Source organism: Ruegeria sp. AJ12 (assembly GCF_056536245.1).
Genome location: NZ_JBQFJJ010000001.1, coordinates 1,765,994 through 1,820,189 on the forward strand (window position 1 = coordinate 1,765,994; position 54,196 = coordinate 1,820,189).

The 54,196-nt window shown below is 60.4% G+C and carries 59 protein-coding genes and 1 tRNA gene (2 of these 60 cut by a window edge); 31 read left to right on the forward strand and 29 right to left on the reverse strand.

Going from position 1 to position 54,196, the window contains the following annotated elements; genetic code table 11:
- Both scpB and ACR3E0_RS08940 read left to right on the forward strand, forming a co-directional pair.
- Positions 1–439 carry the 3' portion of an SMC-Scp complex subunit ScpB gene (scpB, locus tag ACR3E0_RS08935; RefSeq protein ID WP_480478198.1) on the forward strand. It extends 218 nt beyond the left edge of the window, so only the last 439 of its 657 coding nucleotides appear in the window; its start codon lies off the left edge, out of view; its stop codon occupies positions 437–439.
- A 65-nt stretch (positions 440–504) separates the two neighbouring features.
- Positions 505–747, forward strand: coding sequence for a hypothetical protein (locus ACR3E0_RS08940; RefSeq protein WP_480478200.1), 243 nt, complete (start codon positions 505–507; stop codon positions 745–747).
- 3 nt (positions 748–750) lie between these two features.
- On the opposite strand, the gene ACR3E0_RS08945 is transcribed toward ACR3E0_RS08940, so the two are convergent.
- From ACR3E0_RS08945 to ACR3E0_RS08980, 8 genes are all read right to left on the reverse strand, one after another.
- On the reverse strand, positions 751–1,830 hold the full coding sequence (locus ACR3E0_RS08945) for a 2'-deoxycytidine 5'-triphosphate deaminase (RefSeq protein ID WP_480478202.1): 1,080 nt from the start codon (positions 1,828–1,830) through the stop codon (positions 751–753).
- Between the two features lie 61 nt (positions 1,831–1,891).
- Positions 1,892–1,968, reverse strand: a tRNA-Pro gene (locus ACR3E0_RS08950).
- 61 nt (positions 1,969–2,029) lie between these two features.
- A complete protein-coding gene (locus tag ACR3E0_RS08955; RefSeq protein ID WP_480478204.1) occupies positions 2,030–2,623 on the reverse strand; it encodes a MerR family transcriptional regulator in 594 nt (197 codons plus the stop codon).
- An 18-nt stretch (positions 2,624–2,641) separates the two neighbouring features.
- The gene (ihfA, locus tag ACR3E0_RS08960; RefSeq protein ID WP_480478206.1) at positions 2,642–2,944 is read right to left on the reverse strand and encodes an integration host factor subunit alpha; all 303 of its coding nucleotides are present in this window, start codon (positions 2,942–2,944) and stop codon (positions 2,642–2,644) included.
- Between the two features lie 96 nt (positions 2,945–3,040).
- Positions 3,041–4,012 carry a beta-ketoacyl-ACP synthase III gene (locus ACR3E0_RS08965; RefSeq protein WP_480478208.1) on the reverse strand — a complete coding sequence of 324 codons (972 nt, stop codon included), beginning with the start codon at positions 4,010–4,012 and terminating at the stop codon, positions 3,041–3,043.
- 21 nt (positions 4,013–4,033) lie between these two features.
- A complete protein-coding gene (gene plsX, locus ACR3E0_RS08970; RefSeq protein ID WP_480478210.1) occupies positions 4,034–5,122 on the reverse strand; it encodes a phosphate acyltransferase PlsX in 1,089 nt (362 codons plus the stop codon).
- Positions 5,123–5,146: 24 nt separating this feature from the next.
- Positions 5,147–5,353 (reverse strand): 50S ribosomal protein L32, encoded by a 207-nt coding sequence (gene rpmF / locus ACR3E0_RS08975; RefSeq protein WP_068331762.1) that lies wholly within the window; start codon positions 5,351–5,353, stop codon positions 5,147–5,149.
- A 207-nt stretch (positions 5,354–5,560) separates the two neighbouring features.
- Positions 5,561–6,097 (reverse strand): YceD family protein, encoded by a 537-nt coding sequence (locus ACR3E0_RS08980; RefSeq protein ID WP_480478213.1) that lies wholly within the window; start codon positions 6,095–6,097, stop codon positions 5,561–5,563.
- An 85-nt stretch (positions 6,098–6,182) separates the two neighbouring features.
- On the opposite strand from ACR3E0_RS08980, the gene ACR3E0_RS08985 reads away from it, so the two are divergent.
- From ACR3E0_RS08985 to ACR3E0_RS08995, 3 genes are all read left to right on the forward strand, one after another.
- Entirely contained in the window at positions 6,183–6,656 is a 474-nt protein-coding gene (locus ACR3E0_RS08985) for an outer membrane protein assembly factor BamE (RefSeq protein ID WP_480478215.1), read from the forward strand.
- Positions 6,657–6,754: 98 nt separating this feature from the next.
- Positions 6,755–7,495, forward strand: coding sequence for a GNAT family N-acetyltransferase (locus ACR3E0_RS08990; protein WP_480478216.1), 741 nt, complete (start codon positions 6,755–6,757; stop codon positions 7,493–7,495).
- A 68-nt stretch (positions 7,496–7,563) separates the two neighbouring features.
- Complete coding sequence (locus ACR3E0_RS08995) at positions 7,564–9,372, forward strand: ABC-F family ATP-binding cassette domain-containing protein (RefSeq protein ID WP_480478218.1); 1,809 nt, start codon at positions 7,564–7,566, stop codon at positions 9,370–9,372.
- A gap of 72 nt (positions 9,373–9,444) precedes the next feature.
- On the opposite strand, the gene ACR3E0_RS09000 is transcribed toward ACR3E0_RS08995, so the two are convergent.
- Together ACR3E0_RS09000 and ACR3E0_RS09005 are read right to left on the reverse strand one after the other, a co-directional pair.
- A complete protein-coding gene (locus ACR3E0_RS09000; RefSeq protein ID WP_480478220.1) occupies positions 9,445–9,990 on the reverse strand; it encodes a sugar O-acetyltransferase in 546 nt (181 codons plus the stop codon).
- Between the two features lie 9 nt (positions 9,991–9,999).
- Positions 10,000–10,755 carry a 3-hydroxyacyl-CoA dehydrogenase gene (locus ACR3E0_RS09005; RefSeq protein ID WP_480478222.1) on the reverse strand — a complete coding sequence of 252 codons (756 nt, stop codon included), beginning with the start codon at positions 10,753–10,755 and terminating at the stop codon, positions 10,000–10,002.
- Between the two features lie 187 nt (positions 10,756–10,942).
- Between ACR3E0_RS09005 and ACR3E0_RS09010 the strand changes: the two genes are divergently transcribed.
- Positions 10,943–11,677 (forward strand): hypothetical protein, encoded by a 735-nt coding sequence (locus ACR3E0_RS09010; RefSeq protein ID WP_480478224.1) that lies wholly within the window; start codon positions 10,943–10,945, stop codon positions 11,675–11,677.
- Positions 11,678–11,769: 92 nt separating this feature from the next.
- On the opposite strand, the gene tyrS is transcribed toward ACR3E0_RS09010, so the two are convergent.
- Together tyrS and ACR3E0_RS09020 are read right to left on the reverse strand one after the other, a co-directional pair.
- Positions 11,770–13,020 (reverse strand): tyrosine--tRNA ligase, encoded by a 1,251-nt coding sequence (tyrS, locus tag ACR3E0_RS09015; protein ID WP_480478226.1) that lies wholly within the window; start codon positions 13,018–13,020, stop codon positions 11,770–11,772.
- An 85-nt stretch (positions 13,021–13,105) separates the two neighbouring features.
- On the reverse strand, positions 13,106–14,398 hold the full coding sequence (locus tag ACR3E0_RS09020; protein ID WP_480478228.1) for an MFS transporter: 1,293 nt from the start codon (positions 14,396–14,398) through the stop codon (positions 13,106–13,108).
- A gap of 306 nt (positions 14,399–14,704) precedes the next feature.
- On the opposite strand from ACR3E0_RS09020, the gene ACR3E0_RS09025 reads away from it, so the two are divergent.
- Positions 14,705–15,781: an anhydro-N-acetylmuramic acid kinase gene (locus ACR3E0_RS09025; RefSeq protein ID WP_480480995.1), complete on the forward strand. Its 1,077-nt coding sequence runs from the start codon at positions 14,705–14,707 to the stop codon at positions 15,779–15,781.
- On the opposite strand, the gene ACR3E0_RS09030 is transcribed toward ACR3E0_RS09025, so the two are convergent.
- Positions 15,747–16,637 carry a fatty acid desaturase gene (locus tag ACR3E0_RS09030; protein WP_480478230.1) on the reverse strand — a complete coding sequence of 297 codons (891 nt, stop codon included), beginning with the start codon at positions 16,635–16,637 and terminating at the stop codon, positions 15,747–15,749. The two genes, ACR3E0_RS09025 and ACR3E0_RS09030, sit on opposite strands and share 35 nt — an antisense overlap.
- A gap of 120 nt (positions 16,638–16,757) precedes the next feature.
- On the opposite strand from ACR3E0_RS09030, the gene ACR3E0_RS09035 reads away from it, so the two are divergent.
- Positions 16,758–17,660: a hypothetical protein gene (locus ACR3E0_RS09035; protein WP_480478232.1), complete on the forward strand. Its 903-nt coding sequence runs from the start codon at positions 16,758–16,760 to the stop codon at positions 17,658–17,660.
- 2 nt (positions 17,661–17,662) lie between these two features.
- On the opposite strand, the gene ACR3E0_RS09040 is transcribed toward ACR3E0_RS09035, so the two are convergent.
- Entirely contained in the window at positions 17,663–18,082 is a 420-nt protein-coding gene (locus ACR3E0_RS09040; RefSeq protein WP_480478234.1) for a cupin domain-containing protein, read from the reverse strand.
- An 83-nt stretch (positions 18,083–18,165) separates the two neighbouring features.
- Here ACR3E0_RS09040 and ACR3E0_RS09045 point away from each other — a divergent pair, with 83 nt between their 5' ends.
- Positions 18,166–19,584, forward strand: a complete 1,419-nt coding sequence (locus tag ACR3E0_RS09045) for a protein adenylyltransferase SelO (RefSeq protein ID WP_480478236.1) — start codon at positions 18,166–18,168, stop codon at positions 19,582–19,584.
- Positions 19,585–19,658: 74 nt separating this feature from the next.
- Here ACR3E0_RS09045 and ACR3E0_RS09050 read toward each other — a convergent pair whose 3' ends face one another.
- Positions 19,659–20,267, reverse strand: coding sequence for a 3'-5' exonuclease family protein (locus ACR3E0_RS09050; RefSeq protein WP_480478238.1), 609 nt, complete (start codon positions 20,265–20,267; stop codon positions 19,659–19,661).
- Positions 20,268–20,516: 249 nt separating this feature from the next.
- Between ACR3E0_RS09050 and ACR3E0_RS09055 the strand changes: the two genes are divergently transcribed.
- The 5 genes from ACR3E0_RS09055 (at position 20,517) to ACR3E0_RS09075 (ending at position 24,863) form a co-directional block, all read left to right on the forward strand.
- Complete coding sequence (locus ACR3E0_RS09055; protein ID WP_480478240.1) at positions 20,517–21,221, forward strand: endonuclease/exonuclease/phosphatase family protein; 705 nt, start codon at positions 20,517–20,519, stop codon at positions 21,219–21,221.
- Between the two features lie 85 nt (positions 21,222–21,306).
- Positions 21,307–21,720, forward strand: a complete 414-nt coding sequence (locus ACR3E0_RS09060) for a Fur family transcriptional regulator (RefSeq protein WP_480478242.1) — start codon at positions 21,307–21,309, stop codon at positions 21,718–21,720.
- 136 nt (positions 21,721–21,856) lie between these two features.
- The gene (locus ACR3E0_RS09065; RefSeq protein ID WP_480478244.1) at positions 21,857–22,741 is read left to right on the forward strand and encodes a DMT family transporter; all 885 of its coding nucleotides are present in this window, start codon (positions 21,857–21,859) and stop codon (positions 22,739–22,741) included.
- Between the two features lie 137 nt (positions 22,742–22,878).
- Positions 22,879–24,159 carry a phosphopyruvate hydratase gene (eno, locus tag ACR3E0_RS09070; RefSeq protein ID WP_480478246.1) on the forward strand — a complete coding sequence of 427 codons (1,281 nt, stop codon included), beginning with the start codon at positions 22,879–22,881 and terminating at the stop codon, positions 24,157–24,159.
- A 50-nt stretch (positions 24,160–24,209) separates the two neighbouring features.
- Positions 24,210–24,863: an immunity protein Imm33 domain-containing protein gene (locus tag ACR3E0_RS09075; RefSeq protein ID WP_480478248.1), complete on the forward strand. Its 654-nt coding sequence runs from the start codon at positions 24,210–24,212 to the stop codon at positions 24,861–24,863.
- A gap of 15 nt (positions 24,864–24,878) precedes the next feature.
- Here ACR3E0_RS09075 and ACR3E0_RS09080 read toward each other — a convergent pair whose 3' ends face one another.
- From ACR3E0_RS09080 to mazG, 3 genes are all read right to left on the reverse strand, one after another.
- Positions 24,879–25,328 (reverse strand): N-acetyltransferase family protein, encoded by a 450-nt coding sequence (locus ACR3E0_RS09080; RefSeq protein ID WP_480478250.1) that lies wholly within the window; start codon positions 25,326–25,328, stop codon positions 24,879–24,881.
- Complete coding sequence (locus tag ACR3E0_RS09085) at positions 25,325–26,266, reverse strand: nucleoside hydrolase (RefSeq protein WP_480478252.1); 942 nt, start codon at positions 26,264–26,266, stop codon at positions 25,325–25,327. The genes ACR3E0_RS09080 and ACR3E0_RS09085 overlap by 4 nt, the downstream gene beginning before the upstream one ends.
- A 64-nt stretch (positions 26,267–26,330) precedes the next feature.
- A complete protein-coding gene (gene mazG / locus ACR3E0_RS09090; protein WP_480478253.1) occupies positions 26,331–27,188 on the reverse strand; it encodes a nucleoside triphosphate pyrophosphohydrolase in 858 nt (285 codons plus the stop codon).
- A gap of 66 nt (positions 27,189–27,254) precedes the next feature.
- Between mazG and ACR3E0_RS09095 the strand changes: the two genes are divergently transcribed.
- From ACR3E0_RS09095 to ACR3E0_RS09110, 4 genes are all read left to right on the forward strand, one after another.
- Positions 27,255–28,418: a M20 aminoacylase family protein gene (locus ACR3E0_RS09095; protein WP_480478255.1), complete on the forward strand. Its 1,164-nt coding sequence runs from the start codon at positions 27,255–27,257 to the stop codon at positions 28,416–28,418.
- Between the two features lie 12 nt (positions 28,419–28,430).
- The gene (gene speB / locus ACR3E0_RS09100) at positions 28,431–29,393 is read left to right on the forward strand and encodes an agmatinase (RefSeq protein ID WP_480478257.1); all 963 of its coding nucleotides are present in this window, start codon (positions 28,431–28,433) and stop codon (positions 29,391–29,393) included.
- A gap of 99 nt (positions 29,394–29,492) precedes the next feature.
- On the forward strand, positions 29,493–30,440 hold the full coding sequence (speB, locus tag ACR3E0_RS09105; protein WP_480478259.1) for an agmatinase: 948 nt from the start codon (positions 29,493–29,495) through the stop codon (positions 30,438–30,440).
- 69 nt (positions 30,441–30,509) lie between these two features.
- Positions 30,510–30,908 carry a DUF1499 domain-containing protein gene (locus ACR3E0_RS09110; RefSeq protein ID WP_480478261.1) on the forward strand — a complete coding sequence of 133 codons (399 nt, stop codon included), beginning with the start codon at positions 30,510–30,512 and terminating at the stop codon, positions 30,906–30,908.
- Here the strand turns inward: ACR3E0_RS09110 and ACR3E0_RS09115 are convergent.
- Positions 30,855–31,142 (reverse strand): hypothetical protein, encoded by a 288-nt coding sequence (locus ACR3E0_RS09115; RefSeq protein ID WP_480478263.1) that lies wholly within the window; start codon positions 31,140–31,142, stop codon positions 30,855–30,857. The genes ACR3E0_RS09110 and ACR3E0_RS09115 overlap by 54 nt on opposite strands.
- A 63-nt stretch (positions 31,143–31,205) precedes the next feature.
- Here ACR3E0_RS09115 and prfA point away from each other — a divergent pair, with 63 nt between their 5' ends.
- From prfA to ACR3E0_RS09130, 3 genes are all read left to right on the forward strand, one after another.
- Positions 31,206–32,261 (forward strand): peptide chain release factor 1, encoded by a 1,056-nt coding sequence (gene prfA, locus ACR3E0_RS09120; RefSeq protein ID WP_480480997.1) that lies wholly within the window; start codon positions 31,206–31,208, stop codon positions 32,259–32,261.
- A complete protein-coding gene (gene prmC, locus ACR3E0_RS09125; RefSeq protein ID WP_480478265.1) occupies positions 32,258–33,103 on the forward strand; it encodes a peptide chain release factor N(5)-glutamine methyltransferase in 846 nt (281 codons plus the stop codon). The genes prfA and prmC overlap by 4 nt, the downstream gene beginning before the upstream one ends.
- A 240-nt stretch (positions 33,104–33,343) precedes the next feature.
- The gene (locus ACR3E0_RS09130; protein WP_480478267.1) at positions 33,344–33,937 is read left to right on the forward strand and encodes a DUF4167 domain-containing protein; all 594 of its coding nucleotides are present in this window, start codon (positions 33,344–33,346) and stop codon (positions 33,935–33,937) included.
- Positions 33,938–34,005: 68 nt separating this feature from the next.
- Here ACR3E0_RS09130 and rsmA read toward each other — a convergent pair whose 3' ends face one another.
- Genes rsmA through lptG form a run of 5 tightly spaced genes read right to left on the reverse strand, consistent with a single transcriptional unit; the run spans position 34,006 to position 40,310 of the window.
- A complete protein-coding gene (rsmA, locus tag ACR3E0_RS09135; RefSeq protein ID WP_480478269.1) occupies positions 34,006–34,848 on the reverse strand; it encodes a 16S rRNA (adenine(1518)-N(6)/adenine(1519)-N(6))-dimethyltransferase RsmA in 843 nt (280 codons plus the stop codon).
- Entirely contained in the window at positions 34,845–35,810 is a 966-nt protein-coding gene (gene pdxA, locus ACR3E0_RS09140; protein WP_480478271.1) for a 4-hydroxythreonine-4-phosphate dehydrogenase PdxA, read from the reverse strand. Before pdxA ends, rsmA begins: the two co-directional genes overlap by 4 nt.
- Positions 35,807–37,060 carry a peptidylprolyl isomerase gene (locus ACR3E0_RS09145; protein WP_480478273.1) on the reverse strand — a complete coding sequence of 418 codons (1,254 nt, stop codon included), beginning with the start codon at positions 37,058–37,060 and terminating at the stop codon, positions 35,807–35,809. Before ACR3E0_RS09145 ends, pdxA begins: the two co-directional genes overlap by 4 nt.
- Complete coding sequence (locus ACR3E0_RS09150; protein WP_480478275.1) at positions 37,051–39,210, reverse strand: LPS-assembly protein LptD; 2,160 nt, start codon at positions 39,208–39,210, stop codon at positions 37,051–37,053. The genes ACR3E0_RS09145 and ACR3E0_RS09150 overlap by 10 nt, the downstream gene beginning before the upstream one ends.
- On the reverse strand, positions 39,210–40,310 hold the full coding sequence (gene lptG / locus ACR3E0_RS09155) for an LPS export ABC transporter permease LptG (protein ID WP_480478277.1): 1,101 nt from the start codon (positions 40,308–40,310) through the stop codon (positions 39,210–39,212). The genes ACR3E0_RS09150 and lptG overlap by 1 nt, the downstream gene beginning before the upstream one ends.
- Positions 40,311–40,539: 229 nt before the next feature.
- On the opposite strand from lptG, the gene ACR3E0_RS09160 reads away from it, so the two are divergent.
- From ACR3E0_RS09160 to ACR3E0_RS09170, 3 genes are read left to right on the forward strand one after another with little or no spacing between them, the layout of a single operon-like run.
- The gene (locus ACR3E0_RS09160; protein WP_480478279.1) at positions 40,540–42,006 is read left to right on the forward strand and encodes a leucyl aminopeptidase; all 1,467 of its coding nucleotides are present in this window, start codon (positions 40,540–40,542) and stop codon (positions 42,004–42,006) included.
- A gap of 4 nt (positions 42,007–42,010) precedes the next feature.
- On the forward strand, positions 42,011–42,469 hold the full coding sequence (locus ACR3E0_RS09165; protein WP_480478281.1) for a DNA polymerase III subunit chi: 459 nt from the start codon (positions 42,011–42,013) through the stop codon (positions 42,467–42,469).
- Positions 42,470–42,505: 36 nt separating this feature from the next.
- The gene (locus ACR3E0_RS09170; protein ID WP_480478283.1) at positions 42,506–43,552 is read left to right on the forward strand and encodes an aldo/keto reductase; all 1,047 of its coding nucleotides are present in this window, start codon (positions 42,506–42,508) and stop codon (positions 43,550–43,552) included.
- Positions 43,553–43,622: 70 nt separating this feature from the next.
- Here the strand turns inward: ACR3E0_RS09170 and ACR3E0_RS09175 are convergent, their stop codons facing one another.
- Positions 43,623–44,609, reverse strand: a complete 987-nt coding sequence (locus ACR3E0_RS09175; protein ID WP_480478285.1) for a GlxA family transcriptional regulator — start codon at positions 44,607–44,609, stop codon at positions 43,623–43,625.
- A gap of 133 nt (positions 44,610–44,742) precedes the next feature.
- Between ACR3E0_RS09175 and bcoG the strand changes: the two genes are divergently transcribed.
- The 4 genes from bcoG to ACR3E0_RS09195 are packed head-to-tail and all read left to right on the forward strand — an operon-like array spanning position 44,743 to position 48,476.
- Positions 44,743–45,660 (forward strand): 3-dehydrocarnitine:acetyl-CoA trimethylamine transferase BcoG, encoded by a 918-nt coding sequence (gene bcoG, locus ACR3E0_RS09180; protein WP_480478287.1) that lies wholly within the window; start codon positions 44,743–44,745, stop codon positions 45,658–45,660.
- A complete protein-coding gene (locus tag ACR3E0_RS09185) occupies positions 45,657–46,205 on the forward strand; it encodes a lipocalin family protein (RefSeq protein ID WP_480478289.1) in 549 nt (182 codons plus the stop codon). Before bcoG ends, ACR3E0_RS09185 begins: the two co-directional genes overlap by 4 nt.
- A gap of 46 nt (positions 46,206–46,251) precedes the next feature.
- The gene (locus ACR3E0_RS09190) at positions 46,252–47,718 is read left to right on the forward strand and encodes a carnitine 3-dehydrogenase (protein WP_480478290.1); all 1,467 of its coding nucleotides are present in this window, start codon (positions 46,252–46,254) and stop codon (positions 47,716–47,718) included.
- Entirely contained in the window at positions 47,715–48,476 is a 762-nt protein-coding gene (locus ACR3E0_RS09195; protein ID WP_480478292.1) for an SDR family oxidoreductase, read from the forward strand. Before ACR3E0_RS09190 ends, ACR3E0_RS09195 begins: the two co-directional genes overlap by 4 nt.
- Positions 48,477–48,499: 23 nt before the next feature.
- On the opposite strand, the gene ACR3E0_RS09200 is transcribed toward ACR3E0_RS09195, so the two are convergent.
- Both ACR3E0_RS09200 and ACR3E0_RS09205 read right to left on the reverse strand, forming a co-directional pair.
- Complete coding sequence (locus ACR3E0_RS09200) at positions 48,500–48,682, reverse strand: hypothetical protein (protein ID WP_480478294.1); 183 nt, start codon at positions 48,680–48,682, stop codon at positions 48,500–48,502.
- Between the two features lie 93 nt (positions 48,683–48,775).
- On the reverse strand, positions 48,776–49,642 hold the full coding sequence (locus tag ACR3E0_RS09205; protein WP_480478296.1) for a helix-turn-helix domain-containing protein: 867 nt from the start codon (positions 49,640–49,642) through the stop codon (positions 48,776–48,778).
- A 108-nt stretch (positions 49,643–49,750) separates the two neighbouring features.
- Between ACR3E0_RS09205 and ACR3E0_RS09210 the strand changes: the two genes are divergently transcribed.
- Genes ACR3E0_RS09210 through ACR3E0_RS09220 form a run of 3 tightly spaced genes read left to right on the forward strand, consistent with a single transcriptional unit; the run spans position 49,751 to position 51,773 of the window.
- Entirely contained in the window at positions 49,751–49,954 is a 204-nt protein-coding gene (locus tag ACR3E0_RS09210; protein ID WP_480478298.1) for a DUF2061 domain-containing protein, read from the forward strand.
- Positions 49,947–50,849 (forward strand): fatty acid desaturase, encoded by a 903-nt coding sequence (locus tag ACR3E0_RS09215; protein ID WP_480478300.1) that lies wholly within the window; start codon positions 49,947–49,949, stop codon positions 50,847–50,849. The genes ACR3E0_RS09210 and ACR3E0_RS09215 overlap by 8 nt, the downstream gene beginning before the upstream one ends.
- Positions 50,850–50,870: 21 nt before the next feature.
- The gene (locus ACR3E0_RS09220; protein ID WP_480478302.1) at positions 50,871–51,773 is read left to right on the forward strand and encodes an EamA family transporter; all 903 of its coding nucleotides are present in this window, start codon (positions 50,871–50,873) and stop codon (positions 51,771–51,773) included.
- On the opposite strand, the gene ACR3E0_RS09225 is transcribed toward ACR3E0_RS09220, so the two are convergent.
- Both ACR3E0_RS09225 and ACR3E0_RS09230 read right to left on the reverse strand, forming a co-directional pair.
- Positions 51,770–53,119, reverse strand: a complete 1,350-nt coding sequence (locus tag ACR3E0_RS09225) for a DEAD/DEAH box helicase (RefSeq protein WP_480478304.1) — start codon at positions 53,117–53,119, stop codon at positions 51,770–51,772. The genes ACR3E0_RS09220 and ACR3E0_RS09225 overlap by 4 nt on opposite strands.
- Positions 53,120–53,302: 183 nt before the next feature.
- Positions 53,303–54,196, reverse strand: the 3' portion of a protein-coding gene (locus ACR3E0_RS09230) for a glycosyltransferase family 2 protein (protein ID WP_480478306.1). Its footprint extends 36 nt past the window's final position; the window shows 894 of its 930 coding nt (coding positions 37–930); the start codon falls outside the window, past its right edge; the stop codon is at positions 53,303–53,305.

Genomic DNA, 54,196 nt, shown 5'->3' on the forward strand with positions numbered 1-54,196 from the left:
CGGTGAATCTTGGGCGATCCGCACCGCCCCTGACCTCGGGTTTCTGATGCAGAAAGAAACGGTCGAGACGCGCAAGCTGAGCCGGGCCGCGATCGAAACGCTGGCCATCGTCGCCTATCACCAACCTTGCACCCGGGCCGAGATCGAGGAAATACGCGGCGTGTCGGTCTCACGCGGAACCATCGACCAGTTGCTGGAGATGGAGTGGATCCGTCTGGGGCGTCGTCGGATGACGCCGGGACGCCCGGTGACCTTTGTCGTGACACCGCAGTTTCTGGACCATTTCGGGCTGGAAAACGCGCGCGACCTGCCGGGTCTGAAAGAACTGCGCGCTGCCGGATTGCTGGAAAACCGACCACCGCCGGGGACTGTCGCACTGGGCGAGGGTCAGGAGGAGGACGCAGACGAGGACCAGACCGAATTGTTTGAAGAAGAGTGATGGTGCTGCCCTTTTGCTGCCGCACGCACGGCCTATGTTACGATGCGAGGGCAGGGAGTTGAGCAATGAACGCAAATCGGATCATCAACATGATCGTGCGCCAGGTGATGCGCCGTCTTGTGACGCGCGGCGTGGATAAAGGTTTTGATCTGGCGGGCCGGACGACGCGCAAACCGGGGCAAAAATCCGGCACGCCAAGCGACCCCGACATTCAGAAACGCGTGGCGGACGGCTCACGTGGGCAGAAGCAAAACATGAAACAGGTGCAGCAGCTGACACGTCAGATGCGGCGGTTCATGCGATTCTGAAACTCAGCTTACAGCTTTGAAATGTTTGGAGAGTTTCAGGCCCTGCCCCTGATAGTTCGAGGCAATGCCCGCACCGTATAACTGCGTCGGCATCTCGGCCATCCGTTCGTAGACCAGCCGCCCGACCACCTGACCATGTTCCAAAACAAAGGGAGCCTCGTGACAGCGGACCTCCAGCACGCCGCGCGATCCTGCGCCACCGGCAGCGGCATGTCCGAACCCGGGGTCGAAGAACCCCGCGTAATGGACACGGAATTCGCCCACCATGGCCAGGTAAGGGGCCATTTCAGCGGCGTATAGCGGTGGGATATGAACCGCCTCGCGGCTGACGAGGATATAGAACGCACCCGGGTCCAGAATGATGCGACCGTCCTTGGTGCGCACTTCTTCCCAGTAATCCTGCGGATCGTATCCGCCGATCCGGTCCAGATCGATGACGCCAGTATGCGGTTTTGCCCGATATCCCACAAGATCGGTGTCGGGCAATTGCAGGTCGACCGAAAAGCCCAACCCATCCTGAATAACGGCGGGTCCATCAACGAGGGGTGCGTCGGCATGCAAAGCCGTCAGTTCAGCATCCGTCAGAACCGCTTGCCCCTGCCGGAACCGGATCTGGTTCAAACGCATGCCCGGCCGTACCAGAACCGAGAAGGAGCGCGGACAGATCTCAGCGTAAAGCGGTCCGGTGTAACCGGCAGGAACCCGGTCGAACTCGGTGCCGCCATCGGTGATCGTGCGGGTCAACAAATCCAGTCGACCGGTCGAACTTTTGGCGTTGGCCACCGCGCTGACATCACCGGGCAGAGCCAACCCTTCCATCAAAGGCACAAGGTACACGCAGCCTTTTTCCAGAACGGCCCCGTCCGAGATGTCGATCCGGTGCATCTCGAACTCGGTCAGGCGATCCGCGACTGAGCGGCCTTCGCCTGCCAGAAACGAGGCGCGAACGCGGTAAGCAACTGTTCCTAAACGTAAATCAAGGCTGGCGGGTTGGATCTGTGCAGGCAGCACATCGGGTTTGGCGGTGATGTCACCGCGCCCTATCATCGCTTCGATCTGCTGGTTCGGGCACACGCCTGTCATTCTGAACCTCCCCTGCGACAGAAGAGGATCTGGCCTGTCTGCCATATTCGTCGGTGTGATTTGGTCGGGCTAGCAGGACTCGAACCTGCGACCTTCCGTCCCCCAGACGGACGCGCTACCAGGCTGCGCCATAGCCCGACGTTGGAGCGTTCATAAAGAAATTCCCGGCAGGGGCAAGAGGAAAACATTGCCTTTTGACTTATCCCGCACGTTGGGTTTCGACCCGGTTCAGCCACTTTCGCAGATCTTTGGCCAGTGGCTCGATCCTGTCCAGAAGTTCGGCGTCATACTCGGATCGGTTCCAGGCCAGAGAGGCAATTCCGCCCATCAACGGGGCCGCATCCAACTGCGGTTCCAAAGGTGTCCGCATTGGATCAGACGTCGGCTTTTCCTGGTGCGCCGGGTCAGAGGCAGCCGCCTCACCCAGATCCATGTGAATCTGGTCGGTCGCCGATGCGGGCCGTGCGGAAAAGGCAACAACGGTGTCGTCTGTCGCTGCCTCTGGCTCGGCGGTCTCGTCCAGACCCTGGGACAAAGCCGCCACATGGGCCACGCCTTGTTCACGCAAGATCCGTTGCACGCCTTTGATCGTGATTCCATCTTCGTGCAGCAGTTTCTTGATCCCACCCAACAAGAGCATGTCGCTAGGCCGGTAATACCGACGGCCCCCTGCGCGTTTCACGGGTTTGATCTGGTTGAATCTGCTTTCCCAGAATCGCAGGACATGGGCCTGAACACCGAGCCAATCCGCAACTTCACTGATGGTGCGAAACGCGTCGGGGGACTTGCTCATATCCGCGCGTCCTCGGGGTTACCTGCGGTTCCCGGCGGCGACGCGATCCTTCATCAGGTGCGACGGGCGGAAGGTCAGCACGCGGCGCGGCTGAATGGGAACTTCTTCACCGGTTTTGGGGTTGCGACCGATGCGGGCTGTTTTGTCCCGAATACTGAACGTACCGAAAGACGAAATCTTGACCTGCTCGCCGCGCACCAGCGCGTCGGACATGTGGTTCAGAACGCTTTCGACCAGTTGCGCACTTTCATTGCGTGAAAGGCCAACCTCACGAAAGACGGCCTCGCTCAGATCCATTCGGGTCAGTGTTTTGTCGCCCATACCTATTCCCCTGTTGATGTCAAAGCATAGGGGTAGGGCAAATTCGCTGTCAATATCAATGAATTGCGCGTGGGTGTGTAAGCCGATTTGCGCCAGTCACCAGCGCAGAAGGACGGAACCCCAGGCCAATCCACCACCGATGGCCTCGGTCACCAGCAAATCGCCCTCTTTGAACTGTCCACGTTGTTTGGCCACGGACATGGCCAGGGGAATCGATGCGGCCGATGTGTTTCCGTGGTCCTGAAGGGTGACCACGACGTGGTCCATCGGCACCCCCAATTTCCTGGCTGTGCCCTGGATGATGCGGATATTGGCCTGATGGGGCACGATCCAGTCCACATCCTCGTGCTGCAGTCCGGCTTTCTCCAGGCACGCCTCTGCGGTTTCGGTCAGCCGTTCCACGGCTTGCCGGAACAGTTGATTGCCCTTCATCCGCAGATAGCCGGTCGTCTGGGTCGAGACGCCGCCATCCACATAGAGCAGGTCTTTGTAGCGTCCGTCCGAGTTCAGGTCTGTCGCCAGAATGCCGCGATCTTGCGCTGTGCCGTCACCTTCCTGTCGCTCCAGGATCACTGCACCTGCGCCATCCCCGAACAATACGCAGGTCGCCCGGTCCGTCCAGTCCATGATTCGGGAAAAGGTCTCGGCCCCGATCACCAACACGCGATTGGCCTGACCGGACAGGATCAGCGCATTGGCGTTGGTCAGCGCATAAACGAACCCCGCGCATACGGCCTGAACGTCAAAGGCAAACCCATTGGTCATGCCCAATCGGGCCTGAACCATCGTTGCGGCAGACGGAAAGGTCAAATCGGCGGTCGAAGTTGCCAGAATAACGGCGTCGATGTCGTCTGCGGTCAGCCCGGCATCCTTCAGCGCGGAGTTGGCCGCATGCGTTGCCATGTCCGAAGTGGTTTCATCATTGGCGGCAAAGTGGCGGCGTTCAATTCCGGACCGGGTTCTGATCCATTCGTCCGACGTATCGAGCGTCTGTTCAAATTCTGAATTCGGGACAACGCGTTCCGGCAAATAATGCCCGACACCTACAACAACTGAACGGCCTGCCATGTTGGGGTATTGCCTTTTTTGTTATTTATCTGTCTGCGGCGCAGCATGCGCGGCATCTTGTGCAAGCTCGGCAGTGGATGCAACCCGTGCCGCCAATTTTTCGGCAAATCCGGACTGCGCCAGCGTAAAGGCCAGCTTGATCGCTGCCGATACGCCCGTTGCGTCCGCGCTGCCATGGGACTTTACGACGGTGCCGTTCAACCCCAGAAACACACCGCCGTTCACACGGCGCGGATCGATACGTTTCTTAAGGCGCCCCAGCGACGTGATCGCCAGGATCGAGGCCAGACGCGACAGCGGCGTGTATTTGAACGCCTCACGCAGCAAGTCTCCGATCAGGCTGGCAGTGCCTTCGCCGGTTTTGATGGCGACATTGCCCGTAAACCCATCGGTGACAATGACATCCGCCTTGTCTCCGGGGATATCGCTGCCTTCGACAAAGCCGACGAAATCGAAATTCGCGGGCTCGGCAAACTCGGCGATCATCGCATGGGCTTCTTTGAGCTCGGCGCGGCCTTTGTGTTCTTCGGTTCCGACATTCAACAGGCCGATACGCGGGCGGTGCAACGCCATGCCGTTGCGGGCATAAGACGCTCCCATCAAGGCAAATTGCAAAAGGTCGCGTGCATCGGCGCGTACATCGGCACCCACATCCAGCATCACGTTGAACCCCTGGGGGTTGCGGGATGGGAACAGGATCGCGATGGCCGGGCGGTTGACGCCGGGCAGTTTGCGCAGGCGCATCATCGAAAGCGCCATCAATGCGCCGGTATTGCCACAGGAGACCGCACCATGGGCTTCGCCCTGGCGGACTGCATCAAGCGCGGACCACATCGAGGTCTGTTTGCCGCTGCGCACAACCTGGCTGGGCTTGTCCTCCATCGTGACCACATCGGGGCAATCACGAAAAACGACGCGCCCTTCCAGGCCTCGCCGTTTTGCAACCTGCTTGCGCAGTATGTCTTCCGGACCGTGCAAAAGAAACCCGATTTCCGGGTTTTTCTTGGCCGAGTTCGCAATGCCTGCAACAACAACTGCGGGACCGGCGTCCCCACCCATAGCGTCAACCGAGATGATGATCCGTTTGGCGTGCGTGGGCTGATCAGTCATGCCTTGGCCTGTGCTCGATCAGGCTTAGGCCGCGTCTTCGTCCAGGTCGATTTCGTCGGCCTGTGCAACGACTTCGCGATCGTCATAGTGGCCGCAGGCAGCACAAACGTGATGCGGGCGTTTCAGCTCGCCGCAGTTCGGGCATTCGTTCGGGTTTGCAGCAACCAGAGCGTCGTGCGCGCGGCGATTGTTGCGGCGCGACTTGGAAACTTTGTTCTGTTGGACGGCCATGGTCTCAACCTTTGTCTGACTAAGGGCCCGCAGATTCGCCGCCGGCCGGGGTTTCATATTTCGTTTTATCGTGGTTTGACGCGCGTTTAGGCGACGAGCCCCGCAATGTCCAACCCAAAATCCGATGAGCGCGCGAAAATACTGCGATTCTCGTCATGATCAAGCGATTTTTCTGACCGCCTGCTATGACAGGAATTCAGACCTCTGTCACTCGTCTTTTTTCAACGCATCTCGTAACTCGGCCAATCCCGCAAAGGGTTTGACGTCGTCATCCGTCATCGCCTGTTTGCCGGGCTCGGTATAGTCGGTTGATCCCAGTTCGGCACCGTCCTTGCGCGGGTACTGAGGCAGCGCCAGGGCCAGGGCTTCGATCATGATCTGCGCAGGGTCGATCTCTGCGCCAAGGGGCTCGGTCTCGTCATCCTGGGGGATCTCATATTCGGGCTCGTCCGGATCGGTCCAGTCTGCCACGAAGACACGGGTCACCGGCACGTCGATCCGCGTTGTCACCGGCTCGAGCGTGATGATGCAGGGTTGAACGACGGTCGCGCCCAGTTTGGCATTCAGAACCCAATCCCGTTTGCCTTGCGCCTGAATGTCACCGACAAAGCTGAGCTTGCGCAAACCCAACAGGTCGAGGTCCTGCCGGATCGCCTCCAGGTCCGCTGCATCCGGTCGCAAGTTGAAAGGCGTCGGGGCGTTTTGCGGCAGGTCGGCCACCCGCAGAGACGTTTGGTTGTTCATGTCGTGACCTTTTCCTCTGTTGAACCGGGGCAGCGGTTTCTGTAATCGGATAGAAGCCGCAAGAGGCCAAGGCAAGAGGGTGTGCATGTTGAAGGTGGTGAACAAGTTGAAACCGGCGGCGAAATCGCTTGTCATTGTTGCCTGCGCAGCAGTGATCGGGGCGTGCACTCCGATCTTCAAAAATCACGGGTATGTCCCGCCCTCGGAAGAACTGGCCGAGATCAAGGTGGGCGTCGATACGCGTGACACGGTTGAAGAAACCCTTGGCGCGCCTGGTGCATCCGGTGTTGTCCGGGATTCCGGCTATTATTATGTCGCATCGCGGGTGCGCCACTATGGGCCGAAACGGCCCGAGGTGGTGTCGCGTGAACTGGTTGCGATCAGCTTTGATCAGCGGGGCGTCGTGCAAAACATCGAACGCTTCGGTCTTGAGGATGGAATCGTCATTCCGCTGGAGCGTCGCGTGACCGATTCCAACGTTCAGGACAAAGGCTTCCTGCGGCAGCTGTTGGGTAACATCGGCAACTTCAACCCGGCAAACGTGCTGAACACAAACTGATCCGCGCTAAAACCTTGCTATATTCACAAGGCGGTCACATGTCTTGTGGTAGCAGACCACAACGAGACAACTGGTCAGCAACCGCGGAGGATGCGACCATGGCAACGGCAGTGTTGTTGAGCAAAGGGCGATACCGCGCGCGCCTTGCGCAGACGCCAGATGATATCGCGGCAGCACAAAAGCTGCGCACTCTGGCGTTCGGTACCGGGGACACGGATCAGGACGATTTCGATGCCCTCTGTTCGCATATTCTTGTTGAGGACCTGCGGGCTGACTCTCAACTGGTGTGTTGTTTCCGGATGCTGACGATCAAGCATGGCGGGGACGTTCGGCGCAGCTATTCTGCTCAGTTTTACGATCTGTCGGCGCTGGAGGATTTCTCCGGCCGCATGGTGGAAATGGGTCGCTTTTGCGTCCATCCCGATTGGACCGATCCTGACATCTTACGTGTCGCGTGGGGGGCAATGACGGCCTACGTGGATCAGAACGGCGTAAAAATGCTGTTTGGCTGTTCCTCGTTTGCCGGAACGGAGACAGCGGAATACCTGGATGCCTTCGCGATGCTCAAGCACCGGCATCTGGCCCCGAAACGCTGGCTGCCGCGGGTCAAAGCGCCGGATGTGTTCCGCTTTGCCGCCCGGTTGCGCCGCCGGCCGGACGCGAAAAAGGCGATGCTGCGGATGCCGCCCTTGTTGCGGACATATCTGATCATGGGCGGCTGGGTCAGCGATCACGCAGTTGTGGATCGGCATATGAACACGCTGCATGTGTTCACCGGGCTCGAGATCGGGGCGATTCCTCCCGCACGCAAACGTCTGTTGCGCGCGGTCGTCGGATGATGTGGGTATCTACAAAAAGGTAAAGCCGTGGCGTTGACGCCCTGAGCTTGCCGGTTTAGCTGCCGGACATGGCGAGAGTTCCTTTATTGCAGATGTCCGGCATTTCCCTGACCTTCGGAGGCGATCCGGTGTTTTCGGGGCTCGATCTGATTGTCCAGCCCGGTGATTGTGTGGCGCTGGTGGGGCGCAACGGGTCGGGCAAGTCCACCCTTATGAAAGTAATGGCGGGTCTGGTCGAACCCGATCAGGGCGAGATTATCATTCCACCCGGAAAATCAGTGGGGTACATGGAGCAGGACCCTGGTATGGACGGGTTTGCAACGCTGGGCGACTATGCCTCCAGCGACCTTGAGCCCGGGGAATTGTACAAGGTTGAACGTGCAGGCGAGGGTTTGAAATTTGATCCGTCCCGCGCGGTCGAAACAGCGTCCGGAGGAGAGCGCAGGCGGGCGGCTCTGGCCAAGCTGATGGCCGAAGCGCCGGATTTGATGTTGCTGGACGAACCGACCAACCACCTGGATATCGAGGCGATTGCCTGGCTGGAGCGTGAATTGGGCGCGACGCGGGCGGCATACGTGCTGATTTCTCATGACCGGGCATTCCTGCGTGCCCTGACCCGTGCGACGCTGTGGATCGATCGGGGTGTTGTTCGGCGGCACGAGCAGGGGTTCGATGCCTTTGAGAACTGGCGTGACAAGGTCTGGGAAGAGGAAGATCAGCAGCGGCATAAACTGAATCGCCTGATCAAGTCCGAGGCGCGATGGGCCGTCGAAGGTATCAGCGCCCGACGAAAACGCAATCAGGGCCGGGTACGGGCGTTGCAGGCGTTGCGGGCCGAGCGAGCAGCGCAGATCAAACGTCAGGGCTCTGCGGCTATGTCATTGGAAGCCGGTCCGAAATCGGGTCGCAAAGTGATCGAAGCCATTGGCGTTTCCAAGGCCTTCGGAGACCAGAAAATTGTGCGCAATTTTGATTTGCTGGTTCAGCGCGGCGATCGCGTGGCCTTTGTCGGCCCCAACGGCGTGGGCAAAACAACATTGCTGAAGATGTTGTTGGGACAAGAAACGCCGGATGAAGGAACTGTAACCCTTGGGACCAACCTGGAGGTCGCGGTCTTTGATCAGGCGCGGGCGCAACTCGACCCTGAGATGAGCCTGTGGAACAGCCTGACCGGCGATCCCGAGATGCGGGTTTCGGGCAAGGCCGATCAGGTGATGGTCGGGGGACAGCCCAAGCATGTGGTTGGCTATCTCAAGGAGTTCCTGTTTGATGATGCTCAGGCCAGAGCGGCCGTTAAGTCTTTGTCAGGCGGGGAAAAAGCCCGGTTGCTGCTGGCCAAGCTGATGGCCAGAAACTCGAACCTTCTGGTGCTGGATGAGCCAACCAACGATTTGGATGTCGAAACGCTGGATTTGCTGCAGGAGTTGCTGGACGACTATGACGGGACCGTTCTTCTGGTCAGCCACGACCGGGATTTTCTGGACCGCGTCGCCACGACAACCATTGCGATGGAAGGCAATGGCCGGGCAACGGTCTACGCGGGCGGATGGTCGGACTATATCGCGCAGCGTGGTGATCTGATCGAAAAGAAAGAAGAAAAATCAAAACCTTCAAAGCCAAAGATAAAGCAGGAGAGCAAACCCAAAACAGGTTTGTCCTTTTCGGAAAAACACCGGCTTGAGAAACTGCCCACCGAGATTGCGCGCCTCGAAGCGGAAATAGCCAAGCTGGAACACCTGATGTCCGATCCCGACCTGTTCGCGCGCGAGCCTGTCAAGTTTCAGAAAGCCACCGAGGCGCTGGTGGAACGACAGGCAAAACTGTCGGCGTCGGAAGAAGAGTGGCTGATGCTCGAAGAAAAGGCCGAAGGGCAATAGGTCTGATTTGTATCCGGCGAAACCGGTGCTTGTTTCGTTTTGTACAACGACTCTCGCAGCGTTTTCATGTGCTTAGGTAACCGGTCGAGCCGGATTTCCCACCACGGTGACGCCCTCAGCGACGTCTTTGGTCACGACACTGCCCGCGCCGACGATGGCATTGTCGCCGATGGTAACGCCCGGCAGGATGAGAGCCGCTCCGCCAACCCAGACGTTATTGCCAATGGTCACCGGCAGCGCGATCTCGAGGCCGCGTGCGCGTTCGACCGGATCTTTGGCGTGTTGGGCGCAATAGATCTGGGTGTTGGGTCCGAACATCGTGTCATCGCCGATCTGAACACGTGCCGTGTCCAGAATGGTGCATCCGGCATTGAAGTACACGCGGTGGCCCAGATGGATGTTTATGCCATAGGCACAGTGAAAGGGGGCTTCAAAAAAGCAGTCGGTGCCGGGGTCACCGAACAGGGCCTTGAGTTCAGGCGCCATCAAACCCCGCACATCGGGATGACAACTGTTGTGCGCATGCACCGCACGACGTGCGGTGGCGCGTAACGCGTCGAGTTCCGGATCGACGCAGCAGTACCACGCTCCGGCCTCCATCTTTTCCCGCTCGGTCATGCAAAAAACCTAGCGCATCCGCAGAGCGCCGTCGATGCGGATCACCTCGCCATTCAGATAGCCCATCTCGACGATGAAACCGGCCAAGCGCCCGTACTCCTGCGGGTCGCCAAGACGGGCGGGGTTGGGAACATCCGCGGCAAGCTGCTGCTGCACCTCTTCCGGCAGGCCAGCCAGCATGGGCGTCATGAAGATACCGGGCGCTATGGTCATCACCCGGATACCGGTCGAGGCCAGATCGCGAGCCATGGGCAGGGTCATCCCAACCACACCGCCTTTGGAGGCGGCATAGGCGGCCTGTCCTTTCTGACCGTCAAAGGCCGCAATCGACGCCGTGTTGATGATGACGCCGCGCGCGCCGTCCGGCTCCGGCGCATTCTTGGCCATTTCGGCAACCGCAAGACGGGAGACGTTGAAGGTGCCCACCAGATTGATGTCGATTGTGCGCTGGAACGCGTCCAGGGGGTGGGGGCCGTCTTTGCCCACGGTCTTGATGCCATAGGCGATACCGGCGCAGTTCACGGCAGCAGTGACCCGGCCCATCTTGTTCATCGCCGTGGCGAGTGCGGCGGCGACCGACCCCTCGTCGGTGACATCCGTCTGCGCAAAATACCCGCCGATTTCAGCCGCGACCTGTGCGCCCCGGCCCTTATCCCGGTCCAGAATCGTAACCTGCGCACCCTGGGCAGCAAAGTGACGGGCCGTGGCCTCGCCCAGCCCCGAAGCGCCGCCGGTGATGATGGCGGCGGTGGTGGACAATTGCATTGCAGGTTTCCTCCCTTGATTTGAACGCGTGTTCATTTAATCGGATGTTTCGTGAGCTGTCCAGAAGTTCAGGCACGCTTTTCTCAAGGTAATCTCAGCCGGTCCTCATGTTCCCTTAATGTTGGCGGCCCACATCGGGTCCGGATGCACTGTCACGTTCAGGTGACGCTGCGTAAGGAGATACGCAATGCAAATGAGTAAACGAGTGGGGATGGCCGCGTGGGTTGCAGCGCCCATCTTTGGAGTCATGGCCGCCACAAGCGCTGCGGCGGCGCCCGAAATCTGTAACTGGAAAACCGCGCGGGATGCGGCGAACAGTGGGGATTATGCGACGATGTGCGAATGTACGCATGTCACGCCGAGTTTCTTGCAGCGCCTGCAGAACCGGTCGGATTTCGCGACCACACTGCAAAACACAAGTGCGATGTGCCCCGGTCTGGCGTCCTTGCTGACCGACCTGCCGACGGCCTCGATCAGTACGCCGGTAAGTGATAATCGCGGCGAAGACCGGGATTCGGATCAGTTCGCACAGCTGAACCCGGCGCCCCCGGGGGGCAGCGGTCCGGGCAATGGAGGCGGAAGCGGTCCGGGCAACGGCGGCGGTGATGACCCCGGCAATGGTGGCGGTGGTGACGATCCGGGCAACGGTGGCGGCGGCGATGACCCCGGTAACGGTGGCGGCAATGGTCCCGGCAAGGGCGGAAACGGCCCCGGAAAAGGGGGTGATGGCCCCGGCAACGGCAATGGAAACAGCGGCAACCCCGGCAACGGGGGCGGCAACAACGGCGGGTCCGGTCCGGGCACCGGAAATGGCGGTGGCAACAACGGTCAGGGCGGTGGCTCGGGCCATGGCGGCGGCGGCCACGGCAATGGCGGTGACGGCAAAGGGGGTGGAAAAGGTGGAGGTAAAGGCAAGAAGTAACTTTGCCTAAACACCGATCTGCGCATCAGACAAAGAAACGAAAACGGCCACCCCGAGGGGTGGCCGTTTTTTTTTGACTCTGTTCCGACCTGTCAGCCCAATTGCACCAGCGCGTGACGCTTTTTGCCGGCGCTCAGCTTGATCGGTGACGACAAGGCGCCGGCGTCGATCATCAGGCCCGCGTCTGTCAGCGGGGCGTCATCCAGTTTGGCGCCGTTTTCGGCGATCAGACGTTTGGCTTCCTTGCCTGATTTGGCCAGGCCGGACCTCACAATGATCTGCACAATGGACATGCCATCGCCCAGTTCGGCGGCGCTGAGTGTCAGAGTGGGCAGATCGCCGCCCACGCCGCCTTTCTCGAATACCTCGCGCGCAGTCGCTTCGGCAGTGGCCGCGGCATCTGATCCGTGCAGCAGGGTGGTCACCTCGTTGGCGAGGCGGATCTTGGCCTCGTTGATCTCGGAGCCCTCAAGCGCACCCATGCGGTCGCATTCGTCGACCGGCAGTTCCGTAAAGATCTTCAGGAACCGGCCAACATCGGCATCGGTGGTGTTGCGCCAGAACTGCCAGAACTCATAGGGAGACAGCATATCGCCGTTCAACCAGACCGCGCCGCCCTGCGATTTGCCCATCTTGCGGCCGTCACTGGTGGTCAGCAGGGGCGTGGTCAGCCCGTAGGTCTCGTGATCCAGCACGCGGCGTGTCAGGTCGACGCCGTTGACAATGTTGCCCCACTGGTCCGACCCACCCATCTGCAGCACGCAGCCATGGCGGCGGTTCAATTCGAGGAAGTCATAGGCCTGCAGGATCATGTAGTTGAACTCAAGAAAGCTCAGCGACTGCTCGCGATCGAGGCGCGATTTCACTGATTCAAAGCTCAGCATACGGTTGACCGAGAAATGCCGCCCGATATCGCGCAGGAAATCGAGGTAGTTCAGTTCATCCAGCCATTCGGCATTGTTCAGCATCAGCGCGCCGGTGGCTCCGTCGTCATAGGACAGGTATTTCGAAAACACCTGTTTCATGCCCGCGATATTGGCGTCGATCTGTTCGGGGCCCAGCAGGGGGCGCTCGTCCGACCGGAACGAGGGATCGCCCACCTTGGTGGTGCCGCCACCCATCAGGGTGATCGGTTTGTGGCCGGTCTTTTGCAGCCAGCGCAGGACCATGATGTTCATCAGGTGACCCACATGCAGCGACTGCGCCGTTGCGTCATAGCCGATATAAGCCGTCTGCACCCCGCTGATCAGCGCTTCATCAAGGCCCTGATAATCGGTGCAGTCAGCCAGAAAGCCGCGCTCGATCATCGTGGCGATGAAATCCGATTTGGGGTGGTATGTCATATCGTGCCTCGGGTTAGTGTTGCGCGGCACTGTATAGGCGGCGCGATGGGTAAGGAAAAGGCACCTTTTCGCAAGACTTCCGCGTCTACTGCGCCGGGGCCGCACTTGCCTCTTTGGTGGGGGGCAGACGGAACGCATACAGCATCGCGATCAGGTTGAGCGCGGCCAGTGCAAAGATAGGTGTGATCGGGTCGTGTAGGTGGGCCACGGCGCCCAGAATCGCCGCAAACACGATGCCCACCAGCCCGGCGACGACATCGCCGAGGGCGACGAGATAGGGGCGCTCTTTCTCCTTGGTCATCTCGATTACATAGAGGTAGCGACCATAAATCACACCGTTACCACCCAGCGACAGCAGCAGGATGACCAGCGCATAGAGCCAGACGTTCTGCGCGTAGCCCAACATGGTGAACCCAAGCGCCAATACAGCGGACAGGGTCGAGATCAGGCATCCCAGCCACATCACCGGTTTGACCGATATCCGTCCACTGAGCCAACCCCATACGATGGACCCGATCACCACGCCTGCGCTCGCCGCAATCACGAAATAGCTGAGCGAGTGCTTGGTGCCGACATGGTAGGTTGCAGCGTGGATCGTGTAGAACGGCATGGCCAGCTCGACCGAAACAAAGATCAGCCGCGCCGTCAGGAATTTCCGGTACCACGGATAGGCCATGCCGGTCCTGAAACCGGTCTTCAACTCGGCCATCGGCTTGGGTTTTTGCGCAGGCTGCGGTGCGGCGGGCTGTTCGTCTTCGAATATCTTGACGCCGGCAAAGCTGATCCCGGCGGCAAACATGGCAATCACGCCGCACCACATCACGACGATGTGGCGCTGCATCGGCTGGTCCGAGACCAGAAGATCCTTGGTGATCCAGACCACGATGATCGCGAGTATCCCGGAAATGGTGGCTTGGGCAAAAACCATCCGGTTGCGTTTGGCGTCCGGGACGGACACGCCGTAGATCTGGCTGGTGCCAAGGTTGGTGATGCCCTGGCACAACCCCATGACGATGGCCGTGACGAGAAACAAAAGGATCACCATCAACTGCGGCAGGGTGGTCGCAAACAGGGCCAGAACCGCCAGAACCGCTCCGGTCAGGATGTTCGGCACGTAGACCGCGAGTTTCGCGCGGGTCACGCGGTTGATAAGGGGCGAGACGAAGATTTCGGCGATCAGGCGTGCACCGGTGACAAACGGCAGCAAGAGACTTGCAACGAAGGTCGGTGCCCCCAGTGCGAGATAGAGGAACGGCAGGACAAGCCGGGGGTTCACCAGCTGATTGCCGATGGTTGCCAGTGCTCCGGACCAGAAAATCAGCTGATAGTTGCGCCCCTCGACTGATTTAGGTTGGGTTGGCGATGTCGATGGTCCCATTGGTATTCCGTCAAATGCCGCTTTTGCTGGTCTGCTATCTTACAACGCTTGCCCGGATACTCAATTTCCGCAACGGGCTTCGAGCAATAAGGCGCGCGTCGTGTTGATCCTGAACCGCTAGGGTTGAAAAAAGATGCTAATGGCGCTGGATGAGCCTTGCCTTGCGTTTCGATTAAAGGGCAGGCTGTGGCAGCCGCGCAGTACTGGGATACAACCGGTGCGCAGGCCATTGTGAGCATGAAGCAGCAGGAGCGAGGCGTGGACCTGTCCATCAAAACCAATCGGGCCGTCAAGGCCCTTGGGGCCATGTCGGGCACCTCGCTGGATGGGGTGGACGCTGCCGTCGTCGAAACGGACGGCCACCAGATATTCAACTTTGGCGACAGCGGGTACCGGGCGTATTCCGAGGCCGAACGATCCCAGCTGCGCGACGCGCTGGGTCACTGGCACGGGCCGCAGGTTAAGAATGCGGACGAACTGGTTACCCGCGCCCATGCCGAAGCGCTGTCGGAATTCGAGGATGTGGACCTGATCGGCTTTCATGGTCAGACACTGGCGCATGAACCGCGCGGGCGCGGAACGTTGCAGGTCGGTGATGGCTTTGGACTGGCGCAGGCGCTGGGCCTGCCGGTGGTCTGGGACTTCCGCAGCGACGATGTGAAGATGGGCGGAGAGGGCGCGCCGCTGGCGCCGTTTTTCCATTTCGCTTGTGCCAAGTGGATCGAGGCGGACGAGCCATTGTGTTTTCTGAACCTCGGCGGTGTGGGAAATCTGACCTATGTAGACCCGTCCTTCGACGGGCCCGAAACCCCCGGTGCGCTGCTGGCATTTGACACCGGTCCGGCCAATGCGCCGGTGGACGATCTGATGCGGGCGCGTCTGGGCGTACCGATGGACCGCGACGGTGCGGTTGCGCGCGGGGGTACGGTGGAAACCGGTGCGCTCGAGCTGTTTCTGGCCGAGCCGTTCTTTGCGCGGATGCCGCCGAAATCTCTGGATCGCAATGACTTTGCCGAAATGATCGGGCTGGTGAAAGAACTGAGCGATGCCGATGCCGTCGCGACATTGACCGGTATGTGTGCCGCGGGCGTGGCGCAAGGTATGGAACATTGCCCCAAGCCACCCGCCCGCGTGCTGGTAACCGGCGGCGGACGGCACAATCCGGTTCTGATGGAGATGCTGCGGGTGTCGCTGGATTGTCCGGTCGAGCCGGTCGAGGCGGTGGGTCTGAACGGGGACATGCTTGAGGCGCAGGCCTTTGCCTACCTCGCCGTGCGTGTGGCGCGCGGTCTGCCGACCACGTGCCCCGGAACAACTGGTGTTCAGGCGCTGGTGGGCGGCGGCGTAATCAGCGCCCCAGAACGCGCGCGTAGTCTGCCGTAAACGCCGCATAGCCGTTGGACGTGGATTTCAGATGCGCCCGGGTCCAGTCGTGGAAGGCAGGCAACTGGTGGAACGGCACATTGGGAAAGGCGTGATGTTCCGCGTGATAGGGCATGTTCCAGGCCAGAAAGCGGATGATCCGGTTGGTGAAGGTGGTGCGCGAGTTCTCCAGCATATCGGCGACCGGTGGACAGAGACCATGTTCCGCCAGCAGGTACAGGCGCAAAAACGGCTGCCCGATCAGCACCGGCAGCAACCAGAGCCAGAACAGAGTTGGGCTAAAGAACAGGCTGCCAGCGGCGATGGCGTATAACGCCAGAAGAACGCGGGCTTCGATCCGGATGGCGCGGTGCTGGCGCTTCGGCAGGTAAGGTGCATCGATCCGTCCACTGGCGTTGCGCGCCAGAGTGCGCGCCATCCCCGACCAGTAGGGCCAGCCGCTCAGATAAACCACCATGCTGCGCCAGGTGTCGGGACGGGGCTTGCCGTCCAACTCGGGATCGCTATCCGGGTGATTGGTCCATTTGTGATGTGCCAGATGGAAATAGCGAAACCAGGTGAAGGGCAGGGCGATCGGGACCGACACCAGGTGACCAACCGCGTCGTTCACCCATCCGGTTCTGAAGGGCGTCTTGTGGGTGCATTCGTGGCTGAGCGTGAAGAGAAAGACCAAAAGAACCCCCTGAGGCAGGATCAGCAGCGGCCAGAACGGGATATGCAGGACAATTCCGGCGCTCGTCGCGGTCAGGGCGGTCAGGTACAGCGCAAGGTGCCAAAGCCCGGCCGCGTCAGAGCGTTCCTGCAGCCTGTCCTTGGTCTCGGCCGGCATCGAGGCGATGAGCGCACGGTGGTCCATAGCGCTCACATTGCCGCCTCGGGAAAACGCTGACAAGCCTCACGCATCACCCGGTCCTTGCGCTGAAAGGCCCTTTCGCATGATAATTCTGCTATTGTTTTAGATATTGGAGGACTGGGTATGATTTCCAAAGAGGAAGTTCGCGCCCTGAGAAAGGACGCGCAAAGCGGGTTGCCATTTCAGATCAGCCTGAAGGCCGTGAACAAGAGTGTTGGACTGGTGGCGCTGGGATTACCATTTGCCCTGCTCATCGCCGGCAGGATCAGCGGGGCCTGTCCGACCATCGATTCCATCAGCCATTACTACTACACCCGACTGGGCGGCGACCTGCTGGTCGGGGCGCTGAGCTTCATTGGTGTTCTGCTGTTGTTTTTCTACAGGTTGCCGGACCACAAGACCGGAACCCACGGGCGCGTCGAGGGCTATCTGGGCCACAAGCCACTGGATATCTGGCTGGCGCGCTTTGCGGGGCTGTGCGCCTTTGGCGTCGCGTTCATTCCCACCGATGGGACAGGGTGCGAAGAGTTCAATGGCAGCCTTGCCAGGGTTTTTCTCAGCGATGCCCAGGGCGGGCACGCAACAGACATTGAAGTTGTGAAGGGGACTGTCGGGTTCGATTTCTGGGTCGGGACCGACGTGACCAGCTTTTTCCTGACCTACCTGCATTTCATCTCGGCGGGCGGTATGTTCCTTGTGCTGGCCTATTTCTCGATTGTTGTCTTCCGGCGTGCGCAATCCGAAAAGTCGGTTCATGAGGAAGCAGAAGACGGGTTTGAACTGTCGACAACCAAGGGCAAGCGGAATTTTTGGTACCTGGTCTTTGGATTGCTGATTTTGCTGGCGATTCTTGCCTTGCTCGTGAAGGCCGTATTCATTGATGAAGGGTCGAGAAACTGGGTCTGGTGGAACCGCAACGATCTGACCTTTTGGTTCGAGGCGCTGGCGCTGGTGGCGTTCGGCCTGAGTTGGAGCATGAAAGGGCGGCTCTGGCCCTTCAGCCGAATATCGGACAATGGCGCCTGAGGTTACGTGCGGGGAATGTCAAAACCGGGCGCGGCAAGTTCGAATCCTTCGAACTCAAAACCCGGCGACACGGTGCAACTGACCAGCGTATAGCCTCCGGTGCTGCGGGCGGCCTGCCAGTGGCCTTCGGGGACGATCACCTGCGGTGCGCCGTGGGACAGCTCCGGGGTCAGCATATGGTCCTTGGCCGGGCCCCGATCCGTCTCGCTGAGCGACACGACCAGCGGCGCGCCCGCGTGGTACAGCCAGATTTCGGTTGCATCGACCCGGTGCCAGTGGCTGCGTTCCCCGGCCTGCAGCAGGAAATAGATGCAGGTGCCGGTTGCGCGGCCCGGATTGTCGGCGCGCCAGGTTTCCTTGTACCACCCGCCCTCGGGGTGCTGTTGCAGGTTCAGGTGGTCGATAATGTCTTGGGCTGTCATCGGGTCCTCGTGTTTGCGGCGATTATGCACGACGTTGCACGATCCGCTATGGCAATCATGGCCGGGGGTCATATGTTTGCCGCATGACCCTGACGATCCCGTTCGATAACTCGTATGCTCGCCTGCCGGACGCGTTTTTTGCGCGGCAGGCGCCGGTGCCGGTACGCGCGCCGCAGATGATCGCCTTCAACAACGATCTGGCACAACTTCTGCAAATCTCGCCCGGCGATGTGCAAGAGATGGCCGAAGCCTTTGCCGGCAACACTGTACCCGAAGGGGCCGAACCCCTGGCGCAGCTCTATTCCGGGCATCAGTTCGGCCATTACAACCCGCAATTGGGTGATGGACGCGCAGTTTTGCTGGGCGAGACGATCGGGACCGACGGCGTGCGGCGGGACATTCAGTTGAAAGGGTCGGGGCCAACCCCTTTTTCCCGCCAAGGCGACGGGCGCGCCTGGCTGGGGCCGGTTCTTCGGGAGTACTTGGTGTCCGAAGCCATGCATGCGCTGGGCATCCCCACCACCCGTGCCCTGGCAGCGGTCGAGACCGGCGAAGTTGTTCGGCGCGAAGGGCCGAGGCCCGGTGCCGTTCTGACGCGTGTGGCCCAGAGTCATCTGCGCGTCGGGACCTTTCAGGTCTTTGCATCGCGCGGCCAGTTGGACAGCCTGCGGCGTCTGACCGAATATGCCATCGCCCGCCATTACCCGCAGGTCGAGGGACCGATGGGTCTGCTGCGCGCCGTTCGTGACGCTCAGGCGCAGTTGATTGCCGGATGGATGAGCATCGGGTTCATTCATGGCGTGATGAATACCGACAACTGCGCGATCTCGGGCGAGACGATTGACTACGGGCCTTGCGCCTTCATGGACAGCTACCATCCCAACACGGTCTATAGTTCCATCGACCGGATGGGGCGGTATGCCTATTCCAACCAACCGGACATCGCGGTCTGGAACATCGCGCAGCTTGCCACTGCTCTGATCCAGCAGTTCGAGGATAAGGAGGCGGCTGTCGAGGAAGCGACCGAAATCGTTCACGCGATGCCCGACCTGTTACAGCAGAACTGGCTGACACGGTTCCGGACCAAGATCGGGCTGGCAACTGCTCAGGATGGCGATCAGGAGCTTGTATCCGACCTTCTGGTCCGGATGGCACACAATCAGGCCGACTTTACCAACACGTTCCGCGCACTGGGCGGGGATAAAGCACGGGACCAGTTCACCAATCCCACCGCATTTGACGCCTGGGCCGAGGGCTGGCGGTCCCGGCTGGAAGGTGAAGAGGCACCGGAGACTGTGATGCAAGCCGTCAACCCGGCCTTCATTCCGCGCAATCACCGGGTCGAGCAGATGATCGAGGCCGCGGTGCAGGGCGACTACATGCCTTTTCACCGGCTCAACACGGTGCTTGCACTGCCATTCGAGGATCAGCCGGGGCATGACGACCTGACCCGCCCGCCCATGGACAATGAGGTGGTTCAGGCGACGTTTTGCGGGACCTGAGGATCAGCTCTGATCGGCCAGCGGCAATCCGAAACAGTTTGGGCCAACGCGCATTTTAAAAATTCGGCAATCTGTCATTCGAAATCAGCCGGTACCAGAGTGTTCTGCTGCAGGAGATGTTGAAGGACATATGTCACGGAAAGCGCGTCATCCAGTGCATCGTGACCACGCAGCGGTGGATGGTCGATCTGGTAGTATTCGGCCAGTGTGTTGCTGCGCGTTGTCTTAATGTCTTCATAGGGCATTCCGGCTTTCAGCAGCAAATGACAAGCGTTTCCAAATTGTGTCACTGGAATGGGCGGCGTCAGACCTTGCACATAACAACTGATCGCTATCAGGTTGAACTCGTCCTTTCCCCATGACCACAGCTTTTTGCCCGCGGCAAAATCCTTGGTCAGCCTCAGAGCATCCTCAAGTTCAAGCCCGTGTTCATTTATGTTTGTTTCGGTTATGCCCGTGAGCCTTTTGAAAAGCGGATCGAGCTCTGCCTGACCTCCGTCGCGATCCCGAGGCACTACATAGAGCCGCAGGGTATCGATCACTTCAAAGTCATCGCCCAGCCTGACTTTTGTGGCACCAATTTGCGCAACGACCGGGTCCGGGTCATGCGGTCCGCACCAAAATCGCGAGGGCGCGCCCGCAGTGGTAAGAAACTCGCAGTCAAAGACAATTGCGTGATCCATGCTTCTGATTTTCCAAGAACAGTGTTGATGAATGTCAGGTAGTTCACCCGGCGCATGATACAACGACCGGAACCCACCTCATCCGCTGCGCCGAGATCGGAACCTGTTGGCAATGATCTCGGCTTCCCATTGATAAAAAAGGTGGCGCAGACTCAATAATTGCCGGTAAATCCCGGATGGGGCATAACACGGGCTTGCACTCGATTTCCCGCAAGGCGATCCTGACGGAAGTTTGAAGTCCGGAATCCCATGACACAGTCCTCGACCCTGCGCATTGCGAGTTACAACATTCAAAAATGTGTCGGGCTGGATCTCCGGCGTCAGCCGCAGCGAATCCTGCAGGTTCTGGACAAAATGCGGGCCGAGATCGTGGTATTGCAGGAGGCCGACAAGCGCCTGCCGCCCCGACCCGCCGCCCTGCCGCATTTCATGCTGGACGAGGCCGGCTGGCAGATTGTCGATCTGGGCGGGGCCGGCAGTCTGGGTTGGCACGGAAATGCCGTGATCTGGCGGGGCGATCACATCAGGGTCCGCGAATCCGGGCATCATGAGTTACCAGGGCTGGAACCCCGGGGCGCGGTTCGGGTGGAGTTTGACACCCAGATCGGTCCGCTGCGGGTGATGGGGATGCATCTGGGCCTGTTTCCCGCCTCGCGGCGCCGACAGATCACCCATATCCGCCGCTGTGATTCCGGGCTGGACCAGATGCCCACGGTCTGGGCCGGGGATTTCAACGAATGGTCGCGCCAGCCGGTTCTGGACAATCTGGCCCCCGAGATGCGGTTCTTGCCGCCCGTGCCGAGCTATCCGGCCGCTCAGCCTCTCGGTGCACTGGATCGCATTGCCCTCGGAGAAGGCGTCGAGGCATTGGATCACGGTGTACATGAAGATCGTCCGGCACATATCGCCTCGGATCATCTGCCCATCTGGGCAGATCTGCGGCGTCTGACCTGAAACCCGCCGCCCGCAGCCGAATCCCTGTGGTGCTGCGTCCTCAGACATATTAAGACAGAAATCCGTACTATTCCTGAGGGGTGCCATGTCGGACACGATCATCTCGCGGTGCGAGTCCAAGGGGCTGCGCATGACGGGCCAGCGGCGCACCATCGCGCATGTGCTGGAGCAGAGCGAAGACCACCCGGACGTGGAAGAGTTGTATGCGCGTGCCTCCGCGTTGGATTCGGGGATTTCGATCGCCACTGTCTATCGTACGGTGAAGCTGTTCGAAGAGGCCGGGATTCTGGAGCGCCTGGAGTTCGGTGACGGACGCGCGCGCTATGAAGATGCCGAGCGCGATCATCACGACCACCTGATCGACATGCAGTCCGGTGAGGTGATCGAGTTCGTCGATCCCGAAATCGAGGCGTTGCAGGAAAAAATCGCGGCCAAGCTCGGGTACAAACTCAAAGGCCACCGTCTGGAGTTGTACGGCGTACCGCTCGACAAGGACTGATCCATCAGGAAACGCGATTGGCCGCATCACGGCACTTCATCGAAGCTGTCGCAATCGGGCTTGCGGTGTCGGGAAGGATACTATTTTGCTGACATGAGGGCCCGGATTTCACCGGCCCGTCCCTACGGAACCGCGCATGAACAACGTAAACGGCATCCTGCTGCTCATCGGATCGATGGCGGCTTTTGCAATCGAAGATATGTTTATCAAATACCTGTCGGTCAGTGTGCCGACCGGGCAGATTCTGATTGTGCTGGGCGTTTCTTGTGGCCTGTCCTTTGCTGTGTTGTCGGTCGCGACACGAAAACGGATCTTTGACCCGGCTGCGTGGAAGGTCTTGCCGATGGCACGCGCCGCGTCCGAGGGTCTGGGGGCGGTGCTGTTTGTAACTGCTTTGTCCCTGATTGATCTATCCACCGTCGCGGCGGTGTTTCAGGCCCTTCCGCTCGCCGTGACAATGGGTGCTGCGCTGTTTCTGGGTGAAAAGGTGGGCTGGCGCCGTTGGAGCGCCATCGGCGTCGGTTTCCTGGGCGTTTTGATGATCATTCGGCCAGGGCTTGATGGATTCCAGCCCGAAACCTTGTTGGTCGTCGCAACTGTCTTTTTGATTGCCGCGCGTGACCTGATCACGCGCAAGCTGGATGCGCGGGTCGCGTCCACGGTTGTTGCGATGCAGGCATACATCGCAGCCACTCTGGCAGGGGCAGTGCTGATGGTTTCCATCGGTCAGACTTTTGCTCCGGTGCAATCTGCTCAGGTCGTGCCCTATCTGGCGGCTGTGATCTTCAGCATGTTGGGCTATTACGGCATCGTGGCGGCGATGCGGGTGGGTGAGGCCTCGGCCATGATGCCGTTTCGGTATACACGTCTTGTGTTTTCAATGATTGCGGGTGTTCTGATGTTCAACGAACGCCCGGATGCGATGACTCTCGCGGGCGCGACACTGATCATCGGGTCGGGACTCTACACCTTTGTCCGGGAACGCAGACTGGCGCGTCAGATCGCGTTGGCTGCAACCTGAATCCTGTTGGCGCAAACACTTACCTGTCAGCCTCAAAGCCCGGATAATATGCGTGTTAGCGTTAACGCAGACGGTTTACTTTTTGCCGCGTGATGCTATGAGGCTGTCAACCGATTGCAGCCACAGGGACGGGCCTCATGAGCACCATCATCGACATCCACGCACGCGAAATTCTGGACAGCCGGGGCAACCCCACGGTCGAGGTGGACGTGATCCTGGAAGACGGCACAATGGGCCGCGCTGCCGTACCCTCGGGTGCGTCGACCGGGGCCTATGAGGCGGTCGAAAAGCGCGATGGCGACAAGTCTCGGTACCTGGGCAAAGGTGTGCTGGAGGCCGTTGCCGCCGTCAATGGCGAGATTGCCGAGGAACTGGTTGGGTTCGATGCGACCGAGCAGGTGGCCATCGATGCTGCGATGATCGAACTGGACGGCACCGAGAACAAGGGTCGTCTGGGCGCGAATGCCATTCTGGGCGTCTCGCTGGCCACCGCCAAGGCAGCAGCAGACTTCACCACACAGCCTCTTTATCGCTATGTCGGCGGCACCTCGGCCCGTATTCTGCCGGTGCCGATGATGAACATCATCAACGGGGGCGAACACGCCGATAACCCGATCGACATTCAGGAATTCATGATCATGCCCGTCTCGGCTGCGAATATCCGCGAAGCGGTGCGCATGGGCTCGGAAGTGTTCCACACCCTGAAGAAAGAGCTTTCGGCGGCAGGTCTGGCCACCGGTGTGGGGGATGAGGGCGGCTTTGCCCCCAACATCGCAAGCACCCGTGAAGCCTTGGATTTCATCCTGAAATCCATCGAAAAGGCGGGCTACACGCCGGGTGAAGAAATTCATCTGGCTTTGGACTGCGCGGCGACCGAATACTACAAGGACGGAAAATATGTTCTGTCCGGTGAGGGTAAGAGCCTGACCTCGGAAGAGAACGCGGACTATTTGGCGGCGCTGGTCAATGATTACCCGATCATTTCCATCGAAGACGGCATGTCCGAAGATGACTGGGACGGATGGAAAGCCCTGACCGATGCCATTGGAGACAAGGTACAGTTGGTGGGGGACGACCTGTTCGTGACCAACCCGGCGCGTCTGGCCGAAGGAATCGAACGCGGCTGTGCGAACTCGATGCTGGTCAAGGTGAACCAGATCGGCTCGCTGACCGAAACCCTGCGTGCCGTCGATATGGCGCATCGCGCGCGGTACACCAACGTGATGTCGCACCGCTCGGGCGAGACCGAGGACGCCACCATTGCCGATCTGGCGGTGGCGACCAATTGTGGTCAGATCAAAACCGGTTCTCTGGCGCGGTCGGACCGGCTGGCCAAGTACAACCAACTGATCCGTATCGAAGAAACACTGGGTGAAGTCGCCGAATATGCCGGTGCGTCGATCTTGAAGAACCATTGATGTAAGTGGGGGCTTTGCCCCCTTTATTCACTTCCTCGGAAGCAGCCGTGATGCCAATTGGATATAAGCTGCGTGACCCGCGGCCATTACAACGCGAAAACCCTTATACATACTATTTACCAAGCTCCGAAGAGGTGTCTGAGGTTGGTGCTGGGGCCCGTGTGAAACTGATATTTAGCGCTGTACCCATTTCTGAAGAGTACGATGCCGAACGCATGTGGGTTGATGTGATCGAGCGGCAAGGCGAGAAGTTGATTGGGAAACTTGCCAATGAACCTGCAGATATGCCTGGCTTGAACTTTGGAGATGTTGTTGTCTTCGATGCCCACCATATCATCGATATTGAATGGCACGATCAAGAGATTCAAACTAGGTTCGTCAACGATTTTAACAAGTGGTTTGCAAGATGTTTTGTTGATCCGGCGGTGCTGGAAGGTCGCGCGCAGGTTGGCTTTCTATACAGAGAAGATCCGGAACACGACGAAGAAGATACACACCCGGACACAGGATGGCGGATTCGTGCGGATGCAAGACAGCTTTCGGAGGCTGAATATGAATCCTATGATGATATTGTTCCGGAGTATGTCGCCATAGGTGCAGTACTGAATATAGATGATAGCTTTTTGCCCGTACTGGGCGCGCCCGTTGGTAGCCGTTTTGTTCGCTGTGACAACTCTGACCTTTTCAGTGTTGATGAGGAATAGATCAGCGTATCCGCTTTACATCACCTTGCTCATCAGCATGTAGCGTTCACGCGGTTTAAAGCCGGTGCGCAGGTAGAGCTTTTGCGCCGATTCATTTGTGCGGTCGACCTCAAGATGCAGGGCGGTCAGGCCGGCACCCGCAAGGGCTTTGGGCAGTTCCAGCAGAACCTCGGTCGCGATCCCGCGACCGCGCACGGCGGGTCGGATGTAAATCTCGTCAACGAACCCGTCCATGCCGCCAAATTCTACCGACCACCCGAACGTCAGGATGATATAGCCCAGCGGTGCGCGCCCGGGGCCGATCAGGTAAATGCACCCGTGCGGAATGCCGTCGAGGAGAGGCAACAGGGCGGCCCGCCGCTGTTCGGCATCCTGGTCAATACCCTGCTCGGCGTGGAACGCCGCGACCAGACCCGCAAGGCGATCCAGATCATCCGGGCGTGCGAGGCGGAGCGCGGCGGTCATAGCCGCGCCAGACGTTCATTCAGGAGGGCAAAGAAGCCATCCGCATCGATACCGCCTACAAACAATGCATTCGGAGCCCGGTCGGTCACGCCCCACCAATCGGCAACCGTCATGCCCAGGGTCAGGTCCGACTGGGTCTCAATCTCGACATTCACATGACGGCCCGAGAAAAGCTCGGGTTTGATCAGATAGGCGGTGACGCACGGGTCATGCAGGGGCGCGCCCTTGCTGCCATATTTGTTTTTGTCGAAACGTTCGAAGAAATCCGTCATCTCGGCCACAGCAACGCCGACCCTGTTTCCCAAGGCCCGAAATGCGTCGTTGCGCGGTTGGGTGACCAGAGCCTTGTGGGTAACGTCCAGCGACATAACGACAATAGGTCTTCCGGATTTAAACACAACATCAGCGGCTTCCGGGTCGACATGAATGTTGAACTCGGCCGTGGGCGTTATGTTTCCAACCTCGAAATAGGCCCCGCCCATCAGAACGATTTCCTGCACACGATCCACAATATCGGGCGCCTTCTGGAACGCCGTCGCGATGTTGGTCAAAGGGCCCAGAGGGCACAGCGTAACGGTTCCGGGCGGGTGCGACCGCAGCGTTTCGATGATGAAATCGACCGCGTGGCCCTCGGTCAGCGGCATCTGCGGGTCCGGCAGGTCGGGACCGTCCAGGCCGGTTTTGCCGTGCACATGCTCGGCCGTGATCAGCGGACGGTTCAGCGGGCGATCACATCCCGAGTAGACGGGGATCTCGGTGTGACCGGCCAGTTCGCAAACAATGCGCGCGTTTTTGGCCGTCAACTCCAGAGGTACGTTCCCGGCAACAGCGGTGATCCCCAGAACTTCGATGTCCTCGGGGCTGGCCAGTGCCAGCAGGATGGCGACGGCATCGTCCTGTCCGGGGTCGGTGTCGATGATAATCTTGCGCGCGGTCATGGCGGGTCTCCCGGGATATTGAGGGGCGGACACTGGCAAGTGCCGCGCAGCTTGTCCAGCGCTTTCAGGCGTTGGCTGTCTTGTCCACAGGCGGGAGTTTGCCGTTGGCGCGGTGTTCCTCGGTCTTAACCTCGTCCCACAGCGCGTCCATTTCCTGCAGCGTGCTGTCGGACGGGGTTTTGCCCCTGTCGGCCAGTCGTGCCTCGACCTTTTCAAAGCGGCGGGTGAACTTGGCGTTGGTACGGCGCAACGCAGCCTCGGGTTCGATACCCAGATGGCGACCCAGATTGACCATCACGAACAACAGATCGCCGAACTCATCCTCTAGCGCATCCGCGTCCTTGCTGTCGCGCGCCTCCTCCAGTTCGGCGGCCTCTTCGGTGATCTTTGCAAGGACATGGCTGGCATCCGGCCAGTCAAACCCCACACGCGCGGCCCGTTTCTGCAGCTTGTGCGCCCGCAGCAGGGCGGGCAGGTTGGGGGCCACGCCGTCCAATGCGCCTTTCTGCGCCTTGCCCGCTCGTTCGGCTGCCTTGACGGTCTCCCAATCCAGCGTCTGCTGTTCGGCGGATTTGTCGCGCGATTCATCGCCGAACACATGCGGATGGCGCGAGACCATCTTGTCGGACATGGTGCGCACAACGTCCTGAAAGGCGAAATGCCCGGCCTCTTCGGCCATTTGTGCGTGAAACACCGACTGAAACAGCAGATCGCCCAATTCGCCCTTCAGCTCCTCCCAGGCCTGCCGCTCGATGGCGTCGGCAACCTCATAGGCTTCTTCGATCGTGTACGGCGCGATGGTTCCGAAATCCTGTTCGATGTCCCAGGGACAGCCGGTTTCGGGATCGCGCAGGCGGCGCATGATTTCCAGCAACCGTTCGATGCCGGCGTCGGAATCGTGGATCAGCGGATTTTCAGCCATTGCGAAGCCCCTTGTTCCGGTGTCAGATGCATCCATCCCGCAGCTTGGATCAGGAGTCCACCCCATATGCCTGTTGTGAACCGTATTGCTGACTTTGCCGCTGATATGGCCACCTGGCGCAGACACCTGCACACGATTCCGGAACTGGAATTCGAATGCTACGAAACGGTGGCCTATGTGGCGGACCGTCTGCGCGAGTTCGGCGTTGACGAGATGCACGAGGGCATCGCCAAAACCGGTATCGTGGCGATCATCAACGGGCAGGGTGAAGGCCCGACCATCGGGTTGCGCGCCGATATGGACGGATTGCCGATTTCCGAAGAAACCGGAGTGGACTATGCGTCGAAAAACCCGGGCATGATGCATGCCTGCGGTCATGACGGGCATACCACCATGCTGCTGGGTGCGGCGCGATACCTGGCCGAGACCCGGAATTTCAAGGGCCGCGTGGCGCTGATCTTTCAGCCGGCCGAGGAAGAAGGCGGCGGGGCAGATATCATGGTGCAGGAGGGCATTATGGAGCGGTTCGGGATCACCGAGGTGTACGCCCTGCACAACGATCCGGGTAATCCCGAAGGTGCGTTCAACACCACACCCGGCCCGATCATGGCGGCGGTGGATACGTTCGAGATCAACATTCAGGGACGGGGCGGCCACGGCGCGATGCCGCATCAGACCCGCGATCCGGTGATGGCCGCCTGTGGGATCGCGCAGGCCATTCAGACCATTGTCAGCCGCAACCACTATGCGGTGGACGATCTGGTGATCTCGGTGACGCAAATTCACACCGGTACGGTGAACAATGTGATCCCGGACACGGCCTATCTGAACGGCACCGTGCGTACCTTTGATCCGGCCGTGCAGAAGATGGTGATGGAACGGATGGCGCAGATCGTTGCGGGGCAGGCGGCGTCCTACGGGGTTGAGGCCACGCTCGACTATCAGGTGGGGTATCCGGCGACGATCAACAATGCCGAGAAGACTGCCTTTGCGGCAAAGGTGGCACGCGAGGTGTCCGGTGATGACCGGGTTGTCGAGAACATGAGCCGCGACATGGGTGCCGAGGATTTTTCTTACATGCTACAGGCCCGCCCAGGCGCCTATCTGTTCCTGGGGCAGGGCGATACCGCGGGGTTGCACCATCCCAAATACAACTTCAACGACGAGATCGCGCCGGTGGGGGCATCGTTTTTTGCGCGGATTGTGGAAACGGCGCAACCGTTGGGCTGACAGGGGAAAGACATGGCACTGGAAGACGCAAAAAACTACGTGGACGAGGCGTTCACCACCCCCGATCTCAAAGGGCTTTCGCATGAGAACACCTTTGGCGGGGCCACGTCGTTTCTGCGGCGCCTCTACACCAAGGATCTGGCGGGCGTCGACATCGCGGTGACCGGCGTGCCGTTTGATCAGGCGGTGACGAACCGCCCCGGTACACGCCTCGGGCCGCGAGCGATCCGCGAGGCCAGCACGCTGCAATCGCCGGATGCACCCTATGGCTGGCCGTTTGACGCGCTGAGCGAACTGGCCATCGTGGACTATGGCGACATGGCCTATGATTATGCCAATATCCCGGCCTTTCCCGACACGCTGACCGATCATATCCGGACAATCCTGGCCGCAGATGTCGCGTCTGTGACCCTTGGGGGCGATCACTATATCAGCTTTCCGATCCTCAAGGCCTATGCCGAGAAATACGGCCCCATGTCGTTGCTGCAATTCGATGCCCATACGGACACATGGGCAGATGACGACATGTCCCGCGTGGACCACGGAACCATGTTCTACAAGGCGGTGAAATCGGGCATCGTGGACCCCAAACGCTCGGTTCAGGTGGGGATCCGCACCTCGAACGAGGATACGCTGGGCGTAAACATCATCGACGCGCGTGAGGTCTACGAGGCCGGCCCCGCTGCTGTGGCGCAAAAGATCAAGGGGATCCTCGGCGACAGCCCTGTCTATCTGAGCTTTGACATCGACGGGCTGGATCCGGCCTTCGCACCCGGAACCGGGACGCCCGTCTGGGGCGGATTGTCGTCCATCCAGGCCCAGATCATTCTGCGCGACATCGCCGGGATCAATATCAAGGGTGGGGACGTGGTCGAAGTATCGCCGCCGTTTGACACCTCCGGGGCTACAGCGATTGCCGGGGCGCATGTGGCCACGCAGATCATCTGCCTGTTGGGGTGGAGCAAGCTGAAGTAAGACAAAGGATCAGCTTGGATTTGTGGCTTTAACCTTTGGTTAGCCATACATCCGCTATGGCTGGTGCGGGGGCTCAGACGGGATGGGATCAAAAGGCGTATGACTCAATTCAATCAACCAATCGGCGGCAATGATCTGGCGCGGTTTTCCGGGCCGAATACCTTCATGCGGCTGCCGCAGGTGGAGACGCTGGCCGGTCTGGATGTGGCCGTTCTGGGGATTCCGATGGATATTGGCACGTCGTGGCGGTCGGGCACGCGGTTCGGTCCGAAACAGATCCGCAGCGAAAGCGCGATGATCCGGCCTTATAATATGGCCACTTTTGCGGCCCCGTTCGACAGTCTGCAGATCGCGGACATTGGCGATCTGGCGATCAACACATTTTCTCTGCCCGACAGTCTCAAGATCATCAAGGAAAGCTACGATGCCATACTGGCGCAAGGGGTGATCCCGGTGGCAATGGGCGGGGATCATTCGATAACCCTGCCGATCCTGCGGGCGATTGCGGCCAGACACGGACCGGTGGCCCTGGTGCATGTGGATGCGCATGCCGACGTCAATGACGAGATGTTCGGTGAGAAAGAAACCCACGGCACCGTGTTTCGCCGCGCCTATGAAGAGGGGCTGATCGTCCCGGACAAGACCTTTCAGATCGGCATTCGGGGGTCTGGCTATGCGGCGTCGGATTTCACCGAGGCGAAGGACTGGGGGTTCCGCCAGTTTCCCGCATGGGAGCTCTGGCAACAGAACCTGACCATGGTGGGCTCGCAAATCCGCAAGGATATCGGGGATCATCCGGTCTATGTCACCTATGACATCGACAGTCTGGACCCGGCCTATGCGCCGGGCACGGGGACGCCCGAAATTGGCGGGCTGACCACACCGCAGGCGTTACAGTTGATCCACTCGCTGGGCGGTATCAACGTTGTCGGGTGTGATCTGGTCGAAGTGTCCCCGCCTTACGACCCTTCGGGCAACACCGCCCTGACTGCTGCCAACCTGTTGTTCGAGCTTTTGTGCATTCTGCCCGGTGTAACGTCGCGGTAAACGCGGGCGTGGCGGGTTGTTCCGCCAGAGGCGCTCTCTAAGTTCAGGGTGATAGGAGCGAGGCGGATGATGAAAGTGGTATTAGGTGTGCTGATCGGCCTCGTCGTCCTGCTGGGTGCCTATATCCGGCTCGCCCCCTCTGATCCCAACCGTTGGCACGTCGCGTCGCAGATTGAGGCAGACAGGGACATGAAGGGCGGCGTCATGCGTGTGCTTGAAACCGGACCACAGGGTCTGGCGCAGTTCGATAAGATTGCGCGCGCGGCCCCACGCACAACCGTTTTGGCGGGGTCCGTGGGCGAGGGCATGATCACCTATGTCACACGCACGCCGGTGATTGGATTTCCCGATTACACCACCGTGCAACAGGATGGAGATACCCTGCGTGTCCATGGGCGATTGCGGTTCGGGCGGTCAGATTTTGGGGTAAACAGAACCCGCGTCGACGGGTGGCTTGCTCTGCTGTAATTCTGAGGACAGACATCCTTCCTGCACTTCGCGCCACATCGGCACGTTCAGCGACATCTGGCATTGCGCCGTGAACATGCGGCCATCGACCTGCAGGCAGATCATTTCGCCAAGTTCCACACGGGTGCCGGATTTATCGGTACAATAGCAATCCTGTACCTTGCCTCCTGGGCCAACGACATCGGCCAGAGCGGGCGTTGCAAACAGGGCGAGAACCAGAACAAACCTCTTCATGCGCGGCAGCTTAGCACAGGCCGAGGCCTTGACCAAAGCCCCCGGATGATAGACACCGCCCGGATGATCCCCGAAGAACGCCTTGAACAGATCACCCAGCGATTCCAGTACCTCGAAGCGGCCATGGCAGATGGCGCCTCGGGCGGGGACATCGCGGCTTTGGCCAAGGAGTATTCCGACCTCAAACCGGTGGTGGATCAGATCATGGCGTGGCGGCAATTGGTGGGTGATCTCGCCGAGGCACAAGCCATGCTGGCTGACCCGGATATGAAAGAGCTGGCCGAGGAGGAAATCCCCGAACTGCAGGCCCGTATCCCCGAGGCCGAACATGCCTTGCAACTGGCGCTTTTGCCCCGGGACGCGGCGGATGCGCGCCCGGCGATGCTGGAAATCCGGCCGGGAACCGGCGGAGATGAGGCGGCCCTGTTTGCCGGAGACCTGTTGCGCATGTACCAGCGCTACGCCGAGGCGCGTGGGTGGCAATTCGAGATCATCGAGGAGCAGGCCTCGGACCTCGGTGGGATCAAAGAGGTTGTGGCCCATATCAAGGGCGACAATGTTTTTGCCCGGATGAAATACGAATCCGGCGTGCACCGGGTGCAGCGGGTGCCGGAAACGGAAAGCGGCGGGCGCATCCATACATCGGCTGCCACCGTCGCGGTTCTGCCCGAGGCCGAGGACGTGGATATCCAGATCGACGCAAATGACCTTCGGGTCGATACGATGCGCAGCTCCGGTGCCGGGGGCCAGCACGTGAACACCACGGATTCTGCGGTGCGAATTACCCACCTGCCCAGCGGCATCGTGGTTACCAGCTCGGAAAAATCCCAACACCGCAATCGCGAGATCGCGATGCAGGTGCTGAAAACGCGTCTTTATGATCTTGAACGCCAACGGATCGACAGCGAACGGTCTGCGGACCGCGCCAGCCAGGTCGGTTCTGGCGACCGGTCCGAGCGTATCCGCACTTATAATTTCCCGCAGGGCCGCATGACCGATCACCGGATCAACCTGACGCTCTACAAGCTGGATCAGGTGATGCAGGGCGATCTGGACGAAGTGATCGACGCGCTGACCGCTGACGATCAGGCCCGGTTGCTGGCCGAGATGGCGCAATGATCGGCGCACCGACAGCTGCGCAGGCCATGGCTGCGGCAACCGCGCGGTTGCGCGCCGCTGGCGTGGATGATCCCGCCCGCGATGCCCGCCTGTTGCTGGCGCATGCGGCGCGGATCGAGGCCAGCCGCGTCACCCTGATCGCGCCCGAGGAACTGTCCCCGGACATCGCAGAGCGCTATGACCAGCTAATCGCGCTGCGCGCTATCCGCGTGCCTGTCTCGCATCTGCTGGGCGAGCGCGAGTTTTATGGTCGGCGCTTTCGGGTCAGTCGCGATGTTCTGGACCCGCGACCGGAAACCGAAGCGCTGATCGAAGCGGTTCTGAGCGAACCGTTTGATCACGTGCTGGATCTCGGGGTCGGGTCGGGTTGCGTTCTGATCACGCTGCTGGCGGAACGGACCAGCGCCTCGGGAGTCGGCGTGGATCTGAGCGAGGCGGCGTGCCTGCAGGCCAGCGCCAATGCCGTGCAGCACAACGTGCAGGACAGGCTCGAAATCCGGCAATCGAACTGGTTTGACAATGTCGAAGGGCCGTTTGACCTGATTGTCTCGAACCCGCCCTACATTTCGCGCGCGGAAATGGATGCGCTGTCTCCCGAAGTGCGCGATCATGAGCCGCGACTGGCGCTGACGGATGAGGGCGACGGGCTGGGCGCCTATCGCCGCATAGCCGCCGACGCGCCGGATTTCCTGATGCCCGGCGGGCGTCTTCTGGTCGAGATCGGCCCAACGCAGGCCAAATCTGTCGCTGCATTGTTGGATGCGGCGGGGCTTGTGGACATTCTGGTGATCCCCGATCTGGACGGGCGGGACCGGGTCGTTGGGGCAAGAATGCCGGGATAGACCCGCCGACTGAGGCCAAAAAACGCCGGTCCCGGTAAAAAAGCTGCGAAATTTCCGAGAATCCTCTTGTCTGCCCATGCAGGACATGTTTACTCATGTGTAGTCGGCGAGGTTGACGCTGTTTCAGCGCGCCCCTGACGCCAAGCCCAAAATAGTCGACAACTTGGTACGGCAAAAGCCTCAGAGCAGTGCAAAGTAAGGGTTGATTGACAGCGAATTGACAAGGCTGACGTAAAGTAGATGAGATCCTCCAAATCCCGCTCGCGGGCCAAGAACAACCGCAATCGTCCTTCCGGCGGTAACGTCGTAAACCGGGTTTTTGACAGCTCGGGTCCCGAGGGCAAGGTACGTGGCACGCCGCAGCAGATCATAGACAAGTACAACCAGTTGGCGCGCGACGCGCAACTGTCGAACGACCGCGTTGCGGCCGAGAACTTTCAGCAGCATGCCGAGCACTACCTGCGTTTGCTGAGCGACGCGCAGCGCGAGATGGAAGCACGCCGCGAAGAGCAGGAACGGCAGAATCGCGAGCGCCAGGCCGAACGCGATCGCGAACGCGCCGAGCGGCAGGAACGCGAAGCTGCCCGTCAGGCTGACCCCGCCGAAGCGCCGCAGCCTGATGTTCTGGACTTTGGTTCAGAGGCAGCGGCAACGCCCGAATCGGGCCTTGTCGATACCCCGGAAAGCCAGGGTGCCGAGCCTGCGGCTGCCGAGGCAGGCGAGCGCAAGGAAAAACCGGCGCGCAGGCCGCGCACGCGGAAGCCCAAAGCGGCCCCCGCTGCGCAGGAAGAGGCGGCCAGCGATAATGGGGATGCACCCGAAGCGGCCGAGTGACCCTCGGGCATACTCAGTGAATGTCGAAACCCCGGCGACTGCGTCGGGGTTTTTTCTTGTCCGAAGCTTCAGGGGTTTCGAATCTGTCGGCTGAGCGCGCAAAATGCTTCGAGTGAAACCTGTTCCGCACGGTCCGTGGGCTTGACACCCGCCGCGATCAGCCGGTCCTCGATATCTGGTGCCACGCCTTTGAGTGAAGCACGCAGCATCTTTCGGCGCTGATTGAACGCCGCAGCAACAACGCGGGACAGGGTCGCGGCGTCCGCAGGATATCTGGGTTCCGGCAAAGCGGTCAGATGGACCACAGCGCTTGACACCTTGGGCGGCGGGGTGAACGCGCCGGGGGGCAGGGACATTGCAATACGTGCCTTGCAGCGCCATTGCGCCAGAATCGCGAGCCTGCCATAGGCCTTGCTGCCGGGGTGCGCGACAATACGTTCAGCAACCTCGCGCTGAAACATCAGGGTCAGACTTTGCCAGAAGGGGGGCCAGTCGGGTGGCGTCAGCCACCGGACCAGAAGTTCGGTTCCCACGTTGTAGGGCAGGTTGGCGGCGATCCGGATCGGCGGCGTCAGATGCGCCAGCGGATCGATCTCAAGCGCGTCGCCGTTGATCACCTTAAGCCTACCCGGATAGGCCGAGGCGATCTCGTTCAGCGCGGCGATACACCGGGTGTCCTTTTCGACGGCGACAACCCGGCGCGCACCTTCGGACAGCAGCCCCCGGGTCAGCCCGCCGGGGCCCGGTCCGATTTCCAACACGTCGCATTCGGTCAGATCACCGGCCTGACGGGCGATCTTGGCGGTCAGATTGAGATCGAGCAGAAAGTTCTGGCCAAGGGACTTTCGGGCCGAAAGCTGGTGCCTGGCAATGACCTCGCGCAACGGGGGCAGCGCATCGATCCCGCTCATGACCTGGACGCCATTTTCTGCGCCAGTTTCAGGGCTTCGATCAGGCTGGTGGGGTTGGCGACACCCTGTCCGGCGATGTCCAGCGCGGTGCCGTGATCGGGCGAGGTGCGGATGAACGGCAGGCCCAGCGTCACGTTCACGCCCCGATCGAAATCCAGTGTCTTGATCGGTATCAGGGCCTGATCGTGATACATCGCGATGGCCGCGTCATAGCGCGCACGGGCCGCCGCGTGGAACAGGGTATCCGCCGGATGTGGGCCGGTGACCGTGAAACTGCCCGCGTCCAGTTCAGCCAGCATCGGAGCAATCCAGTCCAGCTCTTCCGTGCCCATCTTTCCGCCTTCACCGGCATGGGGATTGAGACCCGCAACAGCAAGCCGGGGATGCCCAATGCCGAAGTGCTGGCGCAGACCCTCTGCCGTGATCGTGATGGTGTCTTTCAGAAGATCCGGGGTCAAGGCGGAGGGCACGCGCGACAGCGGGATGTGAATGGTTGTCGGAACAACCCGCAACTGGTCACTGGCAAGCAACATCACCACCCGGTCGCACCCCGCGAGCGCGCCCAGAAACTCGGTGTGCCCGGGAAAGGCAAACCCCGACCCGTCAATCAGCGCTTTCTTGTGGATCGGTGCTGTGCATAGCGCCGACGCGGCACCGGACTCCACCAGTGCCACGCCGCGTTCAATCGCATCAATCACCGACGGTGCGTTGGCCGGGTCAGGCCGGCCCGGTACGTTCGGAGCCGGAAAGTCCAGGTGCAGCACGGGAAGGGTGTTTGCACTGGCTTCAAGGGTTTCATAAGGATCCGTGATGTGTTGCGTTGGCGTGCCGTCCGGCAAATGAGACGCATCACCGATGTAGAAAAACGGGCAGGTCCCGCGCAGGTGTGCCCACGCCTTGGCTGCGATTTCCGGGCCGATTCCGGCCGGGTCACCGCAGCTGAGCGCGATTGGAGCGATCATTGCTCGATGATTGTTGCGTCGGCGCGCAATTGTTCCAACAGGCTTTCCGAGAATGCCTGAAGCCGCTGCTGTGTCAGGGCATTGGCGACATCCACGCGCGAGGTATCCTCACCCAAATCGCGGGTCCGGTTGCACAGCATAAGGAACATCAGTGTTTGTCCGTTGTTGCGGGTCAGCGCCGTTGACACTTCGTTCGGGTCAAGCTTGGCCAGTTCCACCGCGATGTCTTGCGGGATCTCGGACGGGCTGGCCTCGATCCGCTCCAACACTTCGGGGGGCTGACCCTTGGCGATGCCGTAAAGGTCGTCACAGGTGTCAATGTCCTCCCTCAGGCGGGCGGCGTCGGCCAGCGTGTCCGCGCTGCGCCCTCCGGGCAGGTAATAGATGGCGTAGTCAATGTTCGAGAAACGCGGGGCGCTGGTCGCGACCTCGCGCAATCCGCGCAACTGGAACAGGGCGACGGCGTTGGGCAGCGTTATCGGATCGGTGATTTCGCCATTCTGAAGCCCCAGGATCACCGGTTGCAGTGCCGGCGGCAGGTTGGTGATATTGAGCCAGTCCAGACGCCCGCCATTCTCGCGGGTTGCGGCTGCCGAGTATTGGGCTGCGGCAGATGAAAAGGCGTCGAACCCCTGCAACTGCGCGATCTCTTCGCCCAGCAACTCGGTTTGCGCCAAGGTCTGCGGATTCACCGGAATGATGATTTCGGACAACAGAACCTGCAGACCCCCGCCGCCGGTCTGACCCAAAGCACGGTTGATTTCGTCGTCCGTGGGTCTGGCCTGAGACAGGAAACGGGCACTTACGTAGTCCCGCCAGGACAATTGGTCGGCCACATAGTCGCGAACGGTTTCCGGATCGACACCCTCATTGTCAAGCAGTTGCAGGAACTGCTCGGTGCTCAGCCGGCCACGGCTGGCAAATTCGTCGATGCCCAATTGCACGTCTTCAGGCGCGGCCTGGATGCCGGCATCGCGCATCGCCTGTTTGCGCAGGCGGTCGTCAATCAGGGCCTGCCGCACGTCGTCCTCGGACCCGCCGGGCAGGCCGAGCGCATTGAGGAACTGCTGACGCTGTTCCAACTCGTACCAGGTGACGATGTCCTGGTTGACGCGGATCGCCGGTGAAAACAGGCTTTGCGCGCCTGCCTGAGACGTTGCGAAAGCCAAGATTGTTGCGGCCAGAGCCGGAGCCGTCGGCTTGGACAAGCCGGACCGAAGAAACCTGATGAAACCTGATATCAACTGCATGTTCTCTTATACTTTTTGCCGCCGCCTTCTATGGCGTACCCCGTCAGCGAAAGGGTAAAGCCGAATTCCGTCGTAGGCTCAATAGTTGATGTCGATGTAAAGCGCCGACTTACGGACATGTTAACCTGAACACATTCGTTCTGGTAGGTCACCCCGAGGCCAAGCCGGATCGGTTCGGATTCGCTCAGATCATAGCGTGCCTCGGCTCGGGTCAGCCAGTTCTGGTCGACCTGGTATCGCCCGCGCAGCCAGATTTCGGAGATTTCGCCATCATTCTCCGCCGGGTCGTCCTCCTGCCAGATATAGCTGCCGGACAGGCCGGAACCGTCCTGGTTCCATTCACCGCGAATTTCCGCCTTGGCAAAGCTGAAATCGCCGTCAATCAGGCCGCGCCCAGCCAGAGACCAGCCGTTTGCCGTCCTGATCTGCCCCGCCAGCAACAGGTCCGAAGATGTGCCTTGCAGACCGGATGTGAGTGTGAAATCCGGATCGGCGTCGGCGCGAAAGACCTGCCCAACCGTTGCCAGGGCTTGCCATCCACGGGTGTCATACCGGGCCCAGTTCATGCCGACGACGGCAGTTGGACCGTCCTCGCGCCGGTCCTCGGCAGGGAAACGCGACAACGACAACAGGTTGCCCTGGTCGAACTCCTGAAAGGTGCTTTCATCGATGGGAACGTCGGTGTCCGAGACGTGGGTCCATCCGAATTGCGCAATCGGTTCCAGAAACTGTGTCGCACCGGACTTTTCGCGGCGCGTCATCGGATATCGCAGGGTCAGGGCCACCCGAGGGGTCGACCGTGTGACCTGATCGGGAAATTCGCTGTCATGCCGGATATTGAACGTGTCCACTGACGCACCGATTTCAGCATCGGCCCGCAAACCCGAGGCAAAGGTCCAGCTGCGCAGCCATTCCGCGTCAAAGGTCGCGCGGGCAACGTCGCGACCGACGATGTCTTCGTCGCTGGTGCGCTCGTGGGCGTGAGTAATGAAACTCAGACGAACTTCGCCTCCCAAGGTGCTGGGAAAAAACCGTTTTTGGTAGTTCAGATCAAAGACGCGCGATGGAATTTCATCCTGATCCTCGCTGTCACGCAATGTCTTGAAATAGATCAGGCTGGTCTTGAAAGCGGTGTCCCGCTTGATCCGTTCCAGTGAGATTTCGCTGCGTAGGCGATCCAGATCCGGCAGGCCGTAGTCAACCAGATAGGCGTCATCTGACGTGGTCTGAAGGTTGAACGTCAGCCGATAGTCGTTCTTCAGGTCGAACCAGCCGTTGGCGAACAGATACCCGCGATCCTGATCGGGTTGCTGGTCGTCGCGGGTGAAGGCGCCCTCGATCTGGATGCGCCCGTTCACAAAGGCCTGCCGGTACCGATAACCCAGTGTCCGGGTTTTGCGCGAGATGTACGGCGTCAGCGTCAAATCCTTATGATCGCCGATCTTGAAGAAATAGGGAACCTGAACGCCCGTCCCCAATTGTGAGGTTGTGCGGATCGACGGCGCCAGAAATCCGCTGGCACGCTCCAGTGTCGGGTCCGGCAGGCGCAAGTACGGGAAATAGAAGACCGGGTAGTCGAGAACGCGCAACTGCGCGCCTTCAAAATACAGCTGACGCTCCAACTGATCATGCGTGACCTTGCGTGCCCGGATCTGCCACAGCGGCGGTCTTCCGTCGGCGCAAACATGGCAGGACGTCGCAGAGACCTTGCTGAATTGCGTATATCTGCCGGCGGCGCGTCTGCCCTGCACGGAGGCGATCTGAACCTGCTGATCGAACACCAGCCGCGCGCCTGTCAGCAACCCGTTTTGCAGGCCGCTGTCCAGTTCCGCGGCGTCTGCGAGCACTGTTGAGCGTCCACCCTGATCAATGCGAATGGGGCCTTCGAGCGTCAGTTGCCCCGTATCGCGATCATAGACCACACGTTGCGCAGTCAGTTTCACATCGCCTTGAAACGCCTCGACATTGCCTTCGGCCACCAGCTTGCGCTCGGGGGTGATAAAGACTTTGTCGGCCACTAGGAGCGCCGGTTGAGCCTGTTCGGGCGCATTTTGGCTGGTATTCTGAGCAGGGGAAGTCTGAGCCGACAGGCCAATCGGCAAAACCAGCGCCAGGGCGTTTGTCACCAAAAAGGACGTGATGCGTCGCATCAACCGTCCTCCGCATGCAGCAACAGGCCCAGAGACAGTAGAATTGCGGCAAAGGGTGGCGCCCAGGCGGCGACATAGACGGGCAATTGTCCGTTTTCTCCCAGAATCTGCGCAAAGTTGCGGACGAAATAGATGGCGAACCCCAGCAGCACTGCCGTCAGCACGGCAATCCCGGTGCCGCCGAACCGGACGTGACGCATGGTGAAGGCTGCTCCGATCAGAACCATCGAGACCAAAAACAACGGGCGCGCCAACTGGACCTGCAGCCAGACCTCGTATTGTTTTGTCGAGAACCCGGCCTCGCGCAGATCGCGGATCAGCTGTGGCAGGTCATAGACGGAAACCGAATCCTGCTGTCCCAGCGTGTCCAGTATGCGTTCCCGCGTCAGCGAGGTCGGAAGTTCCAGCCGTTGATGTTGTACAGACGTCGTCTCGGGGTTCACGCCATCCACGAAGGTCCAGACCTTGGCATCGGACAGAACCCACTTGCCGTCGTCCAACTCTGCCCGGTTGGCAATGATCTGCTGAGTCGGTTTGCCGTCCGGTGAGAAGGAAATGATCGTCACATCGGTTAGACGTAAACTGTCTCCGTTCCCGGTGCCCTTCGCATGAATGACCGATTGGCCGGCGTCAGACCCTTGTCTGAGCCACAGACCCTCGCCACTGATGGACAGTGCGGAACTGCCATCGTTGCGCAGCGAGTCGGACAGGCGCTGATACGCCTCGGAGGTCGCGGCCGCGATCGGATTCAGCAGCGCAACCGCCAGCGCGCCGATCGTCAGAGCCAGCAGCACAGGGGCCACAAGGGCACGGATGCCGGATCGCCCGATTGCGCGCGTCACCACGAGTTCCGAACTGCGGGCCAGGCCGATGAACAGAGCGATTGTGGCCAGGATGATCAGCAAAGGCAGCATTTCGCTGATGGCTGCTGGCGTATTCAGTAGCGTCAGGTGCAGCAAACGGCCAAAGGACAGATCAATGTCATTGAAACGGCGCACCTGTTCGATCAGGTCGATCAGAATCATCAGCGTCAGAAAAACGCCGCCAATCACCAGAAAGCTCTGCAGAAAACGGCGGGCAAAATAGCGGTCCAGGATCACGGTGCTGTCCCCGCAGGGCTTGCGAAGTGGGGGTTCAGGCCAGATTCGTCCCCGCATGTGATCATGCGCGACGGCCTATGCCTGCCGTGTAGTGCCACTTCATTCTCCCCCGAGCCTGCCGGTCATTTTTTCGAGACCTTAATGCAATTGAGGGGCGGGGAAAACTGCTATCTGGTCAAGCCGGTCGGTGCGGGCTAGGTCTTGTGGAACAGAATTTGAGGAGTTTGCAATGAGCAGTCTTGTTCCGGTCCGCTTTGAGGCTTTTGATGTAGATGCGATGGCTCAGGCCGAGGGGCGGGTGGCTATCATCATCCCATCCGACGGCAAGATGAACCCTGCGGCGCGGCGCGCCAACCGGCTGACGCGGGGCGCGGTCGCGCGGCTGGTCGAAAGCGAGAAATTCGGTAAGGCCAAAACCGGTGACGTGATCTCGATGGCTTGGCCAAGCGGCATGGCGGCCGTGGCCCTAGACGTACTGGTTCTGCCGCGCAGACCCGACAATGACGAGGCACGCAAGGCGGGCGCGGCTCTGGCAAAGCTGGCTGGCGGCAAGGGCATCCTGGTGATGGCGGGCAATCAGGTCCGGTGCGAAGATCTGGCGCTGGGCATGGCCCTGCGCAGCTATGATTTCGATGCGCACAAGACCAAGGAAAACGAAGAGTCTGGCGCGGTTACGATCAGCCACTCGAAACATGACGAAGTCGAGAGCGTATTTGCGCCGCTATACGGTGTTGCCGACGGGGTTCGCATGACGCGGGATCTGACGAACGAGCCCGCAAACGTTCTGACCACAACCGAATTTGCCGACCGGTTGGTCGAAATGAAATCTCTGGGCCTCGAAGTCGAAGTGCTGGACGAGGCCAAACTGGCCGAGCTGGGCATGCGGACGCTGCTGAGCGTGGGGCAGGGGTCGGACAGCCCCTCGAAGGTTGTCGTCATGCAGTGGAAGGGCGGAGACAAGGATGACGCGCCTTTGGCTCTGGTGGGTAAGGGGGTCGTGTTCGACACCGGTGGTATCTCGCTGAAACCCTCGGCCGGTATGGAAGACATGACCATGGATATGGGCGGCGCGGGCGTTGTTGCGGGCACCATGCGCGCGTTGGCCAAGCGCAAAGCCAAGGCCAATGTCGTGGGCCTCGTGGGGCTGGTCGAGAACATGCCGTCGGGCAACGCGACCCGTCCGGGCGATGTCGTGAAATCGATGAAGGGCGACACGGTCGAGATCATCAATACCGACGCCGAAGGGCGATTGGTGCTGTGCGACGTCATGTGGTACGCGCAAGAGCGGTTCGAACCTGTTGGCATGATCGATCTGGCCACGCTGACCGGCGCGATCATCATCGGTCTCGGGCATGAGAATGCCGGGGTGTTTTCCAACAATGACACCTTCTGCGACGCGTTCCTGAAATCGGCCAAGGCCGAAGATGAGGGCGCATGGCGGATGCCGCTGGGCGAGGCCTATGACAAGCAGCTCAAGTCACGCATTGCGGACATGAAGAATGTCGGCGGACGGCCCGCCGGATCGATCACTGCAGCGCAGTTCCTGCAACGGTTCGTCAAGGACGAGACGCCCTGGATCCATCTGGACATCGCCGGCGTCGCCTCGGTGTCGTCGGAAACGTCCTATGCGCCCAAAGGGGCGACCGGGTGGGGTGTGCGCGCGCTCAGCCGGTTCGTGCAGGACAATTTCGAGTAATCGCATGGGGGCCGTCTATTTCTACCACCTGACCCGTCAGCCGCTGGAGCGGACCCTGCCGGTTCTTCTGGACAAGGCACGACGGGCCGGGTGGCGGATTGCCGTGCGGGGCACCGATCCCGCGCGGATGGATTGGCTGGACGAGAAACTGTGGCTGGGGCCGGAAGACGGGTTTCTGCCGCATGGGGTTGCGGGTGGGGCGCATGATGCGGCGCAACCGATCCTCCTGACAACTGCCATTGAGGCGGCCAACAGCCCGTCCTGCGTCATGGCGGTGGATGGTGCCCCGGTCGCGCCGGGCGAAGTGGATGCGCTGGAACGGGTTTGCATCCTGTTCGATGGAAATGATGATCAGGCCCTCGACCACGCCCGTACGCAATGGAAAGACCTCACGGGTGCCGGTTGTTCGGCCCAGTACTGGTCCGAGGAATCGGGGCGGTGGGAGAAGAAAGCCGAGGCGTAAGACCTTGCTTTGAAAAACATTTCAGGAGAGTGACAGATGGAAATGAAGCCTTTGGGCCGCACCGGGATCATGGTGTCGGATTTGTGCCTTGGAACGATGACCTTCGGCACCCAAACGTCCGAAGCAGACGCCCATAAACAGATGGATCTGGCGCTGGAAGCCGGGATCAATTTTGTGGACGCGGCCGAGATGTATCCGGTGAACCCGATCTCGAAAGAAACCGTGGGCCGCACCGAGGAAATTCTGGGCAACTGGAACGCGGCCAACCCGTCCCGCCGGAACGACTATGTCCTGGCGACCAAACATTCCGGCGCGGGGTTCTCGCATGCCCGGGACGGCGCGCCGATCTCGGGCCAGACGATACCCGACGCCATCGAAGGGTCCTTGCGCCGCCTGCAGACAGATTGCATCGATCTCTACCAGTTCCATTGGCCCAATCGAGGCAGTTACATGTTCAGGCAGAACTGGAACTATGCGCCGTCCGGGCACAACACCAATGAAGTTCTGGACAATATGCAGGACTGTCTTGAGGCCCTGCAGTCTCAGGTGGACAAGGGGAACATCCGGGCCTTTGGCCTGTCCAACGAAAGCGCCTGGGGTACGGCGCAATGGTTGCGGATCGCTGAACAGATGGGTGCGCCGCGGGTGGCCTCGGTGCAGAATGAGTACTCGCTGATGTGTCGCCATTTTGATACGGACATGGCCGAACTGAGCATGCATGAGGATGTCGGTCTGATGGCGTTCTCTCCGCTGGCGGCCGGGTTTCTGACCGGGAAATACCAACATGACGCGGTACCGGAAGGGTCGCGCATGTCACTGGTGCCCGAAATGGGAGGCCGCAAGTCCAGTCGTGTGTTTGATGCGGTCGCTGCTTATCTGAACGTTGCCGAGCGCAACGGACTGGACCCTGTTCACATGGCGCTTGCCTGGTGCCGGACTCGGCCTTTCCTGCTGTCGGCGATATTCGGGGCGACGTCGGTCACGCAGTTGGAGCATATTCTGGCCGGTGCGGATGTGGAGCTGCCCAAAGAGGTGCTGACGCAGATCGGGGCAGCGCATCGCGCCCATCCGATGCCGTTTTAGGGGGGCTCTGCCCCCGCCGCGCCTTGCGCGGCCCCCCCGAGGTATTTTTGGCCAGATGAAGGGGATCCGGTCAGTGATGGGTGGGGTGCACACGCGCTTGCCTGAGGTCGCGGGCGGACCTGCCATGCGCCGTGCGGAACGCCCGTGCAAAGCTGGATTGTGAGGCAAAGCCGGTGGCCAAGGCCACATCCATCAGGGGCGTGTCGGTATCCGCGACCAGACGGCGCGCCTCGGCCAGGCGCAGCTGCAGATAGTGATCTTGCGGCGTGGTGTTCAGCCGCAATCGGAATTGCTGTTGCAGCGTGCGAGAGCTGGTCCCCAGTTGGTCGGCGATGCTTGCCAGCGGCAGGGGATCGTCCAGAGACGCCTGCATCAGCGCGTTGGCTTTGGCCGTCAGGGCAGAGTGGCGATGCGGCGCACCGGTCCGGCTCTGCGGTTTGGACGCTTCGGGTGCGCCATCGTAGAGGAACAGGCCTGACACCCGCGCGGCAAAGCCTGCCCCGTGGCGGGCGGCAATGATGTGCAGCATCATGTCCACAGCCGGGATGGCACCGCCCGATGTCAGGCGATTCTCCGAAACGGTGAACCGGTCCGGACGGACGTCGACATCCGGGAAGCGGGCTGCAAAGGTTTCCAGGTCTTCCCAGTGGGTTGTCGCCGCGTGCCCATCCAGCAATCCGGCTTCGGCCAACAACCAAGGCCCGCCATCGATACCGGCCATCGTCGCGCCGGACTTTGCTATACGGCGCAGGCCGGCCAACAGGCTGGGCGTGGCGTGGCGCACCAACTGGAACCCGGCCACCACGATCATCAGGTCGCAGCCTTGCAGCCTGGCCAGCGGAATGCCGGGGACACTCAGCGCGCTGGTCAGCGTGGCGGGTTTCGCGGTCGCAGTCACATAATTCCAGTCAAACGCGGGCCGGTTTGCCAACCGGTTGGCCGCGCGCATGGGATCAACGGCCGAGGCAAAGCTGAGCGTGTTGCAGTCGTCCAGCACCAGCACCGCCGTTTTCAGGGCGCGATGTTCGGGTTGGAGGAAGTTTTTTGCGGATTTCATCAAGTCTGATTCGCATATTGGCAAGTTGTTGTGCCAAGGCTGCGTCAGACTCGCCTGCAAACGCAATTCGGAATCCGGGGAGAAGTCTGGGGAAAACCCAAGGCGAAAGCCGGTATAACCTGGGGAAAACACAATGCCGCTGGAAATGAACCGCGACGTCTTTATCACCTGCGCCGTGACAGGCTCGGGCGGAACGCAGGATCGCAGCCCGCATGTGCCGCGTTCGCCGCAACAGATTGCCGACAGTGCGATCGCGGCGGCCAAGGCCGGGGCAGCGGTGGTGCATTGCCACGTGCGCGACCCGGAAACCGGGGCCCCAAGCCGTCGGCTGGACCTGTATCGTGAAGTGACGGACCGCATTCGCGAGGCCGAGGTCGATGTGGTGCTGAACCTGACCGCGGGTATGGGCGGCGACATGGTGTTCGGCCCGACCGAGGCGCCGCTGCCGCTGCGCGAGGACGGCACCGACATGATCGGGGCCGCTGCGCGTATTGAGCATGTGGCCCAGTGCCTGCCCGAGATCTGCACGCTGGATTGCGGCACGATGAACTTTGCCGAGGCCGACTACGTCATGACCAACACGCCCGGTATGCTGCAGGCGATGGGGCGCATGATGACCCATCTGGGCGTCAAACCCGAGATCGAAGCCTTTGACACCGGTCATCTGTGGTACGCGAAACAACTGGTGAAAGAGGGCGTGCTGGACAGTCCGGCCCTGGTGCAACTGTGCATGGGGGTGCCCTGGGGCGCGCCGGATGACCTGAACACGTTCATGGCCATGGTGAACAACGTACCCGATGACTGGACGTTCAGTGCCTTTTCGCTGGGTCGCAGTCAGATGGCCTATGTCGCAGCGGCTGTACTGGCCGGTGGCAATGTGCGCGTCGGACTGGAGGACAACCTGTGGCTGGGCAAAGGCGTTCTGGCCGAAAACTGGCAGCTGGTCGAACGCGCCGGGACCATCATCGAGAACATGGGCGCGCGCGTGATCGGGCCGCAGGAGGTGCGCCAAAAGCTGGGGCTGGTGAAACGGGCACCGGTGGCGGCATGATTCGCCGGGCGCTGATTTCGGTGATCACGCTCGTTCTGGCGGTGCCCGCCTGGGGCGCACCCTATCGCGACCGGACCGTTGAAATGAGCACGGTTCAGGAGTTGGACATTCAGCGGTATCTGGGCCTTTGGTACGAAATTGCCAGGTTTCCCAATCGGTTCGAACGCGGCTGTGTGGGCGTGACCGCCGAGTACGGCTTGTTGGATGACGGCAAGATATCGGTCACCAACACCTGCCGGGAGGAAACACTAAGCGGCCCTGTTCGGCAAGCAGAGGGCACCGCACGTGTCGAAGGACCCGGAAAGCTCTCGGTGACCTTTGTGCCATGGTTGCCGTTTGCGCGCGGAGATTATTGGGTGCTCGGCCTTAGGCCAGACTATTCGGTTGCCGTGATCGGCGCTCCGCGCGGAACGACGGGTTGGGTTCTGGCCAGACGGTCACAGATTTCCGGGGAAGATCGGGACTGGGCCGAGTCAGTTTTGCAGCGAAACGGCTACGAGACCGAGAAACTGCTCGATGTTCTTCAATTCCAGCCGAACGATTAACACAGGCGACCCGGGCGTTTTGCTCGCGCTGCAAAGGAGTGAAAATATGAAACAGACGGCTGCTATCATCGGTGGCGGTGTAATTGGTGGCGGGTGGGCTGCCCGGTTCCTGCTCAATGGCTGGAATGTGCGGGTGTTCGATCCGGACCCTGAGGCCGAGCGCAAGATCGGTGAAGTGTTGGACAATGCGCGCCGGTCGTTGCCCGGGCTGAGCGATGTGCCTTTGCCACCAGAGGGTGTGTTGAGTTTCCATGCTGAGATGGCTGACGCCGTGCAGGGGGCGGCGTGGATTCAGGAAAGCGTGCCGGAACGGCTGGACCTGAAGCTGAAGGTTTACAAGGGGTTGCAGGCGGCGTGCGATCCGGGCGCGATCATTGGGTCATCGACAAGTGGCTTCAAACCGTCCGAACTGCAGGAGGGTGCATTGCGCCCCGAGCAGATCGTGGTGACCCACCCGTTCAACCCGGTCTACCTGTTGCCGCTGGTCGAACTGGTGCCCACGGAAAAGAACGCGCCGGGCATGATCCAACGGGCCAAAGAGTTGCTGACCTCGGTCGGGTTCTTTCCGTTGCATGTCAGAAAAGAGATCGACGCCCATATCGCTGACCGTTTTCTGGAGGCGGTCTGGCGTGAAGCCTTGTGGCTGGTCAAAGACGGGATCGCGACGACCGAAGAGATCGACGAAGCCATCCGTATGGGCTTTGGTATCCGCTGGGCGCAGATGGGCCTGTTCGAAACCTATCGTGTGGCGGGTGGCGAGGCCGGGATGCGGCATTTCATGGCGCAGTTCGGTCCGGCCCTGAAATGGCCCTGGACCAAATTGATGGATGTGCCGGACTTCACCGATGAATTGGTGGACATGATTGCCGATCAGTCGGATGCGCAGTCCGGAATGCACTCGATCCGCGAACTGGAACGTATTCGCGACAACAATCTCGTGGGCATGATGCGCGCGCTCAAGGCCCAGGACTGGGGCGCGGGCGCGGTGCTGAACCAGCATGACGCCGCGCTGAAACCCGGTACCTTGCCGACGATGGAGCAGGCCGACCTGAGCCAACCGATCCTGACCCTGTCCCGCGCGGTGCCGTTGGACTGGACCGATTACAACGGCCACATGAACGAGGCGCGCTATCTGGAAGCCTTTGCCGCCGCGACCGACCGGTTCATGGAAATCATCGGCTGTGACGCCGACTACATTGCCTCGGGCGGCAGCTATTTCACAGCCGAAAACCACATCCGCTACATGGGCGAAGCGCATGCAGGCGCCAAAATCGAGGTGCGCACGCAGATGCTGTTGGGGCAGGGCAAGAAGCTGCATCTGTTTCACAGCATGTATGAGGGTGACACGCTGCTGGCGACTGGTGAGAGTTTCCTGCTGCATGTCAGTCTTGAAACCCGGCGTCCGAGCGCACCGTCGACCGAAATCGAAGCGGCCATGGCCCGGATTGCAGCGGCACAGGCGCAACTGCCATACCCCGAGGGCGCGGGTGCAGCCATCCGGAGGCCCGCATGAGCGCGCGGGTGCTGATCACTGCCGGCGCGTCCGGTGTCGGGCGGGCGATGGCCGAGGCGTTTGACGCCGCAGGCGCGCAGGTCTGGGTCGCCGATGTAGACGAGGCCGCATTGGCCGACTGCCCGCCAGACTGGCGCCGCACAAACGCGGATGTCTCGGACGAGGCCGCCGTCCGTTCGCTGTTTTCCGAGATCCGGTCAGACTGGGGTGGATTGGACGTATTATGCGCAAACGCGGGCATCGCAGGGCCAACAGCATTGGTTGAAGATGTAGCGCTAACAGATTGGCGCACATGTCTTTCTGTCAATCTGGAAGGCGCATTCTTGTGTGCGAAACATGCAGCCCCCATTCTGAAACAGCAGGGCAGCGGTGTGGTGCTGATCACCTCATCGACCGCCGGTCAGTACGGATATCCCAACCGTGCGCCCTATGCGGCGGCTAAATGGGGCATGATCGGGTTGGGCAAGACACTGGCCATGGAACTGGGTCCGCATGGCGTGCGCTGTAACGTGATCTGTCCAGGTTCGGTCGAGGGGCCCCGGATGGAGGGTGTGCTGAACCGCGAGGCTGCCGCAAAGGGCATGACCCGCGATCAGGTATACCAAGGCTATGCCTCGGGCACCTCGATGGGTCGGTTTGTCGAAGGGCAGGATATCGCCAATATGGCCGTTTTCCTTGCTTCAGACGCAGCCCGACTGGTTTCGGGCCAGGTCATTGCCGTGGATGGCCACACGGTCAACCCGGACCCGAAAGTCTGATGTAACGGCAGCTGGCGACGAAATCAGCCCTGATTCGGGCCCCGGATCTGGCGAATGGTTTGGCGTACCGCCTGCCAGTCCTGTGCTTGCTGTGTGTGCCCGGCGGCCTCGGATTCGCGCATCTTTTTAGCGGCTTCCGCCTCGGCCCGGTCGCCATGGGCCGTGTACAAAGCGCGTGCGTATTGAGCGGTTTTGAGTGCGTCCATTCCCGTCATCCTCCGTCTGAGTTTGGAATGCCCGATGGTTCGCGCACAAGGACTATACTACAGGATCGCGCCTCGCGCACGGGTTGCAGGGATTCAGGCCTGCGAAATCTCGTCGCGTAGCTGGGCGAGATGGGTGGGGAAGTCTCGGGCTGTCATGTCGGCCTCGCGGACCAGCGTATCGAAATGGCGGGTAAAGACTTCGACACGATCGCGATCCCGAAAGGCCATGTAGTGGCTGCCAGCGTAGAAGACGCAGAGCAGCGGGCCAAAAATCGTCACCGGCGCAGAATAGAGCCTTTTGGCATCAAACAGATAGATGCGCATACGCGGATATAGTTGCTCGCACAGGTCCAACAGGTGATCGATCTGTTCCAGCCGAACGTCCAGCGGCAGGGTCTGATAGTATCCAACCCCCTGGGCAAAGCTGTGGATTTCATACAGCGGCATGGCGATTTCGTAGTCCGACTGCGCGCTGCGCATCCATGTCAGACGGTCCGCGGACGCCCCAATCGCCTGATCCGCCGTCCGGCCCAGATGCGGGGCATATTCCCATTCCAGCACGGCACGGGTCTTCAGCATGTCCGGCAGCGTGGCAGGGACATAGCGGATTTTGTACCCTGCGGCCTCCTGATGCCATTCAAAGATGCGTTCATCCACAAGGGCGCGCGGCGCTTCGGTCATGGACAGGGAACTCGCCAGCAGTTCCGCCGCACTTTCTGGCCGGTTGGACAGGCTGAGCAACCAGTCCGCGGATACGCCGAGGGCAGATGCGCAACTGCCGACCACGTGGGCGTTGGGCAGACGCGCGCCGTCATCTGTCAGCAATTGCGAAACGGTGGACCGGTCCACGCCAATCGTGCGTGCCAGCGCGCTTTGACTGACGTGACGGTCTTCCATGGCCCGGGCCAAGCGCCGGCGAAACCGAGCAGCACGGTCTCGTTTGTCGATTTTTTCATCCATATGGTGATAAATATCATGTCTGATGAGTTTTGTTAATCATTTACAGAATATGCAACAGGTCGGCGCGCAAGTAACCCTTTTGAAAGAACAATAAAAATGGGGTTCGGAATGGAAACGCGACAAAGATCTGTCGTGAAAGCCATCGTTTGGAATGCGATGGGGTTGGCGGTCATGACACTGGTGGGTCTGATTGCCACCGGGTCTGCGGCCATAGGCGGTGTGTTGGCGGTGGTGAATACGGCCATCGGCCTGACCATGTACGTGATCTACGAACGGATCTGGGCCGGGATTTCGTGGGGACGTCATGGCTGAGCCCGCAATGCCCCGCGCACCCGAATGGGGTACTTTTGGCCTGATTGTCGCGTGCTATGCTGCGTGGCTGGCTGCAATATTCTGGCTGGCGGCGTGGTCGTACTGGATAGCGATCCCGATCATGGGCCTTGTGGCCGCGATGCATTCCTCGCTGACACATGAGGCGCTGCACGGACATCCGTTCCGAGCCAAATGGCTGAACGAGGCGTTGATGGTTCTGCCGCTCACCTTGTTCATTCCGTTCAACCGGTTTCGCGATCTTCATCTGGCGCATCATCAGGATTCGAACCTGACCGATCCTTATGACGACCCCGAGTCGAACTATCTCGATCCAAAAGTCTGGGATGGTTTGTCCGAATGGCAAAAGCGGCTGTACACCATCAACAACACGCTTCTGGGTCGCATTCTGCTGGGTCCGGCCATCGGGCAGATCGCATTTTTGCGGGACGAGTGGCGCGGGGCACAGCGGGGCGACCGCGCGGTGCTGTTGGCCTGGGCGTTGCACCTGCCGGGTGTTGCGGTCGTGATGTGGATCGTGGCGCAGTCCGCCATGCCTGTCTGGGCGTATTGCGTGGCGGCCTATTTCGGGCTGGGCCTGGTAAAGATCCGCACCTTTCTGGAACACCGCGCCCATGAGAAATCCCGCGCCCGAACGGTGATTGTCGAAGATCGCGGGCTTTTGGCTTTTCTCTTTCTCAACAATAACCTGCACGTCGTGCATCACATGAACCCGACTGCGCCGTGGTATCGTTTACCTGCGCTCTATCGGGCGCAAAAAGAGCGGTACCTGGCGCGAAACGAGGCTTATGTCTACCGCTCCTACGCGCAGATTTTCAAAGCCTATCTCTGGCGGGCCAAAGACCCTGTGGCGCATCCGCTCTGGCCAAAACCGTAAATTGAAGACAGAAGGGAATTCATGAGTTTATGGATTCCCGTCACTATTGCCGCGGCCTCGTTTCAGACCGTGCGGTTCATGCTGCAGAAGTCACTGAGCAGCGTGAAACTGTCTGCGTCCGGCGCAACGTTCGCCCGATTTGCCTACTCCATGCCCTTGGCCGTGCTGGGCTTGTTGGCGGTGCTTTGGGGCACCGGTTCTGACCTGCCGCCTTTGACGGCCCGGTTCTGGATGTTCGTGGCCATTGGCGGGACAGCGCAGATTCTGGCGACGATCTGCGTGGTGGCGCTGTTCAAACAACGCAACTTTGCCGTCGGTATCACGTTCAAGAAAACCGAAGTGATCCAAACCGCCATCGTGGGGTTCATCATTCTAGGAGACGGCGTGTCCGGCGGAGCCCTGGTGGCCATCCTGTTGGGGCTTGCAGCGGTGCTGCTGTTGTCGAAAACGCCCGGCGGTCAGGGCGCCTGGTGGCGACACCTGACCAATCGGGCCTCGCAGCTTGGGCTGGGGTCCGGCGTCTTGTTTGCGTTTTCAGCCGTCAGTTATCGGGGGGCGTCGCTTGAGCTTGGTGAGATCGACGCCTGGTTTCGGGCGCTGATCACGCTGGCGGCGGTGGTATCCTTCCAGTTTCTCAGCATGGGGTTTTGGCTGTTTTGGCGCGACCGCGCCGAACTGCGCGCGGTGTGGGAGACGCGGGCAACCGGCGTGTTTGTAGGCCTGACCAGCCTGGGCGGGTCATTCTGCTGGTTCTGGGCCTTCACCTTGCAGAACGCCGCCTATGTGAAGGCACTGGGGCAGGTGGAGCTGATCCTGAGCCTGATGGCATCGATCCTGTTTTTCCGCGAAACCATCACCCGGCGCGAGATTGCCGGGATGACCTTGTTGGGCGTGTCGATTCTGGCGCTGGTTCTGGCGATTTAGCCGGCGCGCCGCTCGTCAAAGCTGAGCGCGATAAAGCTGGGCAGGTGATCGCCCATGCCAACCACCTCGGGACCGCTGTTTTCCTTGCGCCCGCGACCTCGGGTTTTGGGCTCGCGCTCTTTCTTGCCTTCGGTCTTCTTGCTGTCTGAGGACTTGGCTTTCTTCTCGGGCTTTGGCGCGTCTGGCTTGGGCTGGTCCTTGATCGGGTTTTCGACCCGCGGAATCTCTTTCTGGATCAGCTTTTCGATGGCATCCAGCGCTTTTTCATCCCGCCCGGAACAGATCGTGATCGCCTTGCCTTCGCGTCCGGCGCGACCTGTCCGGCCAATCCGGTGCACATAGTCCTCGGCGTGGCCGGGCACATCGAAATTGAAGACATGGCTGACCGACGGGATGTCCAGGCCACGCGCGGCGACATCCGAGGCCACCAGCAGGCGCAGGGATCCGTCGCGAAACCCATCCAGCGTTTTCATGCGCTGAGACTGATCCAGATCGCCGTGAATGGCAGCGGCATTATAGCCGTATTTCTTGAGCGATTTAGCGCAGATATCCACATCTGTCTTGCGGTTGCAGAAGATGATCGCATTGGTGCATTTGTCGCCTTCGGCATCGATCAGCGCCCGCAAAACGTTCCGTTTCTGGCTCGCCTCGCGGTCGCGACGCCCGCCCTTGAACATGACCACACTTTGTTCGATGGTCTCGGATGCGGTGGCTTGACGCGCCACCTCGACCCGGGCCGGGGCGGAGAGGAACGTATCGGTAATCCGCTCGATCTCGGACGCCATGGTCGCCGAGAAGAACAGCGTCTGGCGCGTGAATGGCGTCAGCGAGAAGATGCGTTCGATATCAGGGATAAAGCCCATATCCAGCATCCGGTCGGCCTCATCCACCACCATGATCTGAACGCCGGTCAGCAGCAGCTTGCCGCGTTCGAAATGGTCCAGCAGACGGCCCGGTGTGGCAATCAGAACGTCAACGCCCCGGTCGATCAGCGCATCTTGTTCCTTGAAGCTGACTCCGCCGATCAACAGCGCCTTGGTCAGCTTTACATTCTTGGCATAGGTGTCGAAATTCTCAGCCACCTGCGCGGCGAGTTCCCGCGTCGGGCACAAAACCAGCGAACGCGGCATCCGGGCACGCGCCCGGCCACGGGCCAGCAGCGTGATCATCGGCAGCGTGAAACTGGCGGTCTTGCCGGTTCCGGTCTGGGCTATGCCCAACACGTCGCGTCCTTCTAGCGCGGGCGGTATTGCGCCTTCCTGGATCGGGGTTGGGGTTTCGTATCCAGCATCCTCAACAGCCTTGAGGACCTTTGGGTTCAGGTTCAGTTCGTTAAACTTTGTCATGTATGTCCGGTTTTTGCGGACACTTGACCTGGCCCGCACGTCTGAGATCTGCCGGGCCCGGATGGCCACGCGCCTTACGCGCGTTTCGGCTTGGGCGCGACATAGCAAAAAGGTGGGGCAGGGTCAATTGAAGTCAAGTATGCAGGCGTTCTGGCTGGTCAGGGCGAGATTTCCTGCAACAATTCAGCCACTTCCCGGAAAGTGTTTCGCGACTTTCGCGTCCAGATTCAGGGGCCTGTGTTTGATCAGGTGATTTGCTTCAAGCCGGGCGCGCACGGCGGGGTCCGCGCCGCTCATTTCGTCGTAGAATGCGCGCAAGCCGTCCAGCCCGTGTTCGGTTTCAATCCAGGTCAGCAATTCGTTCATGTTCAGCCCGCCCAGTTCGCGCGGGGCATTGGGCGACATCCCGGGCCGGTAAGACCCGCGTTCCAGACGAAACCGGCAATGGGTCAGCCAGTGCTCCCAGTCCGGCGCATGACGGTGGCACAGGTCGATCTGTGGCAGTTCGATGCTGTGTCTGACCAGTTCCTTGTTCTGGAACACGTTGTGGATGCGGAAGTTGATCTTTTCCAATCCCGTTCGAACGAACAGCTTGCCCTGAACGTGGCTCAGGAACCCCCCAAGAACAAAAGCACCATAATTGGGGTAAAGCGACTGAACCAGAGCTTCGCGATCCGGTCCTCTTGGAATATGCGCCTTGTAGAGATCCGGGCCGGCAGAAATCGCCTCAATCGGACGGACACGCGCGATGTTTTCATTGCCCGGTAATTCCTGCAGGACGTGGGCAATCGGCTCTGCGCTCCACAGAAACTCATCCACATCGATATGGGCCAGCCAATCCACGTGGCGTTTCCGGTAAGTGTAACTGGCGTGGTAGGTCTGGCGCACCTGATGCATGTCCGGCCGGTCGCGCCCTCGTTTCTGCCAGAACGCCTCGTCGCAGTTGCGAACTCGGATTTTGGGGTGCTGCCCGAGCGTTTCGTAGGCCTCTGGATTGGGCTCGTCCAGATAGACGTAGATATGGTCTACCCCGAGATCGAGGTGATGCGCCGCAAACCGCAGGATATCGTTCGTTGA

Coding starts and splice junctions, on each gene's coding strand:
- ACR3E0_RS09165 (WP_480478281.1), top strand. CDS start 42,011: ATGGGGGCCGTCTATTTCTACCACCTGACCCGTCAGCCGCTGGAGCGG.
- ACR3E0_RS09185 (WP_480478289.1), top strand. CDS start 45,657: ATGATTCGCCGGGCGCTGATTTCGGTGATCACGCTCGTTCTGGCGGTG.
- speB (WP_480478259.1), top strand. CDS start 29,493: ATGACTCAATTCAATCAACCAATCGGCGGCAATGATCTGGCGCGGTTT.
- ACR3E0_RS09115 (WP_480478263.1), bottom strand. CDS start 31,142: ATGAAGAGGTTTGTTCTGGTTCTCGCCCTGTTTGCAACGCCCGCTCTG.
- ACR3E0_RS09025 (WP_480480995.1), top strand. CDS start 14,705: ATGTCGGGCACCTCGCTGGATGGGGTGGACGCTGCCGTCGTCGAAACG.
- ACR3E0_RS09095 (WP_480478255.1), top strand. CDS start 27,255: ATGCCTGTTGTGAACCGTATTGCTGACTTTGCCGCTGATATGGCCACC.
- ACR3E0_RS09050 (WP_480478238.1), bottom strand. CDS start 20,267: ATGGATCACGCAATTGTCTTTGACTGCGAGTTTCTTACCACTGCGGGC.
- ACR3E0_RS08990 (WP_480478216.1), top strand. CDS start 6,755: ATGGCAACGGCAGTGTTGTTGAGCAAAGGGCGATACCGCGCGCGCCTT.
- ACR3E0_RS09190 (WP_480478290.1), top strand. CDS start 46,252: ATGAAACAGACGGCTGCTATCATCGGTGGCGGTGTAATTGGTGGCGGG.
- ACR3E0_RS09220 (WP_480478302.1), top strand. CDS start 50,871: ATGAGTTTATGGATTCCCGTCACTATTGCCGCGGCCTCGTTTCAGACC.
- ACR3E0_RS09200 (WP_480478294.1), bottom strand. CDS start 48,682: ATGGACGCACTCAAAACCGCTCAATACGCACGCGCTTTGTACACGGCC.
- ACR3E0_RS09060 (WP_480478242.1), top strand. CDS start 21,307: ATGTCGGACACGATCATCTCGCGGTGCGAGTCCAAGGGGCTGCGCATG.
- ACR3E0_RS09205 (WP_480478296.1), bottom strand. CDS start 49,642: ATGGATGAAAAAATCGACAAACGAGACCGTGCTGCTCGGTTTCGCCGG.
- ACR3E0_RS08945 (WP_480478202.1), bottom strand. CDS start 1,830: ATGACAGGCGTGTGCCCGAACCAGCAGATCGAAGCGATGATAGGGCGC.
- ACR3E0_RS08940 (WP_480478200.1), top strand. CDS start 505: ATGAACGCAAATCGGATCATCAACATGATCGTGCGCCAGGTGATGCGC.
- ACR3E0_RS09055 (WP_480478240.1), top strand. CDS start 20,517: ATGACACAGTCCTCGACCCTGCGCATTGCGAGTTACAACATTCAAAAA.
- ACR3E0_RS09080 (WP_480478250.1), bottom strand. CDS start 25,328: ATGACCGCCGCGCTCCGCCTCGCACGCCCGGATGATCTGGATCGCCTT.
- ACR3E0_RS09225 (WP_480478304.1), bottom strand. CDS start 53,119: ATGACAAAGTTTAACGAACTGAACCTGAACCCAAAGGTCCTCAAGGCT.
- ACR3E0_RS09175 (WP_480478285.1), bottom strand. CDS start 44,609: ATGAAATCCGCAAAAAACTTCCTCCAACCCGAACATCGCGCCCTGAAA.
- ACR3E0_RS09110 (WP_480478261.1), top strand. CDS start 30,510: ATGAAAGTGGTATTAGGTGTGCTGATCGGCCTCGTCGTCCTGCTGGGT.
- rsmA (WP_480478269.1), bottom strand. CDS start 34,848: ATGAGCGGGATCGATGCGCTGCCCCCGTTGCGCGAGGTCATTGCCAGG.
- pdxA (WP_480478271.1), bottom strand. CDS start 35,810: ATGATCGCTCCAATCGCGCTCAGCTGCGGTGACCCGGCCGGAATCGGC.
- ACR3E0_RS09160 (WP_480478279.1), top strand. CDS start 40,540: ATGAGCAGTCTTGTTCCGGTCCGCTTTGAGGCTTTTGATGTAGATGCG.
- ACR3E0_RS09045 (WP_480478236.1), top strand. CDS start 18,166: ATGACCCTGACGATCCCGTTCGATAACTCGTATGCTCGCCTGCCGGAC.
- ACR3E0_RS09030 (WP_480478230.1), bottom strand. CDS start 16,637: ATGGACCACCGTGCGCTCATCGCCTCGATGCCGGCCGAGACCAAGGAC.
- eno (WP_480478246.1), top strand. CDS start 22,879: ATGAGCACCATCATCGACATCCACGCACGCGAAATTCTGGACAGCCGG.
- speB (WP_480478257.1), top strand. CDS start 28,431: ATGGCACTGGAAGACGCAAAAAACTACGTGGACGAGGCGTTCACCACC.
- ACR3E0_RS09210 (WP_480478298.1), top strand. CDS start 49,751: ATGGAAACGCGACAAAGATCTGTCGTGAAAGCCATCGTTTGGAATGCG.
- ACR3E0_RS09150 (WP_480478275.1), bottom strand. CDS start 39,210: ATGCGACGCATCACGTCCTTTTTGGTGACAAACGCCCTGGCGCTGGTT.
- ACR3E0_RS08955 (WP_480478204.1), bottom strand. CDS start 2,623: ATGAGCAAGTCCCCCGACGCGTTTCGCACCATCAGTGAAGTTGCGGAT.
- ACR3E0_RS09195 (WP_480478292.1), top strand. CDS start 47,715: ATGAGCGCGCGGGTGCTGATCACTGCCGGCGCGTCCGGTGTCGGGCGG.
- ACR3E0_RS08995 (WP_480478218.1), top strand. CDS start 7,564: ATGGCGAGAGTTCCTTTATTGCAGATGTCCGGCATTTCCCTGACCTTC.
- ACR3E0_RS09075 (WP_480478248.1), top strand. CDS start 24,210: ATGCCAATTGGATATAAGCTGCGTGACCCGCGGCCATTACAACGCGAA.
- rpmF (WP_068331762.1), bottom strand. CDS start 5,353: ATGGCCGTCCAACAGAACAAAGTTTCCAAGTCGCGCCGCAACAATCGC.
- prmC (WP_480478265.1), top strand. CDS start 32,258: ATGATCGGCGCACCGACAGCTGCGCAGGCCATGGCTGCGGCAACCGCG.
- ACR3E0_RS09145 (WP_480478273.1), bottom strand. CDS start 37,060: ATGCAGTTGATATCAGGTTTCATCAGGTTTCTTCGGTCCGGCTTGTCC.
- mazG (WP_480478253.1), bottom strand. CDS start 27,188: ATGGCTGAAAATCCGCTGATCCACGATTCCGACGCCGGCATCGAACGG.
- ACR3E0_RS08965 (WP_480478208.1), bottom strand. CDS start 4,012: ATGGCAGGCCGTTCAGTTGTTGTAGGTGTCGGGCATTATTTGCCGGAA.
- bcoG (WP_480478287.1), top strand. CDS start 44,743: ATGCCGCTGGAAATGAACCGCGACGTCTTTATCACCTGCGCCGTGACA.
- plsX (WP_480478210.1), bottom strand. CDS start 5,122: ATGACTGATCAGCCCACGCACGCCAAACGGATCATCATCTCGGTTGAC.
- ACR3E0_RS09010 (WP_480478224.1), top strand. CDS start 10,943: ATGCAAATGAGTAAACGAGTGGGGATGGCCGCGTGGGTTGCAGCGCCC.
- ACR3E0_RS09000 (WP_480478220.1), bottom strand. CDS start 9,990: ATGACCGAGCGGGAAAAGATGGAGGCCGGAGCGTGGTACTGCTGCGTC.
- ACR3E0_RS09020 (WP_480478228.1), bottom strand. CDS start 14,398: ATGGGACCATCGACATCGCCAACCCAACCTAAATCAGTCGAGGGGCGC.
- ACR3E0_RS09215 (WP_480478300.1), top strand. CDS start 49,947: ATGGCTGAGCCCGCAATGCCCCGCGCACCCGAATGGGGTACTTTTGGC.
- ACR3E0_RS09085 (WP_480478252.1), bottom strand. CDS start 26,266: ATGACCGCGCGCAAGATTATCATCGACACCGACCCCGGACAGGACGAT.
- ACR3E0_RS09040 (WP_480478234.1), bottom strand. CDS start 18,082: ATGACAGCCCAAGACATTATCGACCACCTGAACCTGCAACAGCACCCC.
- ACR3E0_RS08980 (WP_480478213.1), bottom strand. CDS start 6,097: ATGAACAACCAAACGTCTCTGCGGGTGGCCGACCTGCCGCAAAACGCC.
- prfA (WP_480480997.1), top strand. CDS start 31,206: ATGATCCCCGAAGAACGCCTTGAACAGATCACCCAGCGATTCCAGTAC.
- ACR3E0_RS08985 (WP_480478215.1), top strand. CDS start 6,183: ATGTTGAAGGTGGTGAACAAGTTGAAACCGGCGGCGAAATCGCTTGTC.
- ACR3E0_RS09170 (WP_480478283.1), top strand. CDS start 42,506: ATGGAAATGAAGCCTTTGGGCCGCACCGGGATCATGGTGTCGGATTTG.
- ACR3E0_RS09005 (WP_480478222.1), bottom strand. CDS start 10,755: ATGCAATTGTCCACCACCGCCGCCATCATCACCGGCGGCGCTTCGGGG.
- tyrS (WP_480478226.1), bottom strand. CDS start 13,020: ATGACATACCACCCCAAATCGGATTTCATCGCCACGATGATCGAGCGC.
- ACR3E0_RS09065 (WP_480478244.1), top strand. CDS start 21,857: ATGAACAACGTAAACGGCATCCTGCTGCTCATCGGATCGATGGCGGCT.
- ACR3E0_RS09130 (WP_480478267.1), top strand. CDS start 33,344: ATGAGATCCTCCAAATCCCGCTCGCGGGCCAAGAACAACCGCAATCGT.
- ACR3E0_RS09035 (WP_480478232.1), top strand. CDS start 16,758: ATGATTTCCAAAGAGGAAGTTCGCGCCCTGAGAAAGGACGCGCAAAGC.
- ihfA (WP_480478206.1), bottom strand. CDS start 2,944: ATGGGCGACAAAACACTGACCCGAATGGATCTGAGCGAGGCCGTCTTT.